The following is a 57086-nucleotide window of genomic DNA, read 5'->3' on the forward strand; positions in this document are numbered from 1 at the left end:
TTGCCCTCGGCGAACTTTTCTATCTCTTCGGTAAGGGTCTTCATATCCGTAGTGACGGGCTTTGAAGAAAAAGAGGAAGATTCCAGCAAAGAGACATCATCGTAGATTTTCTTGATACGTCTGTAGATAAAACGCTCCACCCGCATTTGGAGAACCGCAAAACAAATCACAAAGCAGCCCGCGGCATAGAATATGGTATACAACCACTCCAATTGCCCCTTTACAAACTGGAAGGCAATAATGGAGGCTGTGGTAAATAGGGTGATAAGAAGGGATGACCTTAAGGCAAACTTATAGGATTTCCGTATCTGAATGGCCATTATAGAACAAACTTATACCCTACACCCTTAACGGTTTTAAAGTGATGATCGCCTATTTTTTCACGAAGTTTTCTGATGTGCACGTCTATGGTACGTCCTCCAACGACCACCTCATTGCCCCAAACCTTATCCAAAATGACCTCTCTTTTGAAAACCTTGCTGGGCTTGGATGTCAAAAGTGACAACAATTCAAACTCTTTTCTGGGCAGTACAATTTCCTCACCATCATTGATAATCTTGTACTCTTCCCTATTGATGACAATATTACCCACCTTGACAATTTCCTCAAGATCTTTCTTTTCTTCCTTCAACCTTCGCAACAAGGCTTTCACCTTGCTCACCAAGACCTTTGGTTTTATGGGCTTGGTAATGTAATCATCGGCACCCGCATCAAAACCGGCTACTTGGGAATAGTCTTCCCCTCGGGCAGTAAGGAATGTGATGATGGTATTTTCCAATCCTGGGGTGTTACGGATCACCTCGCAGGCTTCAATGCCGTCCATTTCTGGCATCATAACGTCCATGATGATCAAATGCGGGTTCTTCTTCTTCGCCTTTGCAACAGCCTCCACGCCGTTTTTGGCAGTAAAGACCTCATAGCCTTCAGAAGAAAGATTGTAGCTTACAATCTCCAGAATATCAGGCTCATCATCAACAAGTAAAATCTTAATATCCTTAGTTTTCATGGGATGGTATTTCTAAGTTAATCGCCCAAATGTAAAGATAATACTATAATGCCATAAATGCTTAACGTTGATTTAATCCCGTAACATTATTGTAACGGTTTTCCAATAAACACTTAACATACAGCTAACATCGCTTTTACAGGCCGTGGCGTTCTTTGCGCCAAATACTTAGCTGATAATGAAATATTTTTTAATGATTTTTACCCTTGCATGCACCATGCAAGTAGTAGCGCAGCAAACCACTGGAAGTATAGTGGGTAAGCTGACCGACAAAGAGCTCAATGATGAGCCTTTAGCCTTTGCAAATGTACTTATTAAAGGTACCACAATGGGTACCACTTCAGATTTTGATGGTCTCTATGAGATTCCAAGCGTTGAGCCCGGAATCTACACGTTGACCTATAGCTATTTGGGCTATGAAACTGTTGAAATTCCAAATGTGGAAGTAATTGCTGGCAAAGTAACCAGCGTAAACGTTCCCATGAGTGCATCTTCCGGATTGGCCTTGGACGAAGTTGTAGTGACCACCGTTGCCCGGAAGGATTCAGAAATTGCATTGCTTTTGGACCAAAAGAGGGCCATTACCTTGGAAACCTCCATTGGAGCCCAGGAATTGGCCAGAAAAGGGGCCAGTGATGCCGCTACGGCCGTTACCAAAGTTACTGGGATTTCCCGCGAAGAAGGTTCCAACAATGTTTATGTAAGAGGTTTGGGAGACCGATTCAACATTACCACCCTCAACGGACTTCCATTACCCTCCAACAACACCGCCAAAAAGAATATTGACCTAAGTCTATTTGGCACCAGCATCATTGAATCCATAGGAATAGACAAGACCTATAATGCACAAAACTATGGTGACTTTGGTGGGGCGAACATCAATATTGTATCCCGTAACTATACCGGTTCCGGTTTTATGGAGCTTGGCGTAGGTTCAGGAGTCAACACCGAAGCTATTGGTGTTGATGATTTTTACTTGTTCGATGGGCCCAATTTCACCGGATTTTATGACAAATCCATCCCTAGTGGGGCCTTCAACAATAGTTTTGATACCAGTTGGGACCGCGAAAGTAAGAGTACACCCATCAATTCCAACATTTCGCTTAAGGGAGGGGATTCCTTCAATATTGGTGAAAACTCCAAATTGAGCTTCTTTGCCGTTGGTTCGTTCAGCAATGGAAACTCTTACAGGGAAGGTGTGAACCGAGGTGCCCCCAACTTAGGAACCGGATTGCCCAATTCTGACTTTGATTATCAAAAATACAGCTACAAAACGGCCACTACCCTTATGGGTAATGTAGGACTTCGTTTAGGTAGTGCCCATGATATCCGATACAACTATTTATTGCTCAACAATACCGAGCAAAAACATGAGGAGTTCAACGGTATTTTGGATAGGGAAGATGATGCCCCCAACGGAGGAGGTTTCATCCAACGGAATACTTTTGAGAAGACCTTGCTTGCGGTTAACCAATTATTGGGAAGCCACGATGTAAGTGAAAAATTTGAAGTGAACTGGGGCTTGGGATACAACTATGTACAGAACTTGATTCCAGACCGTCGTCAAAATATTCTTTTGCCATACTCCAACAACGACCCCGAAGGACCTAAATCCTTTAGATTGGTTTCCGCTGCCTCGGCAAACCATAGGTTTTTCCAAGAGCTACAAGAGGAGGAAGTCTCTGCAAACCTTTCAACTTCTTTCAAATTCAAGAAAAATGAGGATGACGGATTTGACGGAAAACTTACCGTGGGATACAACGGTCGTTTAAAAAATGTTGCTTTTGATGCCACCCAGTTCAACTACCAAATATTGAACGTGGCCAACCAACCCTTCGTTGACCCATACAACATCGATGCCTATTTTGATGAATATGGTCCCAACTCCGGTTTTTGGCAAATACGGACTTTTAGGGGAACTGCTTCCACGGAAGGTGCCCTTGACCCGCAGACCTACGGTGGGGAGCAGCAGATCCATGCAGGATATTTGACCTTGGAATACAAGTTCTCTCCTAAATTCACCCTGTTTGCCGGCGCAAGGGGTGAGCAAATCACCCAGAACATTGACTGGAGTACCGTTATCCAAGGAGACGACAGTAGCGAATTGGACACCTTTGAGTTCTTGCCTTCGCTAGCCTTCAAGTATGAGTTGAACGAAAAGCAAAACCTAAGGTTTGCAGCCAGTAAAACCTATACATTGCCACAATTCAAGGAACGGGCACCCTTCCTTTTCCAGGAAGAGATCAACCAAGATACACAAGGTAACCCCGCCCTTCAGAATTCCACCAACTACAACTTCGATTTAAGATGGGAATTGTTCCCTTCTTCAAGCGAATTGGTATCCTTTGCCGTATTTGGGAAGTATATTGAAAACCCCATCAACACTTTCTTGATCGTATCGGCCGCCAACAATTTAAGTTATGCCAATACCGGCGACCATGCCACGGCCTTTGGTGCTGAGTTGGAAGTGAAACTGGACGTGATAGAAAATGAAAGGGAAACTGCCGAAAGCATATTGACCGACAGACTATCTATTGGCGGTAACGTTTCCTACTTGAACACCAATCAAGAATTGGACTACCAAAAAGTTTCGGATGAAACCATGTTTGCAGCTGCGTTCACCAATACAAAAGCGCCGTTGCAAGGGGCATCTGACTTTATTTTCAATCTCGATGCCAGTTACTACACGGAGTTTTCCGAGAATAGAAACCTGAGATCTACGGTTGCGGCCAACTATTTCTCTGACCGTATTTACGCTTTGGGAAGTACCGGTAGAGGGCATTTGGTAGACAAAGGTTTTGTTACCCTTGATTGGATTACCGCCGTGGAATTGGGAGACCATTTTGGAATTGGATTGAACATGAGAAACCTCCTAAACCCAACTGTTGAAAGGGTCAATGAAAATGCAGAAGGGGATTTGGACACCGAAAACCCAGCTATTCCTGGCTTTTTGGAAGATGGTCCAGTGACCGCTTTATCATACAAAAAAGGGGTTGACTTTAGTCTATCCTTGACCTATAAATTCTAAACACACTGAATATCAACCAGTAAATGAATATTAATCCAAATATTTAAATCTAAAACTATAACAATGAAAAAATCACTTTTAAAATTTGTCCTAAGCTTCGCTTCAGCGGCCTTGGTAGTCTCTTGTATGAGCGATGACAATGGCCCTGCTCCTGACCCAGACCCGGTAGCCACGTGTTCAGATAACATTCAGAACGGGGATGAAACCGGAGTTGACTGCGGGGGATCATGTACTGCTTGTGTTGAGCCACCCGTTGAACTTTCAGGCGAAGTAACCGAGGATACCGAATTGGATGCTTCCAAAGAATATACCCTAACCGGCTCCTATATTGTAAAAGCAGGTGCTGCTTTGACTATTCCTGCCGGTACAACCATCAAAGCTTCCGGTGGTACTGCTGCCTTTATTGGTGTTGAGAGAGGTGCCCAGATTTTCATCAACGGTACAGCTGCTGCTCCTGTTATCATGACTTCAGATGCTGCTAGCCCTGCACAAGGTGATTGGGGTGGATTGGTAATTGCCGGTGATGCCCCTACCAACAAAGGTGAAGACGTACTTTCTGAAGTAGGTGACCTTACCTATGGTGGTTCTACTTCCGATGACGATTCTGGTTCCATTACCTACCTACGTGTAGAATATACCGGTGCCACATTCTCCAATGACAAAGAATTCAACGGAGTTTCTTTGTTCGGTGTTGGTTCCGGGACTACTTTCGAGTACGTTCAGTCTTTCAACGGTGGTGATGACGGTATCGAGTTCTTCGGTGGTACTGTAGATGGTAACTACTTGGTATCTATTGGAAGTGGAGATGATTCCATCGACTTTGCTGATGGATGGACAGGTTCCGGTAGCAACTGGTACATTGCCGGTGGCGCCAAAGCCGGTATTGAAGGTTCCAACAACGGGGATAACGGTAATGCCACTCCTGTGACCACAACTACCTTGAGCAATATTACCGTGGTTGGTCCTGTTACCGAAGGTGCCCTCTTCTTTAAAGAAGGTGGTGGTAACTTTACCATCGACAACTTTTATGCTTCTGACATTGACCTAGCCGTTCACGTAACCGATGGTGACACTCCTGCCGCCACTCGTATAGAAAATGGCGATTTGGTTATCACCAACATTCAGTTTGCAGATCCTGCAACTGGTTTCGAGGCTACAGATTATACAGGTCTTAACCAAGCATTCTACACTGAAGGTGTTGCCACAGGTGCCGGTAACGGTGCTGCATCCCCTGATTGGGCTGCCGGCTGGACCACAGGTTTGGAAAATAGCGCTTCCTCAAGCGAAAACTTGGCCGGTGAAATCACTGGTGATGTAGAATTGAGCGCTTCCGTGGAATACTTCTTGACTAGCGGATTTGTTGTAAAATCAGGTGGTTCCTTGACCATTCCTGCCGGTACAACCATTAAAGCTTCTGGTGGTACTGCTGCCTTTATTGGTGTTGAAAGAGGTGCCCAGATCTTTATCAACGGTACTGCTGCTGCTCCTGTAGTAATGACTTCTTCCAGCGAAACTCCTGCACAAGGTGATTGGGGTGGATTGGTAATTGCTGGTGATGCCCCTACCAACAAAGGTGAAGATGTAACCACAGAAGTGGGTGACCTTACCTATGGTGGAAATACTTCCGATGATGACTCTGGTTCCATTACCTACCTACGTGTTGAATATACTGGTGCCACATTCTCCAATGATAAAGAATTCAATGGAGTTTCTTTGTTCGGTGTTGGTTCCGGGACTACTTTCGAGTATGTTCAGTCTTACAACGGAGGTGACGATGGTATCGAGTTCTTTGGTGGTACCGTAAACGGAAACTACTTGGTATCCATAGGCAGCGGTGATGATTCCATTGACTTTGCTGACGGATGGACCGGTAACGGTAGCTACTGGTATATTGCCGGTGGTGCCAAAGCGGGTATCGAAGGCTCCAACAACGGTGATGATGGCGATGCCACTCCTGTGACCACTACTACTTTGAGCAATATCACTGTGGTTGGTCCTGTTACTGAAGGTGCTCTTTTCTTTAAAGAAGGTGGTGGTAACTTTACCATTACCAACTTCTACACCAGTGGTGTTGATTTGGGAGTAAATGTAACCGGTACGGATGCTGAAGCTGCTGTTCGTATTGAGGCAGACGACCTTTCTATCACCCCAATCCAGTTTGCATCTCCAGCCTTGGGATTTGTGAATACCAACTATGCTGGACTGAATCAAGATTTCTTGACTGTAGGTGACAACACAGGTGCCGGTAACGGTGCCGGCGAACCCGATTGGGCTGCAGGTTGGACTGTAGGTATTGAATAATCACATAGATTTTCTACATTATATTGAGAGCCCCACGATCGTGGGGCTCTTTTTTTGCATTTCATCGAAAAAAGAAATACAATTCGTTGAACGGCTCCAGCATCGCGGACATATTTTTTTATATTTGTGGCACAGCCTTTGTTATCAATACTTTATGAAGCACTTTTACCTTATCATTTTCTTTTTTGTCTGTACTCTTGGTTTTTCGCAGGAAACTACCTCTAGTTCAGATATTGATGGGTTTAAGCTGTATCCAAACCCCGTGACCCAGGGCAAGGTTTTTATTGAGACAAAGGATAACGCCCCAAAACAGATTCTTATTTTTGACGTATTGGGAACCCAAGTACTCCAAACCACCATTTTAGGCAAGGAACTCAACCTTTCCCGTTTGGTCAAAGGTGTTTATATTTTGCGGGTTTTGGAAAACAACAAAGTGGCTACCAGAAAGCTTATTGTCAAGTAATTCGGGCTTTTTCACCACATTACAAGCACCACACACCACAACTTTTACCTTTTCACCTACAGAAACTCCCATTTCACAACATTTTGTAGCCCTTCCCTACTGATTTACATACTTTTACATTGCATAGACCCCAAATCAGCATTCATGAAGAAACTCTACTTTGTTCTCATTATGGCTTTACCTATATTCACCTACGGTCAAGAGTTGGTCAGTGTAAACACTGAGCCCCTACAAGAACTCACGGGTTTTAAAATGTACCCCAATCCTGCTTATGGCGAAGAAGTGTACATTACCACGGAATCCAACGGGACCAAGCAGATAAAAGTGTATGATGTTTTTGGTGAGGTTGTCCTTACCGATCGCATATCCACCAATACCTTGGACATCTCGCGACTGGTACCTGGAGTCTACGTCCTGCAAGTAACCGAACAGAAAAAAACCATGACCCGAAAGCTGGTCGTGAAGTAAAAAACATATCTTAAAAGCCCCACTCTAAACGTGGGGCTTTTTATTTTTGGGTACTTTTACGGCCCAATGGACAACACGGACCTTCAACAACTATTCTCCATTCAAAACTCCAATGAATTTGATTCCTTGGCCATGGAAATATTCCGTTTCCAGTACAGTGCCAACAACGTTTATGGCACGTATTGCAATCACTTGGGAAAAAGCCCTTCCAATGTTCTCCACCCTTCGGAAATCCCTTTTTTGCCCATCGAGTTTTTTAAGTCGAAAAACGTCGTCTCCTCCCCAAAGAAACCGGAAGCCATTTTTGAGAGCAGTGGTACTACCCAAAATACAACAAGTAAACATTATGTGGCCGACCTAAGCTTGTATGAACGTAGCTTTATGGAAGCCTTTACATTGTTTTATGGACCTGTGGAAGAATTATGTGTTCTGGCCCTATTACCTTCCTATTTGGAGCGCTCTGGGTCGTCATTGGTCTATATGGTAAATGAACTGGTATCCCGTTCGCAACATCCCGATAGTGGATTTTATCTGTACAACCTTAAGGACCTTCATCAAAAACTGAAAGCACAGGAGGTTTCTGGTTCCAAGACCTTATTGATTGGTGTCTCCTTTGCCCTTCTGGATTTGGCCGAGCAATTTCCCATTTCCCTAAAACATACCACCATCATGGAAACTGGTGGAATGAAAGGGCGTCGTAAGGAATTGATTCGTACCGAACTCCATGACGTCTTAAAAGATGCCTTTAAGGTTCCCAACATACATTCCGAATATGGTATGACGGAGCTTTTGTCCCAAGCCTATTCACAAGGCAATGGTATTTTTAAGGCCCCACCATGGATGAAAATCCTGACCCGCGACACGGAAGACCCTTTAAGCCTTCAATCCCACGGTAAAACAGGTGGTATAAACGTCATTGATCTGGCCAACATCCATTCCTGCTCTTTTATTGCCACACAGGACTTGGGAAAACCCTATGCCAATGGAACTTTTGAAGTTCTGGGCAGGTTTGACAATTCGGACATACGGGGCTGTAACCTTCTGGTCCTTTGACAGGGTAAGTAACGAATTCCATCAATCCACACATAAATCCAACCACCTTATATATCCATTATCCGTGGTTTCAAAGTTTTATGTAATTTGATAGGCATAATCAAACAAACCAACAATTATGGATAGAAATGCATTCTTAAAAAGAAGTGCCCTTTCGGCCGCCGCACTTGCATCTTTGCCCTCATTTGCCCATTTTTCAACAACTTCCGATAAAGGAGGCAATCCATTGACCCCTAAAATAGTACGCAAGGGCGAAGGCAAGAAGGTAAACGTTATTGGAGACCAACAAACCTTTAAACTTACTGGAGAGGACACCAATGGCATGTTCACATTGATTGAGGAAGTGAATCCTCCCGGCACCATGATCCCTCCCCATGTACACACCAAAGAGGATGAAATATTCAAAGTTTTGGAAGGTGAGCTTGAAGTTACCGTTGGAAATGAAACCACTGTTTTAAAAGCAGGAGACCTTGCCTTTGCCCCTAAAAATGTCCCTCATACATGGAAAGTAGTGGGTGATCAAGATTGCCGAACCATTTTAAGTGTTTTCCCTGCAGGATTGGAGCACATGTTCGAAGAGTTGGGGAATCTGCCCCCAGGTCCACCAGACTTCGCCAAAGTAAGCGAAATCTGTGGCCGTTACGGAATTTCCTTCATCGCCTAAAAATAAGGGCCATCTTAAAAGATGGCCCTTATCATTTATTCCACTACCAGAACAAAGTAGTTCTTTTTGCCCCGCTGTAACAGGACAAACTTGTTGTTGATCAAATCGGCCTCGGTTATTAAGTAATCTTCCTTTACCTTCTCCTTATTCACCGAAATGGAATTCTGTTTTAGTTCCCTCCTTGCTTCGCCATTAGATCCCAAAAAACCGGTTTTTGCGGCCAAGGCTCCAATCATATCCAAGCCAGAAGCTATCTCCTCCCTTGCTATTTGCGCTTGGGGAACCCCTTCAAAAACATCCAAAAAGGTCTTTTCGTTCAATTGCTTTAAATCCTCGGAAGTGGATTTACCAAAGAGAATTGCACTGGCCTTTATGGCATTTTCCAAATCTTCCTTGGAATGCACCATGGTAGTGACCTCTTCCGCCAATTTCCGTTGAAGTTCCCTTAAATGGGGGGCCTCTTTATGTGCTGCTACCAAGTCTTCTATTTCTTGTTGACTCAGAAACGTAAATATCTTGATATACTTTTCGGCATCCTCATCCGAGGTGTTCAGCCAATACTGGTAAAATTTATAGGGTGAGGTCCGTTCTGCATCCAACCAAACATTTCCCCCTTCGGTCTTCCCAAATTTGGTTCCATCTGCCTTGGTAATCAAAGGACAGGTTAGGGCGTAGCCTTTTCCGTTCCCTATTCGCCTGATCAGTTCCGTGCCCGTGGTAATATTTCCCCACTGATCACTTCCACCCATTTGAAGGGTACAGTCATGCGCTTGATATAGGTGTAAAAAATCGTACCCTTGCACCAATTGATAGGTAAACTCTGTAAAGGACATTCCTTCCTTGGCGTCTGCCGAAAGTCGTTTTTTAACCGAATCCTTGGCCATCATGTAGTTGACGGTAATGTGCTTTCCCACATCGCGTATAAACTCCAAGAATGAGAAATCCTTCATCCAATCGTAATTGTTCACCAATACCGCAGCATTGGGCACATCACTTTCAAAATCCAAAAAACGACTCAACTGCCCTTTTATGGCCTCTTGGTTATGTCGAAGCGTCTCTTCGTCCAACAAATTCCGTTCGGCCGATTTTCCTGAGGGATCCCCGATCATTCCCGTGGCACCACCCACAAGGGCATAAGGCTTATGGCCGGCCAATTGAAAATGTTTCAGCATCATCACTCCCACCAAGTGCCCAATATGCAACGAATCCGCTGTGGGATCGATTCCCACATAAGCAGCACGCATAGCTTCCATAAGATGCTCCTCGGCACCGGGCATTACATCGTGTATCATTCCTCTCCACTGCAGTTCCTGAACAAAATTCTTCTCCATGGTCGACTTTTTGAATAGCTGCAAATATAAAATGAAGTTGCCACTTACCTCAATAAATTCAGTACAAATAGGTACTTTTATCATATGATATTGGTAACAGGAGGCACTGGATTGATAGGTTCGCACTTACTCTTCCACTTGATAAAAAATGGAAATGCGGTGAGAGCCAACTATAGAAGCAAGGATGCACTCCAAAAAGTGGCCAAGGTCTTTGGCTATTACACAGACCAACCCGATACGTTACTGGAAAAAATACAATGGGTACAGGCAGACATCACCCATATTGGCGACTTGGACCAGCTGTTTCACGGAATTGAACAGGTGTACCATTGTGCTGCCCTAATTTCCTTTGATCCCAAAATGTACAAAACCTTGGTCGCGACCAATGTAGAGGGAACGGCCAACATCGTAAACCTAAGCCTCAAGCATGGCGTAAAAAAACTTTGCCATGTAAGTTCCATAGCCGCCATAGGTTCTTCCAAAATGGACAAAGAAGTGACTGAGGACAATGAATGGAACAACACCAATGCTTCGGTATACGGAATTACCAAACACGATGCAGAGCTGGAGGTCTGGCGAGCCTCACAGGAAGGGCTAAAAGTAGTTATTGTGAACCCTGGTGTGGTGATTGGACCTGGATTTTGGAAATCTGGAAGTGGAAGTTTTTTCACCTATGCTGCCAAAGGCAAAACCAATTATATCCCTGGTGGTACCGGTTTTGTATCCATCAATGATGTGGTCAAGGCTATGCAAACCCTAATGGAATCCAATATCACTGGAGAGCGGTTCATCTTGGTCAGTGAAAATTTAACGTATGGGGAACTGTTCCATAAAATTGCTCCAAAATTGGGGGTATCATCCCCCACAAAAAAAGTATCCTTTTGGATGTTGGAACTTATGTGGCGTTTGGACGGACTGCGAAGCTCTTTATTGGGAAAAAGGCGGAGACTCACCAAAGCTATGGTCAAGGGGCTACGACACCAAGACATCTACAGCCATCAAAAATTGAAGAAAGTACTTGATTTTGACTTTGAGGACTTGGATACCGCAATTGATTTTTGTTGTTCCAAGTTTCCTGATTAGGGGTCTACAAGGCTGTCCTTTGCACTCCTAATGGAATCCCTCCGTTTTTCTTGGGCCCTTCTAATACTATCATTTCTTTTTTTGGTCATTCTATCCATCATGTTCTTGCGTTCATCAATTCTAGCTTCCACATCTTCATAGATGGATTGGTATTCCAAAGGAATTGAGGCATAATACAGGTCGCTCTCCACAAATTGCACACTATCTATTTGATACTTTTTGTAGATAAAATCCATGATCTCAATCCCATTTTCATCAAATGTTTTGCTAAAGGCTGATTTAGCGGCGTTCATAAGGGCCAAGTCATGCAGAATATCGGCCATTTTCTCCTTTGGAATAAGGTTTTCCGGTTTTTCCACCACCTTCTCGCCGCACGAAAGGATTAAGATTCCCATCAAGAACAAAACAAGCTTTCTCATGCCCTATCGGTTAAACGTGAGTCTTTTGGCGTTTTTCTTTTCGGAAAAAATCCCATGATCATAAGCCAAGTGCCCATTCACAAAGGTACGTGCCACTTCGGAACCAAAAGTAACCCCTTCAAAGGGAGACCAACCACATTTATAGAAAATATTGGCTTTTTTAACCTCGTTTTGTGAATTACGGGTCACCTGCACCAAATCGGCATAATAGCCTTCACGCACAAAGCCCCTCCTATCAATATCAAAGAGTTTTGCGGGGTTATGGCACATTTTTTCCACCAACTTCTCCAAACTGATCTTACCTTCTTGTTCCTTTTGTAGCATGGCCAACAAGGCGTGTTGCACCAATGGGCCTCCGGATGGGGCCTTGGTGTATGGGTTTTGTTTTTCTTCCAAGGTATGGGGGGCATGATCAGTGGCCACAACATCTATCCTATCATCCAAAAGAGCCTCCCAGAGTTTTTCCCGATCGTTTTTGGTCTTCACCGCAGGATTCCATTTGATCAAGGTGCCTTTTTCGGCATAGTCCTCATCAGAAAACCACAAATGGTGGATACAAACCTCCGCAGTGATCTTCTTTTCTTCGAGGGGAATGGCATTCGTGAACAAATCCGTTTCAATTCCTGTGGAAACATGAAAAACATGCAAACGGGCACCTGTCCGCTTTGCCAAGGCTATGGCTTTGGAAGACGATAGATAGCAGGCCTCGGCACTTCGAATTATAGGATGGAGCTCCACAGGGATATTGTCCCCATACATGTCTTGATATTTGGCCATATTGGCCCTAATGGTCCCCTCATCCTCGCAATGTGCCGAAATCACCATCTCCGTATTGCTGAAAATCTTTTCCAAAACCGCCTCATCGTCCACCAACATATTTCCCGTGGAAGATCCCAAAAACAGTTTCACTCCGGAACAAGCATTTTTATCCAGTCGTTTGAGTTCCTCCAAATTATCGTTGGTGCCCCCAAACAGAAACGAATAGTTGGCATAAGCGTCCGTGGAGGCAATGGCAAACTTCTCCTCCAATTTTTCGAGGGTAGTGGTCTGTGGATTGGTATTGGGCTGCTCCATAAAGGTGGTGATACCTCCTGCTATGGCCGCCCTGCTTTCCGTGGCAATGGTCCCCTTATGGGTAAGCCCGGGTTCCCTGAAATGCACTTGATCGTCTATGATGCCCGGCAACAATAGATCTCCGTTCAAATCCACGACTTGCGCATTGGCATCTGAAATGTCTGAATCGATTCGTGCAATGAAGTCCCCTTCCAACAGCAGATCGGTTTCAAAAATGTGGTTCTCATTGACCACCTTGGCATTCTTCAATAGTGTTTTTGACATTCCTAAAAGTTCTTTCTGAAAAAAAGGCTTCTAAATTTCATGGCAATGACCCCGAATATGGCTTCCCGGATGATGGCCGAGTTCATTTTTGATTTCCCGTTGACCCTATCGGTAAAAATGATGGACACTTCTTCTATCTTGAACTTTTGGAGGTAAGCCCTGTATTTCATTTCAATCTGAAAGGCATATCCTATAAACCTGACATTGTCCAACTTGATTTTTTCCAAAACTTCGCGTTTGTAACATATGAACCCTGCCGTAGGATCATGCACCTTCATCCCGGTAATGAATTTCACATAGAATGATGCCCCATAGGACAACAGAATCCTAAAAAGCGGCCAGTTGACCACATTCACCCCCTTTTTATATCGGGAACCCACGGCCACATCGGCTCCGTTAAGACAAGCACGATGAAGGCGGGACAAGTCTGCAGGACGGTGCGAAAAATCGGCATCCATCTCAAAAATATATTCATAATCCCGCTCCAAAGCCCATTTAAACCCATGGATATACGCCGTTCCCAGGCCCGATTTTTCCTTACGAACCTCCAAGAACAACCTATCGGGGTATTCTTCCTGCAAAGACCTGACCGCTTGGGCCGTACCATCGGGGGAATTATCGTCCACCACAAGAACATGGAAATCCTTCTTAAGGTCAAAAACCGTTTTTGCAATGGCCTCAATATTCTCAATCTCGTTGAAAGTGGGTATAATCACCAAGCCGTCCGCCATTCGATATCAATTAAAGCTCAAAAATACGGTTTTCTTGTTTGCCAAAACAACTTGTTCCACCCATGCCTAGATAGCCTGTTCACCAATATTTGTAACTTTGGCCATCAAAAATCCATTTAATGACCCAAAAGTTTCCTAAACTTTTTCTTGTACTACTGTCCATAGTTTTTGTCCTAAATCTTGTTCAAGGATATTTTACGGAACTTATTTATGATGAGGCCTACTATTGGTACTACGCCCAAAACCTGTCGTGGGGATATTTTGACCATCCGCCCATGGTGGCTTTTTTAATAAAGATGGGCAGTCTGTTTTTTGATGGGGAACTTGGAGTCCGTTTTATGAGCTGTATTCTATCGGTTGGCACATATATCTTGTTATGGTTACTGATTGACAATCCCAAAAAGAAGGATTATGTGGTTCACTTTTTTCTATTGGTGTTCTCCTTTACCTTGATGAACGCCTATGGCTTTTTGACCCTTCCGGATACCCCTCTTTTGTTTTTCACCGCTCTCTTCCTCTGGTTGTACAAACGTTTTCTGAAAGACCCTTCCATTTTGACCACGGTTCTTCTGGGTCTGGTCATGGCGGCCTTAATGTATAGCAAGTACCATGCGGTCTTGGTGATTCTGTTCGTATTCCTTTCCAATGTCAAGCTTATTTTTAATCCAAAAGCTTGGCTGGCCGTGGCTTTGGCATTGATCTGTTACACCCCGCATTTTGTCTGGTTGTATCAAAACGATTTTGTATCGATCACTTTTCATTTGTATGAGCGCCCCAATCAAGCCTATTCCTTTGAAGGGTTTACCTTAGGATATTTCTTAAATCTCATCGTTATTATTGGTCTGTTGTTTTATTGGGTTTACGCCTCCTTTTTTAAATTTAAGGCCACAGATACCTTTTCCAAGGCTTTGGTATACCTCGTCTACGGAATTGTAATTTTCTTTTTCATATCGAGCTTTAATAGGCGGGTACAGGCGCAATGGGCCATTGTCATTTCCATCCCTTTGGCGATCATTGCCTTTAATTACTTGATAGAAAATTCCAAAAGCAGAAAATGGATGTACAGAATAGGCTTGGCGAGTGTGGTTTTATTGCTTTATGCCAGGGCTTGGCTAGTGTACAAGCCCCTGTTTCCCATGCTATATGAGACCCATGCCAATGAAGGTTGGGTGGAGGAGCTCCATGCCAAGGCAGGAGATGCTCCCATTATCTTTGAAAATTCATACCGGCTTGCGCCCATATACCAGTTCAATACCAGGGTACCGGCCATTTCACTGAACAATTTCATGTATCGAAAGAACCAATATTCCATAGACGATTCCGAAGAAAAGGTAAGAGGAAAAAAAGTGGTCTATGTAAGTAAATACCGAAAAAGTGGTGACCTCCAATACAGGCAACCTGACAGTACGGTTTTTTATGGGGTATTCATGGAAAACTTCCAACCGTATCGAAAATTGGAGTGCATTGTTGAAAAGCCGGAAATAGGAATAGAGCACACCTTAAAAGTGTACAACCCTTATTCATTTGATATTCCCCTTGAAGAGTTAGAATATACCATTTCGTATTCCAACGCATACAAGCAGGTCAAGGAAATGCTCCCTTTAAAAGTGGGCAACCTATCCCCGGACCGTGCCATATTAAAAACAAAGGATACCGTTTTTTACACGTTTGAACTTCCTTTGCCAAAAACAATGGACAACCCGGTGTATTTTAGGATAGGCATATCAGAACATGGTTTGCCTCCCGGTTTAAATGGAAAACCCATAAAAATACAAGAATGATTCCCATTGAGAAGACCATAAATTCTTTGGATTGGATGACGATTGTACTATTCGTTGGTCTACTGATCCTTGCCTTGGGAAAGTACTTGTACCACAGCAAGTTTTTTAATTTTGTGATTTTACCGTTCAATGACAAATATGTGCTTTTGCATAACAAAAAAGGGCAACTCTTAAACTGGTTCCACATATTGCTTACCCTATTCCAATTGGTGAATCTTTCCTTGTTTGTGTTTATTGCTCTAAGCATCTTCAATGCCATGCCCGAAGGCAACCCACTGACAGTCTTCTTTGTGCTTATGGGTTTCTTGGCCTTGTTCCAATTGCTAAAATTCGCCGTCCAATTTCTAAAGGCATATGCTTTTAACACACAAGAACTTGTATCAGGTTTGATTTTTAGCAAAACTTCCTATTTCAATTATGGAAGCCTTATATTGTGTGTGGCCAATACCATATTAATATATATTCTAAAAGACTCAAAAACCGTAGTTTATACCGCCATAGTCTTAATTCTTCTTATAAATGGCATAGGAATCGTAAAGCTGTTGAAGAACTATCAAAAAGCTGTGTTTCCGTATTTTGTCTATTTTATTTTGTACCTTTGCGCACTCGAAATTGCGCCCTTGGTGATAATTGGAAGCTATCTAAAAGATTGAAAAGCTTATGAAAGTAAAAACAATTTTGGTTTCCCAACCAGAACCCAAAATCGAAAACTCTCCTTACTCACGATTGATCGAGAAAGAAAAGGTTAAAGTAGACTTTAGGCCTTTTATCCATGTAGAGGGAGTTGAAGCCAAAAATGTACGGCAGCAAAAAATCGATCTGAACAATTTTACGGCAATCATCTTGACGAGTAGAAACTCTGTCGACCATTTTTTCAGGATTGCCGAGGAAATGCGTTTTAAGGTTCCTGACACCATGAAATATTTCTGTCAGTCAGAGGCCGTGGCCTACTATCTGCAGAAATATGTGGTCTATAGAAAGCGTAAGATCTACGTTGGCAAGCGTACCTTCAATGAATTGGTGCCGCTTATCAAAAAATACAAGGACGAAAAATTCCTTTTACCTTCCTCCGATGCCCTTAAGGCAGCAGTGCCCCAAGCTTTGGACGAGTTGGGCGTAGATTGGAAACGCGGCATTTTCTATAAGACCGTCATCAGTGACCTTTCAGACCTTAGAAACGTGTATTACGATGTTTTGGTTTTCTTTAGCCCATCTGGAATTGAATCCCTTCTGAAGAACTTCCCGGATTTTGAGCAGAACAACACCCGCATTGCCGTTTTTGGCAATAGCACTGTAAAAGCTGCTACCGATGCCGGCCTTCGAATTGACATTCAAGCTCCAACCCCGGAAACACCATCCATGACCATGGCGCTACAGAAATACATTACCAGCGTAAATAAGTAAGATTTTATTGGAACATATTATAAAAAAGCCCGGTATTGACCGGGCTTTTTGTTATCATTAGAATGCGTAGCGTTGGGGACCGCCCCTTCTAATCTCTTCGTTGGCATAGGCTTCAAACTTCTTGAAGTTCTCCCTAAACGCATTGCTCAATTTAAAGGCCGTTTTGTAGTACGCCTCATCATTATTCCAAGTAGCCCTTGGGCTCAACACCTTGGTGGGAACCCCTGGGCATTCCCTGGGTTGTGCCACACCAAATACCGAGTGGATATGGTATCTGTCATAGCAATAGAGGCCAAGTTCCCCGTTCAAGGCCGCATGGATCATGGCCCGGGTATATTTCAACTTCATTCGTGTACCTACTCCATAAGGTCCACCGGTCCACCCCGTATTGATCAACCATACGTCCACTCCGGATTCTTTCATTTTCTTGCTCAACATTTCGGCATATTTGGTAGGATGCAATGGCATAAACGGCGCACCAAAACATGCTGAAAAGGAAGGTTGGGGTTCAACCACCCCAGCTTCGGTACCGGCCACTTTTGCGGTATACCCTGATATAAAGTGATAGGCCGCTTGGGCAGGTGTCAACTTTGAAATTGGAGGCAACACCCCAAAGGCATCGGCGGTAAGGAAAAAGATATTCTTTACATTTTCCCCAATCGATGGCTCCTGTATATTGTCTATGTGATAAATGGGATAGCTTACCCTGGTATTCTGTGTTATTGAGGTGTTTGAGAAATCAACTACTCCAGCATCATCCATGATTACATTTTCCAAAATGGCCCCTTTTTTGATCGCTCCATAAATCTCGGGTTCACTCTCTTCGGAAAGGTCAATCACCTTGGCATAGCAACCTCCCTCAAAATTGAAAACGGTATTGGCCTCTGTCCATCCGTGTTCATCATCTCCAATAAGTTTTCTATGGGGGTCCGTGGACAAGGTAGTCTTTCCCGTACCCGAAAGCCCAAAGAAAATAGCCGTATCACCCTCTTCTCCAACATTTGCGGAACAGTGCATGGGTAGCGTGTTTTTATATACTGGAAGTATAAAATTCAGGGCAGAGAAAATACCCTTCTTGATTTCTCCCGTATATCCGGTTCCTCCTATCAGGGCAATCTTTCTGGTAAAGTTTAAAATGGCAAAGTTATGTTGACGGGTCCCGTCCACTTCAGGGTTGGCCATAAAACCGGGCGCATTGACCACGGTCCATTCCGGTTCAAAACCATCCAGCTCCTCATCTGTTGGCCGTAAGAACATATTATAGGCAAACATATTGGACCACGGGTACTCGTTAATGACCCTTAGGTTCATTTTATATGCCGGGTCCGCACAAGCATAGGAATCCCGTACAAACAACTCCTTTTCGTTAAGATATGCGATGACCTTATCATAGAGTTGGTCAAACTTTTCACTCTCAAAAGGGATGTTGATATTGCCCCACCACACCTTATCTTCGGCAATGGCATCTTTGACGATGAAACGGTCCTTGGGCGACCTTCCGGTAAATTCCCCAGTGTTTACGGCCAAAGCCCCAGAAGAGGCTTCTTTTCCCATGCCCATTTCCAAGGTAATATTGTGCAATTCCTCTGGGGAAAGTTGGTAATGGAAGTTTTTATGATCTATTCCATATGATTTAAGCGAAATCGTTTTCGAAGCTGATGTGGAAGCTTTCATTGGTTCGTTTTTTATATACTGCAAAACTAGAAAAATATAACTTTTAAACCTCTGTTTGTGGTTTATTTAAGCCTGTTTATGGGTTAAAATACGGTATCCTAAAAGAAACCATCCCAAAATCAGAAAAACACCTCCAATTGGTGTTAAAAATCCAATGACTTTAAAATCAAAGCTCGTAAGACTGTTCAGGGCCAAGGCATAAATGGAAAAAGAAAACAGCACAACACCCATCAGTACCATTGTGTAAATCACTTTTTTCCCTTTTTTGTCCAACCCTTGCCAAATCCCCAAAAAAAGCAGGAACAATGCATGGTACATTTGATACCTCACTCCGGTCTCGAACACCTCAATTGATTCAGAATCCACCAACTTTTCCAAGCCATGCGCTCCAAAGGCACCCAACACAATGGCCAATAAACCGAATAGGATTCCCGTTAATAGTATTGTTCTGTTCATAACTTTATTGACTAATTTTTTTAGAAATATAACAATTTGATACCTTAGTGTCCGTTTTAATCAAAAGTAATCAAAACCTATGGTCCGCACTATTTTAGTTGTGGGGGCAGGAAAATCAACCTCCTATCTATTAGACTATCTGCTTAAAAATTCGGATAGTGAAAACCTCCGTTTGGTCATTGGCGACCTACAACCCAAGAACATTCCAGAGCAATTTTCATCACACCCCAACTGCGATGTGATCACGTTGGATATTTTCAATGATGATGACCGCAAAAAAGCCGTATCGTCCGCATCGATTGTCATCTCAATGCTTCCGGCCAGTTTGCACATTAAGATCGCAGAAGATTGCATTCAGTTTAAAAAGCATTTGGTCACCGCATCGTATGTAAGCAAGGAAATGGAAGCCCTGAACGAGGAGGTGAAAAAGAACGGTCTCATTTTTATGAATGAGATTGGCCTTGACCCAGGAATTGACCATATGAGTGCCATGGAAGTGATCGATCGTATCCGCGCCGAAGGCGGAAAAATGTTGTTGTTCGAGTCGTTTACCGGCGGATTGGTGGCCCCTGAAAGCGATTCCAATCTATGGAACTATAAATTTACCTGGAATCCAAGAAACGTGGTCCTTGCCGGTCAAGGTGGAGTTGCCAAATTCATCCAAGAGGGCACCTATAAATACATCCCCTACCAAAAACTGTTTAGGAGAACCGAGTTTTTGGATGTGGAGGGTCATGGAAAGTTTGAGGCCTATGCCAACCGCGATTCCTTAAAATATAGAGAAGCCTATGGCCTCCAAGATGCCCTTACCCTTTTTAGGGGCACCATGCGCAGGGTAGGTTTTTCCAAAGCGTGGCAGATGTTTGTCGTTTTGGGGATGACGGACGACAGCTACACCATTGAAAACTCCGAAGGCATGTCCTACCGGGAGTTTATAAACCTTTTCTTGCCCTATTCCCCTACAGACTCGGTGGAATTGAAATTGCGGTACTACCTTAAGATAGATCAAGATGATATCCGTTGGGGTAAATTATTGGAGTTGAATCTCTTTGACGCTACCAAAAAAATCCCCTTGAAAAATGCTTCGCCTGCACAGATCCTTCAATATATCCTTGAGGATAGTTGGACCTTGAAAGAAGACGAAAAGGATATGATCGTGATGTACCACAAATTTGGCTACGAGTTAAACGGTATTAAAAAACAGATTGATGCCAACATGGTGGTCATTGGGGAAAATAGAACCTACACAGCCATGGCCAAAACCGTTGGCCTGCCAGTGGCCATTGCCACCTTGCAGATATTGAACAAAAAGATCACCACCCCAGGGGTTCAGATTCCCATTAGTATGGAAGTATACCAACCCATACTTGACGAACTCAAATCCTACGGAATGCATTTTAAGGAATACGAAGTGCCCTATTTGGGATACAATCCAGATTCGGTGGCCAGTTAGCCTTATGCATTTTTTCAATATCTTTAGCTTCAGTTTTAAATCTTTTCTGTGAAAAACCATAACAGTTCGGTTAAAATTGATGGCATAGACAAGAAAATCCTAAGGTTCTTGATGGAAGATGCCAGAAGGCCCATTTTGGAAATCGCCCGTAACATTGGTATTTCCGGAGCAGCCATTCACCAGAGATTGCGGAAATTGGAAAGTTCAGGTCTCTTGTCCGGTTCAAAATTCATCATCAACCCCAAGGTACTGGGGTATACCACCATGGCCTATATCGGTATCTTTTTGGACAAGGCCATGGCCAATCCGCAAGCTGTACGCGAACTTGAGAAAATCCCTGAAGTTCTGGAATGCCATTATACCACGGGAAACTGGTCCATCCTCATTAAAGTCCTATGCCGGGACAACGAACACCTGATGCAAGTGCTCAATAAAAAAATCCAACAAATCGAAGGGGTTTCAAGAACAGAAACCTTCATTTCCTTGGATCAGCAAATAGATCGACAAATTCAAATCTGATATTTGTATTCAATCTAAATAAACTTTACATTTGTGCCCATGAATGTAGTTTATCAATCTACATATTACACCTTATATCAATCCGTGAAGGAACGTTGCTTCTATGTGGATTTTGGCCAAAAATTGGTCCGAATGTCGCTTTGCCAATTGCTTTCCCTTCGACATAAGGTATTGTCCATCTCCATTGAAGATCATTTTGACGGGGATTTGAACAAACATGGCTTTGAGGTATTGATGCTTTGCAACAAAGAACACCTCTTGGTCCTGAACACCTTGGAAATCCTGGACCTTAAACACATGGTTGAACAAGGTTTTGTGGCCATGGGGCTTTCCGAAGAACGTGAAGCCGTCACCGTTTAGACCCCTTTCTTCCATCTATTTTTATTCAATCTAAAACTGCCTTAAAACAAGGAAGTTACTTCCAAAACGGAATCAAATTCCTTATTTTTGATATACTAACACGATAAACCCTGTATACATGAAAGATATAGCAAGACAAAGTATGAGCATTAAAGTGGAATCCATGGATCTGCTCAACGGACAGATAAAAATGGAAGCCCATGCTTCTGCCACCTATTTGGCCATGGCGTCTTGGTGCGAGCAGAACGGGTTTTTTACCAGTGCCAAATTCTTCTATAAGCAAGCCGAAGAAGAACGCGGCCATATGATGAAGATTTTTGAATTTTTGATCGATACTGGGGGAAATCCCTTATCTCCAGAAATTACCGGTATCAACCATGACTACTCATCCATTGTTGATGTGTTCGAGAGCACTTTGGAACATGAGGTGGCCGTTACCAAATCCATTCACAATATTGTGAAAAAAGCACGTGAACTGGGTGATATTGCCACAGAACGTTTCTTGGATTGGTTTGTATTGGAACAGGTTGAGGAAGAGAACACCATCCGGGACATTCTGGATATGATCGAAGTGACCGGAACAGAGGGTGTTGGTCTTCAAATGATCGACAATCAAGTGGGCAACTGGATAGAATAAATTATCCATATCCTATAAAACATAACGGGGCCGATGGCCCCGTTTTTAGTTTGTATAATCTTATTTATGCTGCTTCATAATGAATTTGGGTCATCGGTTTTGAAACTCTCGGTCCACCTGTTCCTGGCCCATGGACCCATGGGCTGCAATAGCTCAAACAATTCTTCCCCGTACTCTGTTAAGGCATAACCCTCCATAGTTCTCTTGATCAAGTTACAATCCCTTAATTCCTTGATCCGGGTATTGAGTGTATTGGGAGAAATGGATTCGCAATAATCCTGTAACCCCCTAAACGTGCTAGGCCCATTGTACAGGTGCCAAATGATTCCCATGGCCCAACTCCTTCCCAATAGATCCAATAAAGCCATGATGGGTTGTCCTGTTTTTGACCCACGAACAGGCAGCCCAGGCCTAGGTATTTTCATATTGCTATTATTTTAATAGCAAAGCTACTAAAAATATAGCAAACATAATTTACTCCCGCAACAGGGCACAAAAAAACCTGCTCAATCCTAGTTGAACAGGTTTGTAAATATTGTAGATCTTGATTCTTAGTCCCTACTGCCAAACACCTGTACTGCCCAGTAGAGCAAGGAAGCCAAAGCACCCAATGCTGCTACGAGATAGGTTCTGGCCGCCCATTTTAAAGCGTCTTCGGCCCCGGCATATTCTTGTTGGCTTACCATGTTCTTCTGCTTCAACCACACCAAGGCCCGTTTGCTGGCATCGTACTCCACCGGAAGGGTAACAAAGCTGAACAAGGTAGCCATTCCCATCATGACCAAACCGGCCACTGCAATATAAAAACCTATTCCGCCTGCCACACCTGTTGCCGCCATCAAGGCTATACCTCCAAATACGACCCAAGTGGACATTCCCGAGGTTACACTCACCACTGGAACCAATTTGGACCGCATGGTCAACCATTCATACGCTTGGGCGTGTTGCACCGCGTGCCCACATTCATGGGCCGCCACCGCAGCTGCGGCTGCATTACGTTGACTGTATACGCCTTCACTAAGGTTAACGGTCTTGTTTTTTGGGTTGTAGTGGTCGGTAAGCATTCCGGGAGTAGAAATAACTTTCACGTCCCGAATACCATGGTCATCCAGCATTTTTTGGGCAATCTCTGCACCACTCATACCATTTCTTAGATGTACCTGGGAGTATTTCTTGAACTTACTTTTAAGTTTATTGCTCACCAACCAGCTGACCAGTGCAATCCCACCAATCAATATATAATATGTCATCATAATTATTCGATTTTTGCTCTTATAAATATACCATATTACAACAAAAACCCCGCCAAGCTTTGACGGGGTCTTTCTACTGACAAAATGTATGCTTTTACGCCACGGCAGATTCCCAATGAAACGTCTTAATGATTTCTTCGTATACCACTTCCCCTTCAACAATATTCAATCCTTTGGCCAAGGTCTTGTCCAAATTGCAGGCACTTCGCCAGCCCATATTGGCCAATTTAAGCACATAGGGCAAGGTAACGTTGGTCAAGGCCACCGTTGAGGTGTACGGCACGGCTCCAGGCATATTGGCTACACAGTAATGGACCACATCATCAATAATATATGTGGGGTTGCCATGGGTAGTGGGTTTGGTGGTTTCCACACACCCTCCTTGGTCCACGGCCACATCAACGATAACCGTTCCAGGACGCATTTCCTTCAACATATCCCTTGTGATCAGATTGGGCGCCTTGGCTCCCTTCAACAACACCCCTCCTATAATAAGATCATGGGATTGTATATGTTTTCTGATATTGAACTCATTGGAAAACTCCGTGACCACATGACTGGGCATGATATCATTTACATAGCGAAGCCGTTTCATATTGACATCCAGAATGGTAACATGTGCGCCAAGCCCAGCTGCCATTTTTGCAGCCTGAATGCCTACAGTGCCCGCCCCTAGAATCAAGACACGACCGGGGGCTACCCCGGGAACACCTCCTAAAAGCACTCCACGACCTTTCACTGGTTTTTCCAAATATTTAGCCCCTTGCTGAATGGCCATCCTTCCCGCCACTTCAGACATTGGGGTCAACAAAGGCAGGGTGCCCTCCTCATCCTCCACAGTTTCATAGGCAATGCACACACCCTTGCTTTTGATCATGGCTTGGGTCAATGCCTCGCTCGAAGCAAAATGAAAGTAGGTAAAAACAATCTGCCCTTCCTGGATCAAATCGTACTCCTTGGCAATGGGTTCCTTGACCTTCACGATCATATCGCTCTTGGCATACACCTGCTCAATGGTATCCAAAATAGTGGCTCCGGCCTGTTGGTAATCTTTATCAAAAAACCCACTGCCCTCACCTGCACCCGATTGCACATAAACGGTATGGTAGTTCTTCACCAATTCAAAAACCCCAGCTGGCGTCATGCCAACCCGGCCTTCACTGCTTTTGATTTCTTTAGGCACCCCTACAATCATTTTGTTGTGTTTTATGGTTACTATACCCAAAGTTGTTATAAAAACCGGAATCAACGAAATGAAATCGATAAAATGTAGGGGTTGTCAGTTAAATTTTATATAAAAACCATGTTATACCCTACTTTTTTAGGGGGTAAATAATAATTATTATACAAAATGACATGTTATACCCATCAAAAATAGGGGTTACTTGTGCTTTAGTTTTAAAAACAGCATCACTATGACCAGTAGTCCTGTTAAACCATTGGCCAATATGATGGCCAGACTCCCATGCACGTAACCGTAATACAGCCACAGCATGGTTCCAATGAAGAAAGCCAAATACATGGTAAGGGAAATATCCCGTGTGGACTTATGCCGCCAGGCCTTATATACTTGCGGGATAAAGGCACTGGTGGTAAGGGTGGCCGCAACAAGGCCAATGATCTCAATAGTGTCCATGGTAGGTTATTTACCCTAAATGTAGGGCTTTACTGTTTTGAAAAACAAAAATAGTCCGCCTTAAAAGCACTATTCCATCATCTGGAATAGATGCCCTTTTACCCAACGATATTCACAATCTTACCGGGCACCACAATGACTTTTTTGGGAGTACGCCCCTGCAACTGTTCCTGGGTTTTTTCGTGGGCCAAGACTGCAGCCTCTATCTCTTCTTTGCCCATATCCAAAGGCAATTCCAATTTGAAACGCATTTTTCCATTGAATGAAATAGGATACTCCTTGCTGCTCTCCACTAGATATTTCTGCTCAAACTTTGGGAAAGGCGCTTCGGCAATGGACTCGGCATGTCCCAGTCGCTCCCAAAGCTCCTCGGCAATATGGGGTGCGTAGGGCGACACCAAAATGGCCAACTGTTCAAAAATAGCCTTGCTGGTACATTTTTGAGCGGTAAGTTCGTTTACGCAAATCATAAAGGTGGACACGGAAGTATTGAACGAGAAGTTCTCGATATCCTCCTCCACTTTCTTGATGGTCTTGTGCAGCGTTTTCAGATTATCCGCCGTGGGTTCTTTATCCTCAATGACCTCAAAAAGACGCCATAGTTTTTTAAGGAAGGAATGTACTCCCGTAATTCCTGCAGTGTTCCAAGGTTTGGATTGCTCCAAGGGCCCCAAGAACATTTCATACAGACGTAGTGAATCTGCTCCATATTCCTCACAAATGGCATCGGGGTTGACGACATTGTACTTGGACTTGGACATTTTTTCCACCTCGCGACCTACAATATATTTTCCATCTTCCAAGATGAACTCGGCATCCCCGTATTCCGGTTGCCATTTTTTAAAGGCTTCCACATCCAACTCATCGGATGCATTTACTAAAGAAACATCGGCGTGAATCGGAATAACATTTTTACCCTCATTCAAACCTTTTGAATACACTTTATTGGAATCCAAATCTTTATAGATAAAAGCACTAGTTCCCGTGATCATACCTTGATTAATCAATTTTTGGGCATACTCGTCCTTGGGCACATAACCTCGATCAAACATAAACTTCTGCCAAAAACGGGAATATAACAGGTGGCCTGTGGCATGTTCACTACCGCCAATATAGAGATCCACATCCTGCCAATATCCAATGGCCTCTGGAGAAAAGATGGCCTCATCATTGCGCGGGTCCATATATCGATTAAAGTATTGGGAACTCCCTGCCCAACCCGGCATGGTGTTCAATTCCAATGGAAAAACGGTTTTATGATCAATCAAATCATTTGAGACCACTTCACTTTTTTCAACATTCCAAGCCCAAGTGGTGGCATTGCCCAAGGGCGGTTCGCCGGTTTCGGTGGGAAGGTATTTCTCCACTTCGGGGAGTTCCAATGGCAAGTGTTCCAAGGCAATCATCTGGGGCATACCATCCACATAATACACCGGGAAGGGTTCTCCCCAATAGCGTTGCCTGCTGAACACGGCATCACGAAGGCGATAGTTGATCTTACCCACTCCATGTTCAATTTTTTCCAACTCGGCAATCACCTTTTTGGTGGCCTCTTTATAGGAAAGCCCATTCAAAAAGTCGGAATTAGCTATGATGGTGGTCGCCTTATCGGCAAAAGCCTCTTCGGAAATATCCACCCCTTCAAAAATGTTGGGGATGGCTATATTATAATGTTTGGCAAAATCATAATCCCGTTGGTCACCACAAGGCACAGCCATTACTGCCCCAGTTCCATAACTGGCCAAAACGTAATCGCCAATCCAAACAGGAACAGGCTCCTTGGTGAACGGATGCTCTGCATACGCACCGGTAAACACCCCTGAAATGGTTTTTACATCGGCCATACGATCCCGCTCGGAACGCTTTGCCGTGGCCTCCACATAGGCTTCCACCTCGGCTTTTTGTTCCAGGGTAGTGATTTTCCCCACCAGATCATGCTCAGGGGCCAAAGTCATAAAACTTACCCCAAAAATGGTATCGGGGCGGGTGGTGAAGACCTCAATCGTGTCCGGCTTCTCGACTGCGCTCGAAGTGACACCTTCATTTGGAATGACATTGAAAGTCACCGAAGCGCCTTCGGAACGACCAATCCAATTGGTCTGGGAATCTTTTAGGGGCTGTGGCCAATCAATCTTGTTCAATCCATCGAGCAAGCGTTGGGCATAAGCCGTGATACGCATGCTCCATTGTGTCATTTTTTTTCGGATGACGGGATGACCTCCACGCTCGGATACGCCGTTTACGATTTCATCATTGGCCAAAACCGTTCCCAAAGCCGGACACCAGTTCACTTCGGTATCGGCCAAATAGGTCAGTCTGTATTTTAAAAGAATCCCTTGTTTCTCCTTCTCTGAAAATGCGTTCCATTCCGCTGCACCAAAATTGGGTGTATCCTCATCACAAACGGCTTCCACCGTTGTATTTCCTTCCTTTTCAAAAAGGGAGACCAAAGTCTCAATGGCTTCAGCTTTATCGGAACTTTTATTGTACCACGAGTTGAACAATTGGATAAAGATCCATTGTGTCCATTTGTAATATCCGGGATTGGAAGTGCGCACTTCCCTGCTCCAATCGAACGAAAAGCCCAACCTGTCCAACTGCTCGCGATACCTATTGATATTATTTTCGGTAGTGATTGCAGGATGCTGTCCGGTTTGAATGGCGTACTGCTCCGCAGGCAATCCAAAGGAATCGTACCCCATGGGGTGCAACACATTGAACCCTTTATGTCTTTTATAACGGGAATAGATGTCCGTGGCAATGTACCCCAGCGGGTGGCCAACATGCAATCCTGCCCCAGAAGGGTAGGGGAACATGGACAAGGCATAAAATTTGGGCTTGTCGGAATCGTTGATTGCCTTAAAGGTTTCATTTTCTGCCCAGTACTTCTGCCATTTGGCTTCAATGTCACGGAAATCGTAGTTCATCATACTTTTTTATGTTCACTTTGTCACATCGAGCCCTTCACCTTTGCTCAGGATAAACTCCGTTAGATGCCCCAAGTATAAGGGAAGAGATTTCTCGCCAAGATTACATCCAGCCTCGAAATGACAAAAAACTGTATCTCTTTTCGAGTTGCAAAAATAGGTTTAATCCCCTAAATACAATTTACTTTTCTATTTTTACGTACTGATTCCACTCTATGAGCCAATATATTGAACGATATCAGCGAAGAAAGTTGATTTCCTCCTACTTCTCCGTGGTTTTGAGCATCGCATTGGTGCTTTTCCTCTTGGGCGTTTTGGGACTTTTGGTCCTGAATACCAAAAAACTGGCAGACCACTTTAAGGAGCAAATCACCATTTCGGTCTTTTTGAAGGACAATGCCAAACCGGTAGAGATTGACCAATTGCAAAAAAGCCTTGCCTTGGCCGAATATACCAAATCTGCCGAGTACATTTCCAAAGAGGATGCTGCAGAGCAGTATAGTGAAGACATTGGAGAGAATTTCGTGGAGTTTTTGGGCTACAATCCACTAAAAAATTCCATTGACGTGCATTTAAAGGCCGATTTTGTCTCTCCCGAGCAAATCGCGGAAATTGCCGATGATCTTGCCACAAAAACCTACGTGGACGAAGTAAGCTATGACAAGCCGTTGATCTCCCTGCTTAACGACAACGCCCGAAAGATAAGTTTATGGATATTGGTGGCCAGTGCCATTTTTACCGTCATAGCCGTGCTGCTCATCAATAGTTCCATCCGACTTTCCATCTATTCCAAACGGTTTATCATCAAGACTATGCAGATGGTAGGTGCCACCAAGACCTTTATCAGGAGACCGTTTATCTGGGCCAATATCAAGCTGGGTATGATAGGCGCAGCCGTGGCGTTGGCTTCCCTAAGTATACTCATCTATTACATCAACAAAAATTTTCCCGAATTGAACCTGCTACAGGATTATTTGGTATTGATCTTTTTGTTCGTCGGGGTCTTTGGACTTGGGGTTGTCATTTCATGGGCAAGCACCCATTTTGCCACCCAACGTTTTTTAAATCTAAGGACAGACGATCTTTACTATTAGATTCTAGATATTGGACCGCTACGCTGATAGATTTGGGACTCATAACTTCCCATATTGTTGGTTCAGAAAATATTCTGGGAAACTTTTCCTTAAATTTGCTGCATGAGCAAGAAAAACAAGAATGTTCAAAAACCCACCAAGGAGTTTATTTTTCAAAAAAAGAACTACCTGTTCCTCTTCATAGGACTGGCTTTTATTGCCTTGGGTTTTATTTTGATGGCTGGGGGTGGCAGTGATGACCCCGAGGTCTTCAATCCAGATATCTACAGTTTTAGGAGAATTCGTTTGGCACCCACTTTGGTACTGATCGGCTTGGGCATACAGATTTATGCCATTTTGTTGAACCCTAACAAAAACAAAGAATAATTGGAGCTTATTGATGCTATTATCCTTGGAATCATCCAAGGGTTGACCGAATTTTTACCTGTATCGTCCAGCGGACATTTGGAATTGGGGAAAGCCATTTTGGGCGCACATGCCCTTCCCGAGGAAAGCTTACTCTTCACGGTAATCTTACATTTTGCCACCGCACTGAGCACTCTGGTCGTATTTAGAAAGGACGTTTTTGAGATTTTAAAAGGCCTTTTCCAGTTCAAATGGAACGAAGAGACCCAGTTTTCACTCAAGATTGTCATTTCCATGATTCCCGCCGCTTTGGTCGGGCTTTTTCTGAATGATTTTATTGAAGTGTTTTTTGACGGCGCCATCATCATAGTGGGCATTATGCTCATCATTACTGCAGTGCTACTCTATTTGGCCGATTTGGCCAAGACTACGGACAAGGGGGTTTCGTTCAGAAGTGCGTTTGTCATTGGAATGGCACAGGCCGTGGCCATATTACCAGGGATTTCCAGAAGTGGGGCCACCATTTCGGCAGCTGTTCTTTTAGGGGTGGACAAGGCCAAATCGGCCCGTTTTTCATTCTTGATGGTCGTTCCCCTGATTTTGGGGAAAGTGGCCAAAGACCTCATGGGAGGTGAAATCAATTTTCATGGTGATCAAGCCGTGGCCATGGGTGCTGGGTTTATTGCGGCCTTCATTGCCGGTCTTGCTGCCTGTACTTGGATGATCAAACTCGTGCGCCAGAGCAAGCTTACCTATTTTGCCATATATTGTCTTATTGTGGGACTTATCGCCGTTGCCTGGAGCATTTGGGGATAGATTGTTACCTTTATCCAAATCCCGAAACCTTTGAAAACCAAGGAAGATTTTTTAAACGGTCAAATTCTTTTGATCGACAAACCTTTGGAATGGAGTTCCTTTCAGGCGGTGAATGCCTTAAAGTGGGCCATCCGAAAAAAATTCGACCTTAAGAAAATAAAGATAGGCCACGCCGGCACCTTAGACCCATTGGCCACTGGGCTTTTGATTATCTGCACGGGAAAGTTCACCAAAAAAATTCCGGAGTTACAAGGACAGATCAAGGAATATACCGGAACCTTCACGCTTGGGGCTACCACCCCTTCCTACGATTTGGAGACCGAAGTAAACCAAACCTACCCTACGGAGCACCTTTCGGAAGCCTCCATAAAAGAGGCCACCAAGGAATTTTTAGGGGAGATTGAGCAAGTGCCTCCAGTATTCTCTGCCCTGAAAAAAGATGGCAAGAGACTCTACGAACTGGCCCGTGAGGGAAAGGAAGTGGAAATCAAATCAAGGAAAATTACGATTACAGCGTTCGAAATCACCCGAATTCAACTGCCCGAGGTGGATTTTAGGGTAGTGTGCAGCAAAGGGACCTATATCCGTTCCTTGGCCTATGATTTTGGCAAGGCCCTGAATTCCGGAGCCCATTTATCAGCCTTGAGAAGAACCAAAATAGGGGATTTCAACGTAAATAATGCCACAACCCCCTTGGTCTTCAAGGAAAATCTGTAGCAAAAATGGCTCTGTGGCCATCACTGCAATAGGTTTATGAAGGCTATTGGGTAAAATAATTTTAAAAAAAAGCGGTTATACTAGAACCATGAACTTGAACAGAAGCCAGTTATCCCTTATCATAACCTTCTTCTCCATGGCCTTGGTGGTTTTGTTGTTGTTCAACATTCACTTAGGGAGCATGCAAGAAGACGAATATGTCATTGAGATGAGTTTGGCCGATGAGGATATCGAGGAATTGCTGAAAGAGGAGGAAGAGCGAATGGAGGAATTGGCCAACAACGACCCCATTAAAAGCCATATGGCCTTCAACCAAACCGCAAAGCCCACCATTGGAAACCCCGAGCCTTTAAAAACACTGGAAGAACTTTTGGAAGAACGTGCCATGAGCAGCGAGGAGGGAGAATTTTCCGGAAACGACGCCGATTTCGCCAATCAACTGAAAGAACTGGCCGCCAAACGGGACGAGAAAAAACAAAAACTAGGGGAGCGGGACGCCCAAAAAGAAGAATTTACCAATTACTTAAAAGATAGACGTACTTCCATTTCCTTTTCCTTGGTGGACAGAAACGCCTATTATCTTCCCCCTCCCATTTACACCTGCATTGAAGGAGGCAAGGTGGTCATCAACATTAAAGTGGATGGTAACGGGTATGTTACCGAGGCCGATTTTAATGATAAAAGCTCGGGCACCAGCAACGGGTGCTTGGTGGACAATGCCATCGCATATGCCCTAAAGGCACGTTTCAGTCCAGATTCCAAAGCCTCGCAAATAGGCACTATTACCTATCTATTCCAAAGGAAGTAGTCCCACCAAGTCATTTAAAATATCTTCTCCCTTGTTTTTATTGTACCAAACCTGAAGGTCCTGTTTGAACGCTGGGGTAAATGTTCCATGCGTTGCTTTAAAATCATTTGCCATTTGTGTGGCAATGCTGGGTCTTGGTCCCCATTCCGCTATAATTTCATTCAAATCCGCATCAAATACCACCAATTTGGGTATGGAACGACTGCCATTGGTCAAGAAGGCATCCATAAGCTCGGGATTTTCATCCCTAAGCAAAACTTTGAACTCCATATTTGGATTCGTTTCGGCAATCTTGTTCATTATGGGCATACTGTGCGCAGCATCCCCACACCAGCTTTCGGTCAAAACCAAAAACTTCAATCTAGAGGGAATATTGGAGACCTTTTGCGCTACGGTTTCAGGTAGTCTGAAGGTCTTGTCCCATCGCTTCATTCGGCGGTCGTTGAGCTGGGTATATTCAATGTTCGCTTCGGATTGGGGCAAACCAGTGGTTTGTTTGGTGTCCACCAAGTGATGGACCAAATCCCGATACTTTTCATAATCCATTCCCATTGAAATCCCTTGTCTCACCAAGGTGACCTTATCCTCTTCAATCTTTTTTTCCAATAGTTCCATCTCAAATACTTTTTACAAAAGTACGCTCCACAATCTGGGCGTTTTCTGATTTTTGTCATTGGTTGTATCCCATGTCAAAACCTTACACGTATTCCCTTATCAACTTAATTATTGAATCCTGCTGTTTTCGTTACCAGATGTTTCGCGGGTTCTTTACCTTTATCCAAAACTTTCCACCATGGACAAACATCGATGCGGTTGGTGCTTGGGCGACCCTTTGTATGAAGCCTACCACGATCAGGAATGGGGCGTTCCCGTAAAGGATGACGCCACTCTTTTTGAATTTTTGATATTGGAGACCTTCCAAGCCGGCCTAAGTTGGATTACCGTATTGCGAAAGCGGGACAATTTTAGGGAAGCTTTTGATCATTTTGATTACAAAAAGATTGCCAAGTATGGTCAGGATAAAATCGATGAGCTTTTGGATAATCCAGGTATTATTCGAAACAAATTGAAAGTGCATGCCACTGTTTCCAACGCAAAAGCATTTATGGATATCCAAAAAGAATTTGGAAGCTTTAGCGCCTACATTTGGGGGTTTGTGGATGGTAAGCCTGTTAAAAACAGCTTGGAAAATTATAAAATGGCACCAGCTACCACACCTTTATCGGACACCATCAGTAAAGATTTAAAAAAACGAGGGTTCAAGTTTGTGGGCAGCACGGTGATTTATGCCCATATGCAGGCCACAGGCATGGTGAACGATCATGAAACCGCTTGTTTTAGGTATCATGAAGTATAGTCCGATCATATTGTTTTTTTTGTGCCTTTCCCATTTGGGTTGGGGACAGCAGAGCAAATACGAACAGGAATATAGGATAACGCAAGAACTATTTCCCCAGAAGGCCTATGCACTTCTGTCAGAATATTTGGATCGAGCAAAACGGATACGTTTCTACAGGGAAATAGACAGTACCAAGGAAAGTTATGAGGCCAAATTCAAAAAGGGCAGACTGAGGTACAGTGTTGAGTTTGACATTGACGGCACTTTGGAAGATGTAGAGTTTATCATCAAAAAAGATGATGTGCCAGAAGAAACATGGCATAATATCCTAAGTTATCTTGATACGCATTTTCCAAAATTTCGACTTAGAAAAATTCAACAGCAACATCCCTTGGTCCATCAGGATCCCAAAAAGACCCTTCATGATGCTTTTCAAAATTTAATCCTGCCCCACGTTAATTACGAACTGGTTTTTTCCGCTAAAAAAGAAAACCGTTTTCAAACCTATGAGGCCTTGTTCAATTCAGAGGGCAAATTGGTCAAACTCCAAAAATCATTTCCCCCAAGTTATGACCATATCCAGTACTAAGTGGCTTTCCCTATTCTTTTTCTTTGGATTGGCAGTGGTGAGTGCCCAAGATAACCTTACAGGATATTGGCAGCCCCAGTTTGCCATAGATTATGATGTAACCCCACTCTACTCCCATAATTTTTCCGTGATCAACAGAAATTATGTGGTGCAGGAGGGTGAGTCCAAAATCAAAACCCGTCACTTGGATGTGGTCCATTTTTCCAAAATAAATGTGCAAAACAACCAGAGTATTGCATTGGGTATCTTATACAGGTTCAGGGAAGCTTTTGAGGATTCTGAAAATGAACTGCGCCTCACCCAGCAATTCAATCTTACTTCAAAACCCTATGTGGTTCGTTTTGGACACCGGATACGTTCGGAACAGCGCATAACAAAATCTGCCACCGTGCATCGATTTCGATACAGATTTGCCGTTGATTTTCCCTTGAAGGGTGAAAAGCTGGATATAGGGGAACCTTATTTTGTGGGAACGCTTGAAAATTTATTGAGTGTCGCTAGAAGTGCCTCTCCCCAGTACGACACCCGACTTACCGGTTTTATAGGGTGGCAATTGGATGCGAATCTAAAGCTTCAATTTGGTGTGGAATACCGATTGGAAGAGTATACCTCGGGCTTGCCTCAAAATGTGGTCTTTTTACTAACCACTGCCCAGCTGTCCCTTTAAGATTTCCACAAATTGTTTTCTGGGAATCAATTCCGCGCCCAAACTTTCCAGATGGTCGGTATGGACTTGGCAATCAATGAGATGATAATTTTTTTCCTGAAGCTCTTGCGCCATTTTCACAAAGGCAAACTTGGAGGTGTTTGGTTTTAAGCTGAACATGCTTTCACCACAGAACACATGCCCTAAATCCAGACCATACAGTCCACCTACAAGAACACCGTCTTCCCATACCTCATAGGATTTGGCCCATCCCTTTTTATGTAAATCGATATAAGCCGATTTCATTTTGGGAGTAATCCACGTACCCTCCTGACCTTTTCTCTCCATATTGGCACAGTACTCCAACACCTCTGAAAAACAAGTATTCTGGGTCAATTGCAACTTCCCATCCCGTAACACCTTGCGCATACTTTTGGATACTTTGATTTTATTGGGAAAAAGGACCATACGTGGATCTGGGCTCCACCATAGAATAAGGGCATCATCATTGAACCATGGGAAAATTCCGCTTTTATAGGCAAGCAGCAATCGTTCCATGGACAGGTCACCGCCCACGGCCAAAAGCCCATCTTCGTTTGCCATATGCACAGGAGGGAACTCCAAACGGTCTCCCAGAAATGCCAGGGGAAAGTTGTTTCCGTTATTTTCCAAAGCGCTCTTTTTACTAAGATACGCAATAGGTTAAAAAATAAGAAGTCCGGCTATATAGATAAGACTACCAATTACCATGAACAATAAGGTATAGGGTAGTATTTCCTTGGCTTTGAGTTTGGTGATCCCCAGTAGAGGCAAAGCCCAAAAAGGTTGTAACATATTGGTTACTTGATCTCCATAGGCCAAGGCCATGATCACTTTTGGCAACGGAACATTCAATTGTATGGCAGACTGAAGCACCAAAGGTCCTTGAATGGCCCATTGCCCCCCTCCACTGGGCACAAAAATATTGACCAATCCGGCACTGAAAAATGTAAAAATGGGCAAGGTAGTGGTGGTACTTATAGAAGCAAAAAAGTTGGAAACCTCATTGATCATACCACTTCCAGCCATAATCCCCATAATCCCAAAATAGAGTGGAAATTGAATCAGAATACCTGCGGTATCCCCAATAGCCTCCTCTACTGCCATTAAAAAACGCTTAAAGCTCCCGTGTAGCAGAATGGCCAACCCCAACATAAAAAAATTGAGCATATTGGGTGTAAGGTTCAATGTTTTGAGGGCGGGGAGGTACTGGACAAAAAAGGCTGCCAAAACCAATATCCCAAACAGAATGGAAACCCAAGGGGAATGATCCAATCTCTCGGCGCCTTCGCTATTTTCTCGCTCCAGTGACGCAAATTCATATCGTTTCAGGTCTAGTGGAGTAGGTTCCGTTCTTTTGCTCAAGTAATAGGCTAAAATCACTATACATAAGGTCACCAATACAAATACAATCAAGTTCCAATAACTGAAAATGGTGTAGGCTGTGGATAGCGTCTCCGGCAGTGTTTGCAGGATTTTGGCATCGGCCACTCCTTCCAACAGGCCTTTGAGGTGTCCGGCTTCGGCTACTTTAAGGGGAGCGGAACCACTGATTCCTCCATGCCACACCATCAAACCGGAATACCCACACGCCCCGATTAATGGATAATTGATAGCTATGTTCTTTAATTGGGCATATTCCCCTACTTTTCGGGCCAAAATGGCACCAAAAATCAATCCCAACCCCCAATTGAAAAAAGAAACCAACAACGTGGGCAAGACCACCAATACTGCAGCACTTGATGGATTGGTCACCCATCCCGTTATCCGCAGGATCAATTGTTCCATGGGCTTGCTCAGGACCAAAACATGGCCCAACACCAGAATAAGCATCATCTGGTAAGCAAACACCAACAGCGCATTGTTCCAAATGCCATTTTCCCAGTACGATAGGATGGCAAAAAAATGGTTTTCCCCTGTAGTGTTCTCCGTGAAGACCAAAGCCAGCCCCATGGTCAGGAGGGTAAGCAAAACCGCAATGGTAAAAGGGGAGGGAAAGTACCTCCTAAAAATATGTTCTATGACCTTGGTAAGGCCCAAATTGGATTAGAATGGAAGGTCGTCGTGGTCCTCCTCATTGAGGTCATCAGCAGGTTCAAAGGCTTCCATGGGTGGAACCGGGGGCATATTGTCCCCTTGGGCCTCAGACTGTAGGTTTTCTATCCTCCATCCTTGTATGGAGTTAAAGTATTTGGTTTCCCCTTGAGGGTTTGTCCATTCACGACCGCGAAGGTTAATACTCACTTTCACCGGCTGTCCTACGGAATAGTTGTTCAGCAAATCGCACTTATCCTGTATAAACTCCACCAAAATATGTTGGGGATATTGTTCTTCCGTGGTAATGACCATTTCCCTTTTTCGGAACCCATTGTTCCCAAAAGTCTTGGTCTCTTCGATCATTTTGATTCTTCCCTGAACTTCCATGTATGTTAATTTTCAATGAAATTCAAATGTACATAAAATGAAACCCATAAGAAACCCGTTATTTCAACTAACTATCAACATATTTTTTCATTTCCGCTATCTTTAATCACAATTCAGCCTAAAAATGAACTTCAATCCCAAACGGAAAGCTTCCAACATTACTTTGCTGATATCGGCATTCGTGATTGTGAGCCTTATCCTTTGGAACACCAATAGTTTCTTTAAAAAGTTCAAGGAGGAAGAGCGATTGAAAATGGAGATATGGGCCACGGCCCAGTTGGAACTCATCCAATCTTCCGTAGATCAGGAACTGGGTAACCTGACCCTTAAGGTCATGGGCAACAACACCTCTACCCCCATGATATTGGTCAATGAGGAGGGCTCGTTCAAAACACACAACATTCCAAAGGAAAGGGTCATGGACAGTGTGTATATCCAAAAAAAAATCAGACAGTTTGAAAGTGAAAATGAGCCCATCCAAATCATTCAGGATGGGGAGCTTTTGGAGACGCTCTACTACGGGAATTCCGAAGTCCTGAACAAACTCAAATATTATCCCCTGGCCCTGTTGTTGATCATTTTCCTGTTTGGTGCCGTGATCTTCTTTTTCTTTAGGACCAATAAAGCCTCGGAACAGAACAAGCTCTGGGCCGGGATGGCCAAGGAAACGGCACACCAGATAGGCACACCACTCACGTCCCTTTTGGGTTGGAACGAACTGTTGAAATCAGAGGACATAAACCCGGATATCACCAAGGAAATTGCCAAGGATATTGATCGGTTGCATACCATTACGGAACGGTTTTCCAAAATTGGGTCCATCCCTGAATTGGGCAACCATGATATTGTTGCGGAAACCAAAAAAGCATACGACTATCTAAAACAGCGTAGCTCCAAACTGGTGCATTTTTCGTTCAGTACCAATATTGATGAACTCATTGTGCCGCTGAATCCCCCTTTATACAACTGGAGTATTGAAAATTTGGTGAAAAATGGCATCGATGCCATGAAGGGCAAGGGAAACATTGGCATCCAGATTGAAAAAAAGGGGCAAAACGTGCATATTCTGGTCTCGGATACAGGACTAGGCATCCCCAAAAGTGATTTTCAGAACATTTTCAATCCTGGGGTAACCACCAAAAAAAGAGGCTGGGGATTGGGGCTTTCCTTGGTGAAAAGAATCGTTGAGGAGTACCATAAAGGAAAAATTAAAGTATTTTCGTCCAGTAAGGAAGGAACAATCATGCAAATTTCCCTAAGAACCAATGCATCGTGAGTCATGTCAAAGGAAAAAAAGATCATACTAAAGGAAGCCGAAATCACAAACAACTGCCCGGAGTGTTTTAATCAAGAGTTGATGCTCACTTTCTACCAAAAACACACCTTTGGCACATTTTTCCACGTCACTACCAACGAAGTGACCCACGAAATAAAATGCAAAAAATGCCAATCCATCATTTATCCGGTAAGTTGGACGCCGGACATTGAGCGCGTTTTTGATTACTACAATAAATTGGTGACCCCCGAAAGGTCATCCATCCGCTTTACCACTTTGTTCTTTGTAGTTGTGATAGCAGCCATTGGCGTAGTGGCGGCAACGATATATTTATATCTAGAAGGACTTATCTAAGGCATCACCGATTTTCTCTGCCAAGGCTTCAAACTCTTCGGCACTAAGGCTTTCCTTGTGCTGAAATGTGGCATTTTTCATGCTTTGAAGAGGAATCAGATGCACATGCACATGGGGCACCTCCAAGCCTATCACGGACATACCCACTCGCTTACAGGGAACAACGGCTTCAAGAGCCTTGCCTACTTTTCTGGAAAAGGCCATAAGTTTCATATAGGCTTCCTCATCCAAGTCCAGTAGCTTATCCACCTCCTTTTTGGGCACACATAAGGTATGCCCCTTTGCATTGGGGTTGATGTCCAAAAAAGCAAAGTTATCCGCGTCCTCTGCAATTTTATAACAGGGAATTTCCCCATTGATGATCTTGGTGAAAATACTGGCCATGTTGATTTTGGTTTAAAAAAAATCCCATCGAAGGATGGGATTAAATATAGGGATTTTAGTGTCTTTTATTGTCTGGTGATTTCCAAAACCTCCAACTTTAACGTTCCGTTGGGCACTTTGATCTCAGCCACATCACCAACGGATTTTCCCAGCAATCCTTTTCCAATGGGAGAGGTCACCGATATTTTGCCCGACTTAAGGTCTGCTTCACTTTCGGCCACCAAGGTATATTTCATTTCCATGCCATTGGCCTGGTTTTTCAGTTTTACCGTGGAAAGCACCAAAATCTTTGAGGTATCCAGTTGCGATTCGTCTATCAACCTTGCGTTGGCCAGAGTTTCCTCCATCTTGGAAATCTTCATTTCCAAAAGACCTTGAGCCTCCTTGGCAGCATCATATTCCGCATTTTCGGACAAATCTCCCTTGTCCCTTGCCTCGGCAATGGCTTGGGAAGCTTTGGGACGTTCAACGTCTTTCAATTGGTTGAGTTCATCCCTCAATTTTTTTAATCCCTCGGCTGTATAATAAGATACTTTACTCATATCGTCACGTTTTAATGCATACGAACATCGAAGAAAATAAAAAAATTTCCCCAATGGTCTCTGCTCTACAAATACAAAAATCCCCAACGAATTCCATGCCCCTGCATGGTTTTTTGCGAGGATTTAACGCAAATATAGGTAAATTTTGCTCAACTTTGTTGCGCTAACATTTTGAATTCCATACTATGAGGCGCTTTTTGGGTTATGCCTTTCTTATTTTCATAATATCCTGTAGTTCAGACAGTACCAATCGAAATCCATACCTTCAAGAAGTGAATTTCAGGTTTGATCTAAACCTAAATTTACCATACTATAATAGGCTCAGTAACATTGGCAATCCTGTTCTTGTAGACAATGATGGAGTGGGCACCCGAGGTGTTTTTGTAATGCGTGCCGGATTGAGCGGTGCCCAATTCGTGGCGTGGGAGGCCAGTTGCCCCAACCATGCCCCCAATAGCTGTTCCACTATGGCTATTGATGGACAGAACGTGGTCTGTGATTGCGAGGGGTATACCTATAATTTATTTACGGGACAGCAATTGGACAGACCCGATGATGGGGGGCGGTATTATGATCTGCTTTTTTACAGGGCCACGCAAAGCGGAAACACTGTTGTCATTTCCAATTAAAGGTTACTTAAGATAGCATCCATTACCCAACTGGTTTGCAAACCTGTTTTTCCTGTTGAGGGATGTTCACCCTTTCCCAATAAATGGTTTTTGATGTTTTCCGCATGGTATTGTTGTACATGCTCCGGATGTGGGATTTCCAAAATTTCATGTCCCGAGGCATTTTCCAGTTCAATAGGAGCTTCGTCCAGGACCGCAAAGTGTATGCTTCCTTCCGAACCAAAGATTTCTACCTTATCCATCCGATGATGGGTACCAAAATTCCAAAAGCCAGCTCCTGTCACTCCATTTTCGTGTAACCAACTCCCCGCAACAGCATCATAACCCGTATACAATCCTTGTTGGTTCAAGGCCACTCCGTTTGCTTTTTTAATCTCCCCAAAAAGAAAGTTGAACAAATCCAGACCGTGACTGGCCAAATCATCAAAATAGCCACCGGGAGCCACTTTTTTATCGGTTCTCCAATTATACCCTCCATTTAAATCGACCTCATTGGGCGGTGCGGATTTTTGCCAATTTACGTGCCTTACCGTTCCTATCAACCCCTCATCCAACCATTGCTTCACTTTAAGGAATCTAGGCAAGGAAAGACGGTAATACGCAATGAAAAGTGGAATGTTCATGGTTCTGAATGCCTCATAAATGGCCAAACTGTCCTGATAATTGGGTGCCATGGGCTTTTCAATACAACAGGGTTTTCCTGCTTTCGCTACTTGAAGAGCATACAGTTTATGGGTGTCCGGAGGTGTGGCGATGTAAATGGCATCGATTTCCGGGTTCTGGATTACCTCTTCCGCATGGGTGGTCCAATGCGCTATTTGGTGCCTTTGGGCATAATCTTGGACTTTCTCGGCATCACGGCGCATTACCATATGTACTTTAAACTCTGGGATAAGTTGGTATGCTGGAACGCTTTTCTTTTCGGCCACACTACCGCAACCAATAATACCCCATCGGAGGGGCTTTTCTTTAGAAAAATGAAAATGGGATTCTGTCATGGTGCATAAAAATACAGAATCCCATTTACTATATGGTCATTAAAAATTGATGGTGGCCCCTACCAGAAAGTTGATTCCCGCCTGAGGGTAGTATCCCGCTCCCTCAATGGTGGTGACGGTTCCCGGGTTGGAATAATCATCATCAAAGGTGTAAAAATACCCGTTGGAAACAATATCGGCATCAAAAATATTGTTTACCAATCCAGAAAGCACAATGCTTTTCACGAACGAATTGGCCTCGATCACGTATTGCACATTGAAATCGGTTTGGGTATAGCTATCCAAGGTTGAATTTTCTGAATCGATGTTCCCCATATACTGCTTGCCCACAAACTTTGAAAGCAGCGACACCTGAAGATTTGCATTGGGTTGAAACGCAAGGATGTTTCCTGCAATCACTTGTGGTGAATACGCAATTTTGGTGTTCCCCAAGTTTTGAAGTACCCCATCGCGTTGGAAGAAGAAATCAACATTCCTATTATCACTCAAGGCCACATTGGGCTGTATCCTAAATTTGCGCCCCAATCGGATGTTGGCATCCACTTCCAACCCCAATCGGTAGCTGTCCCCCACATTGGCCCGTAGCGGTGCTCCCACATCATTGAGCTCCCCAGTGAGCACCAACTGATCTTTATAGCGCATGTAGTACACATTGGTATTTAACTGGATGTCAGGGGAGACAAAACGCCACCCTAATTCATAATCGTTCAACTGTTCGGGTTTGGGACTGCCGTTTTCATAGTCATTCCGATTGGGTTCCCTATTGGCCCTGGCGTAGGACAGATAAAAATTGTTGTTGGGGTTCAAATTGAACGTAATCCCTGCCTTTGGATTGAAAAAATTGAAGGTATCATCCACCAACCCCGTATCATCCCCATTGGCTTCATAGCCTACTCTTCGGTATTGCATATCCCCAAAAACCGACCATTGGTCATCCAACTGATAATTGGCCTTTGCATAGGTATTGAAATCCGTTTTGGTGGAATTGTCATCATAGTACTTGTCCCTAATTTCACTACCACTTGCATAACGTGCCCAGATGATTTCCCCAAAGTGGTCTCCCTTGTACTCATTGTATCCTCCACCCAAGATCAATTTCAGGTTTTCCTTGTTATACGTGGCCGAAAAAACGGTGCCGTAAAAATGGTTGGACAACCATCTTCTTCGAATCAGGTCTGTAGTGTTGATGGTCTCTCCACCCAAGCTAATGGGGTCCAAACCATAATCTGAAAAATCATCATCTTCCCTATATTGCTCAAAATAGCCTCTCCCACGGGTATAGTGCAAAGCCAAATTGGTACTCCATTCCGGACTTAGGGTCTGGTTCCAATGCAATTGCACATGGTTTTGCTTGTAATTGTCCTCTTCCCGATCATAAAACTGCACATTTCCATTCTCATCGGTATACCTTCCGGCGGAATTGTAGGTTCTATTTTCTTCCAATTCTTCAGCGGTAATCCCGTTCCAAGCTTGATAGGTAACTTCATGCCCTCCAAAAAGCAATGCCTTTAGCAAAGTATTGTCACTACGATATGTTCCTTGCATAAAATAGCTATCCAGCTCAGAGCTGGCTCGGTCCACATAGCCATCAGAGGTAATGCGCGACAACCTTCCTGAAAATTCAAAATGGTTGTTCAGCATACCGGTACTGAACTTTACATTGTTCCGCAGGGTATTAAAACTCCCCACGGAAGAAGAAACCTTCGCGTAGCCCTCTTCAGAAAATGCATCGGTCAAAACATTTAAACTTGCACCAAACGCCCCCGCACCATTGGTGGAGGTACCTACCCCACGCTGCAACTGCAAGCTCTGGGTCGAGGAAGCAAAATCGGGCATGTTCACCCAAAATGTCCCATGGGATTCCGCATCGTTGTAGGGCACACCATTGATGGTGACATTTACGCCTCTTGAGTCGGTCCCCCTCACACGGAAACTGGTGTATCCCACTCCTGCACCTGCATCGGAAGTGGTGACCACGGCCGGCAAAAAGTTCATTAAAATTGGCACGTCCTGCCCTAAGTTTCTAGAGGTCAGCTCCTCCTTGTCCAAGTTGGAAAAGGTAATGGGAAACTCTTTGGTTACCCGTACGGCTTGGACCAGGACCTCGTCCAATACCACCTTTTTACCTTCCAAAGAATCTGTTGGTTCCTGTTGCGCGCTCATACTCAGCGCCAGCCCGGAAACGGCCAATGTTGTGAATAAAGTTTTCATTCGTAAAAAATGTTACGAATAAAAGGGGCCATTATTCTTGTTAGTACTAGATTTTGTTTCTCTATAGAAACGATGAAATTCCAAGATGCGCCTTGCGCAATCCCTTGGCAGCATTACCCGCCCAGGTTCATTGGGTATAATCTCAGCCTTGCCATGCAAAGCACCCCTTTGAGATGGCCGCAAATGTACTATGTCGCGTTCATTTTTCATAAGAAACCCTGGAAATTAACTTTTGATAACAACTATGTGGTATACCTGAATGCGTATATATCATATCAAAGAATGATGTATGGCCCGGAAATCCGAGAACAGATTCACTTTAAAAATCATCTTCAGTTATTTGACCTTGGGGGCTTTGGGGATATTGGCCGCCTTTTTTATCTATACTGAATTTAAAAGCTATACCGCATCCCAGGACAAAAATGAGGACAACCTTAAGCTTTTAAAGACCAACAGATTGCTCACTGGCCTTTATGAGGCCGAGAATCTGTCCAAACTTGCCCTACAGACCAAAAGTACCAAGAACCTAAAGGTCTATACACAAAAAGTGGATTCCATAAATACACTGATAGATTCCTTAAAGCCTATGGTTTCTGCACGGAACGTCAAACAAGTTTCTAAATTGGACAGCGTACAAAAACTGCTTCAGCAAAAAATGTACAATAGTGCCGAACTCCGAAAACTAAAGGTTGAAAACAAGAACACCGCACCCATAGATTCCATCTTACGGGCGTTCCACAAAATGGAGGTGGATATGGGTCGAATCACCCCAGAGACTTTTGCTCCCAACTTTGACCAGTTGTCCCCGGCAACCCAAAAATCCATTAAGGAATATGTGGCCATTCTCAACAAAAACATTCCAGACCCCAATGGAAACACCGATGCCAAAAATATAGATTCCATCCTTGAGGTTTCCAAATCGATTTTACAGAAAGCCAAAACGGAAACCGCCGCTTCTGAACGCTCGGTATCCCAAAAAGAACTTCAGATCTATAGGACCGATCTGGAGCTTTCCCAAAAAATGCGAAGTATAATTTCCTCGTTTGAACGTGAAATCATCCAAAATACCTATTTGGATAACCTCAAACAAAAGAGGGTGTTGCAAAGAAGTATTCGCTTGGCGGCCGCAGCCATTGCTTTGGGCCTCTTGGGCATAATTTTGTTCACTTTTTTCATCTCCAAGGATTTTTGGAAGGTGCAGCAATACCGGGATCGATTGGAAGAGGAGAAAAAATACTCGGAATCGCTCTTAAAAAGCAGGGAACAATTGATTTCCACCGTAAGTCATGACTTAAGGACCCCCTTGAATACCATCAGTGGTTATACAGAACTCATGGAACAAAGCGGTCTCAACAAGAAGCAATCAAAATACCTCGGCAATATGAAATCCGCATCCAACTATGTGGAGAACCTCGCGAACGACTTGTTGGATTTCTCTAAATTGGAAGCAGGGAAGGTACATATTGAAAAGGTTCCATTTGTTCTTTTCGACCTCATTGTTGAAACGACATCCCACTTTCAGGAAACACAGTCCAAAAAAGGGGTTGAGCTACATTTGGACATCGCCGAGGAACTTAAAAATCCCATCATTGGTGATGCATTTCGTGTACGTCAAATCTTGACCAACCTTGTTGGAAACGCCTTTAAGTTTACCCATTCAGGTTATGTGAAAGTGGAAGCGGGCACCAAGAAAAGCAAGGACAATTCCTATTTAACCATTCGTGTAACGGATACTGGCATCGGCATTGAGCCCCGGAAACAGGAAATCATCTTCAAGGAATTTGCCCAAGCCGAAGATACCACCGAAAAACACTATGGCGGATATGGCTTGGGGCTCACCATCTCCAAAAAACTGACCGAACTGTTGGGTGGAACCCTGACCCTGGCCAGCAAAAAAAGTGAAGGGAGCACATTTACCCTACAGCTCCCCTTTGAGTTTTTGAAGGAACCATTGACCCAGGCAGCAGAGAACTTTACTTATCAGGAAGGTTTAACGGTTTATATTTTGGATGATGATGAAACCCTGTTGGAACTCTTGCGTGAAATCTGCCAGAGGAACCATATCCATGTTAAAACCTTTTTAAGTTATCACGATCTTGCACGAACTGAAAATCCAAACTATGACCTTCTTCTTACCGATATACAAATGCCGGATACCGATGGATTTGCCGTGCTCCAGAAACTACAGGAAAGGGATGACCATCTTTACTCAGGTCAACCGATAATTGCCATGACAGGGCAAAAAATAGTGGACAAGAAAATCTATACCAAAGCGGGTTTCACCAACGTGCTACAGAAACCTTTTTCCAGTCATGTATTGCTAAAAGCAGTTGGAGCTGTATCCAAAATCAATCTAGAATCTCCAATTCCTTTGTCCAGAACGGATACGATACCGGAATCCCATTCTCCCTTGTTCCGGATTGCCCAGATTTCAGCCTTTTTGGACAGTCCGAATGCCGTACGGGAGGTGTTGGAGGTCTTTATGGAGAATACCCAAAAGAATTTGGAATTGCTTTTTTCGGCCATTGGGGATGTGGATTTTTCACGTATTCGATCCATTTCCCATAAAATGTTGCCCATGTTCCGGCAATTGGAGGCTCAGGAGGCCATTGACATCCTAGAAAGGTTGGAGCATCTGCCTGATGAAACCCATGGAAAAAAAGTGTTTGAAACACTTTCGGATTTAAAAACCAGTATTGACCAACTTGAAAAGGCCATTTGCCAATACTTAACTACACTTCCATTTGGTACAGATTGATTTTATTGTAAAGCGTCTTTCTAGTCATTTGCAACAATTTGGCCGCCTTGCTCTTGTTGAAGTTGGTTTGTTTCAAGGCATTCAAAATCCGTTCCTTTTCATACTCGGATTTTGAAAACTTTGAAGTGCTTCTTTTTTCAGTGCCGTGGATCATATGATCGGGAAAAGCACTTGACATTACGGAATCCCCTTCGGTAAAAAGAACTGCCCGTTTTATCATGTTCTTCATTTCCCTAAGATTTCCCGGCCAAGAGTAGGTTTCAACATATTCTTGGGCCTCCGCTGAAAAACGGGAAACGTTCTTCCCCAGTTCCTCATTGGCTCTATCCAAAAAATAATCGGCAAAAAGCATGATATCCCCTAACCGCTCCCGAAGTGGAGGAATGGTCATGGAAAATTCGTTCAATCTATGGTAAAGATCTTCCCTAAAGCTTCCTTCCTCTACAGCTTGGGTCAAATCTTCATTGGTAGCGGCAATGATCCTTAAATCCAAATGGATTTCTTTGGTGCTTCCCACTCGTTTTATCTTTCGTTCTTGGATGGCCCTAAGCAATTGTATCTGGTGCTCGTAGGATAGGTTCCCGATCTCGTCCAAAAAAAGGGTCCCTTCGTTGGCGGCCTCAAAATGTCCCATTTTATCTTCAATGGCCCCGGTAAAACTTCCTTTTACATGCCCAAAAAACTCGCTGGTAGCAATCTCCTTGGGAATGGCACCACAGTCCACGGCCACAAAATTTTTCTCCCTTCTTTTACTGGCATCATGGATTGATTTTGCGGTCACTTCCTTTCCCGTTCCACTTTCCCCGATCAGCAAAACCGACATATTGGTAGGAGCAACCAAATTGATATACTGTTGCAGTTTTTGGGAGCTTTCACTCTTACCTACCAAAAATTGATTCGGCGCATCCTTTTTTTTGATTGAACTTTCATTTGACTTTTGTGTATTGCCGGAAGTTTGAGTATTCAGCGCATTGGTGATAACCGACAGAATTTCATCTGGCGTAAAGGGTTTGGAGATATAATCATACGCCCCTTTTTTCATGGCATTTACCGCTGTTTTCACCTCGGCATATCCCGTCATCAGAATCACTTGGGTATTTGGCGAAGTTTTCTTAACAGTGGACAAGAGAGCCAGCCCGTTACCTTTTGGGAGTCTAACATCAGATAGAATCACATCAAAATTGGAAGCGCTGAGCTTTTCTTGGGCCTCCTTTACGGTATAGCTTGAAGAAACGGCATAGCCGTGCTTGGTCAAAAACTTGGATAGCATTTGACAAAAAGCAGTATCGTCCTCGATGATCAAGATTTTGGGCATATCTCAATAGTATATACGATGCCCGTTGCCATGAAGATGATGGGAATTTGGTAAAATTATCACAAAAAAAAGGGTTGCCACAGCAACCCCTTTTCATCAAACCAACTAACCTAACACGGTCTCATAAACTATTTATAGTTCTATCCAATTTCCTTCAGAATCGGCATAAACGGTTCCCTTGGTCCCATCTTCCAAAGACAGTTCCAATTTAAATTGGTCCTTCTCATTCTTATAGGCCTTGTCCACTTTGGCCGTTGGGTAGTTTTTTTTCACTGCTGCTGTAACGGCTTCAGGAAGATCGGAAACACTGATTTCCTCAAAGTCCTGAACAACGAATACCGTTGCTTCATCCATTTTAAGTTCTGGGGTGTTCTCATTGGCGATAGCTGTAAGTCCTACAAATGATAGTGCGGTTGCGATAACTAAATTTTTCATGGTATATGATTTTATAATGTTAAACTCACTTAATACCATGAAAATCCAATGCCAAGATTCGCTTTTACTGCCATATTTACCCAATCCTCTGAGAAACTGTCACTTAAAAATAACAACTGTCAAAAGACATTGTGTAAATCTGTTTACCTGAAGTAAAAAACGTGTCTTTTTTATACAAAGAAAGGCCGCCGAAGCAGCCTTTCAAAAGTGCCAAAATCATAATCCCAAGGAAGAAAATTATGAATAGGTTGGCAACAACGGATAATACAATGGATAGTGTTTATATAGCATCATCCTGATTTTTTTTATGCATTATTCTCTTTCTACTTTTTAAATATGACACCAAAAGGTATATGACCATGGCCAGTGAAACTATATTGAAGAACAGAACTATTCCAAATAACATAACCTTCTCGTTTCCACAGTAAACATTGCCTTGAAGAGTTTTAAAAGAAAGCCGTACATAGTGTACGGCCTTCCAACCAAATCAACCAACCTAAAATCTAGGTTCCCGCAAGGATCTTACTATGATTTTAGTAACATTTAATTCTTTTAACAATGTATCCGTTTTCCATTATATCTTTTTGACACTGTTTTTTTGGGGGGGTCACATAAAGGGCAAAAAAAAATCCGCTTCAAGGATCTGAAACGGATTTTGGATATTGTATTTCCTTTACACTAAGCTTGATGCGTAGGTTTTAAAAGATCATTCACTGTTTTTACGGGATTAAACGTTATCAGGGGAACTTCAACAAACAAAGTATTCCAAAATGCCATGGCCCCATTCCAAAGTCCTGGAAGTTCCAATGCCTTTAATTCTTTGCCCTCTTGGGTCTTTCCGGTGATAAACCCTTGTTTTGGGTCTACAAAATCCAAAAGGTCATATTTCTCTCCCTTGTGATTCCTTACCCCACATACCAAATCTACCGGATTGAAGTGGGTTGAATTTTTGAGTATGGCCTCCTGTTCCTGATCGGAAAGATCAATCTGGGCCGATTCTATGATTTGAAGGGAAATATTCCCTTCGGCATCTTTCACCCAAAACGGACCTCCTCCGGGCTCGCCTTCATTTTTTACCATTCCACAGATACGTATGGGGCGATTTAATTTGTCCTTTAGAATGGATAGCTGCTCGTTAACATCCAAATCATCATAATCCTTGGGCATCCGAACATTCAGTTCCTTTTCCAAAAAGGATTTTATTTCATCCGATTTTTCCGGAGATACCTTATCCTCTTCCAAAAGTCTTGCATAATCAAAAGCCTTGGCCTGTACCTTTCTCAATACTCCAGCCAACATTTTTTTGCTGTTGGCCACTTTTTCCAAGTTCTTGTTGACCACCACATTGTCTATATTCTTGATAAAAATGATATCGGTGTCCTGTTCATTCAGGTTTTCAATGAGGGCTCCGTGTCCTCCGGGACGGAACAGTATGGAACCATCCCCGTTTTTGAAAGGTTTGTTCTCCATATCCACCGCTATGGTATCCGTGGATGGTTTTTGATTGGAATACGAAATTAAAAACTCTGTATCGGTTGCTTCGGATATTTTAGGGCCTACTTTGGACTCTTCGTCCTTGAACATCTCGTCATGTTGCGGGGAAACGGTAAAATGCAGATGGGCCTTGCCTTCTGTTTTGGCATATAACGCAGCCTCTTTCAAATGCTCTTCAAAGGGAGTTGCGCTACCTGAATCGTACGAATGAAAAGGCAATAGCCCTTTGGGGTAGAATCCATAGTTCAACCTATCCTCTCCCAACATCTCCTTTACAAAAAGGTAGGCTTCTTCACTCTTATTGGACGCATTATCCTTAATACGATCCATGATCAAACCGTAAAAGGGCAGCTTATGCATTTGGTCGATAAACTTTTTTGCATCGGAATCGCCTGTTCGGTCCAAATATTTGGAAAGGGTCTCCTTTTTGGGGTCAAAGGCATCCAAAAAGTTGAACATCGCCTTGAACATGCGAGAAGCGGCCCCAGAGGCTGGAACAAATTTCAACAGATCCAAATGACCTCGGTTCTCTTCAAAATATTGTACAAGTTCTTCTTGCTCCTTGTCCGAGAACCTCAGGATTCCGTTGGAGACCACTGCAGCCTTGACCAAATTCACAAAGGGTATCCCTTCTTTGAAAGTTTCTATCTGATTTGCTACTTTTTCTTTGGAAATCCCTTTGTTTTCCAATTGTTCCAAGTCTTTTGAACTTAAATCAATCATGCGTCTTAAAAAGTTTATCGATTTCTTGTATGGCCGTTGAAAGCCGGAACGCTTTGTCCCCCTTTAAAATAACAAAATTTCGATCATATTTTTCCAAAGCTTGCTTGAAATACTGGAACATTTCCTCACGTTCGTCAGGTTTGTCCCTAAGGTCGTCCGCTTCCCAAGGGGTATCAACATAGGTCAGTAGATATAGATCGTACTTGTTTTGGAGGGCATATTTTTCCAAAACGGGATCACAACTTCCTGTATAATATGCTTCTGAATATACCTTGGTCTCCAAAAGATCCGTATCACAAACGAGAATCTTGTTCGCTTTTTTGGCCAAGTGGTTCTCCAAGCGCATCTGCCCATACGCTATGGGTACAAGATCTTTAGGCTCGCAGGTGGTTTGTTCCCGGTCCCATTTATCTTGAAGATATTCCCGGGCGTATTCCGGCACCCACTCGGTTTGATAATGTTGGGCCAGCTGTTGGGCCAAGGTGGTCTTTCCTGTAGATTCCGGCCCAAATAGAACTACTTTTATGAGGTTTGAGGGCTCCTGCCCAAGTCTTTCTTCCATGCTACATATCCCTGAATGGCCAATACGGTGAAAATGAGGTATTGCAATGAGAACATGCCCCATCCCCTATAGGCGTACAAAGGTACGGTTATTAAGTCTCCCAGAATCCAAAGGGTCCAGCTTTCCAATTTTTTGTTGGCCATATACCACATAGCGGTAAAGAAAATGCCCGAGGTGACGATATCCACGTAGTTGGTCGTCTTTATTTCGGCCCCAAAAGCCTTGTATACTCCGAAAGTGACCAGCAAAGTAATGGAGAACAGTGCAACCCCTATCCATTTTTCCTTGGTATTGGTTCGGGAAATCTTTACAATAAATTCCCTGTCCTGCTTTCTTCGGGCCCAGTTCCACCATCCATAAATACTCATGATGGAAAAGTAGAAGTTCATCATCATATCGCCCAGCAATCGATCTACGAAAAAAATGTAAGTAGTAATGGCCGTGGCTACCAAACCTGTTGGATAGACCATAATGTCTTCCATCTTGGCATAGACCACACTGGCTATTCCAAAGAAAAAGGCAGTAGCCTCAAGAATGACCAAGGAAAGTTCCCTGTCTTCGTACGGACCAATAAAAAAATCAAAAATGGGGCTCATAGTCGCTCCTGTCGGATTTTACAATCTTCATCCCCAATACCACGTGATCAATATTTTCAAAGGCCACCTTAATTTCATCCGTCAACAACCCCATAACCCTATCATACTCCCCAAAGACTTGTGTGCTTAAAGGATTCTCCAGCACCGTAAGACCTGAAGACCTCAACTTTTTAATGAAATTGATAATCGGGAGTTCAAAATTATCTTGCAAGGGGGTCAAGGTAAGCTCAACGGATATCTTCATGGGGGCACTTTTGTATTCCGAAACAAATCTAGTAAAAAGTACCTGTCATCCCCCCATCATTTTAAGGGCATATACGCAGGTGAATCCCTCAAACTCCAAAAACTCAATATCATAATGGGATTTTTTGCCTTTGTACAGGATCTCGGCCACGGTGCGAGCATCTTGAAAGGTAAAGTCCATCACATCGATATGCCGTAAAAAACTCAACCCCTGTTGCGCATAGATCTTATAGAGTGATTCCTTGGCACCCCAAACAATGGTGAGCTTTCTGATGATGGCCTCCACATTGGCCAAGGTCTTGTACTCTTCAATGGGAGTGAACTTGTGTGCAATTCTCAGGATTTTATCGCGCTGCATTTCAATGTCTATACCCACTTCATCCGTTTCACTGACAATAATTCCCGTGAAATCGTGCGAATGCGTAATGGAAATATGGTTGCCATCCTTCAAATGGGGTTTTCCAAAATCATCATAGAACAGGTCGCTGTCCACATACCCAGCTTTGGCCATTAAATGCCTGATACTCAAAAAAGCCCTCCGGTGAGCTTCGGATTTCATCCCATCCATTCTATTCTGGCAGTGTGGGGTAAGCTCTATCCCTTTGGACAATTCTTCTTCTGCCTCGGTAACTTTCCATATATATACCGAAGTGGTTGGGGAAACTGTTATGGTTTTGTAAATGGGCACGACTAGTAGTTAGGTGTTTTTGTATCTTTGCTGCACTATAAAAGCTAAGCTACGAAAGTAAATTTATATACGTATGAGCACAAAGACAATTCCCCATGTACCCTATAAGGTGAAAGATATTTCCCTAGCCAACTGGGGAAGAAAAGAGATTGAGCTTGCCGAGGCCGAAATGCCAGGACTGATGGCATTGCGCGAGGAATACGGAAAAGAGCAGCCTTTGAAAGGAGCCCGTATTGCCGGTTGTCTGCATATGACCATTCAGACAGCGGTATTGATCGAGACTTTGGTGGCCCTTGGCGCCGAAGTGACCTGGAGCTCCTGTAATATCTTTTCCACCCAAGACCATGCTGCTGCTGCCATTGCCGCTTCCGGAATCCCCGTCTACGCTTGGAAAGGAATGAATGAGGAGGAGTTTGACTGGTGCATTGAGCAAACCTTGTTCTTTGGTGAGGATAGAAAACCCTTGAACATGATCTTGGACGATGGTGGTGACCTTACCAATATGGTATTGGACAAATACCCTGAGTTGGCTTCAGGTGTGAAAGGCCTTTCCGAAGAGACCACCACTGGGGTACACCGTTTGTACGAGCGCATGAAGAAAGGCACCTTGCCCATGCCTGCCATCAACGTGAACGACTCCGTGACCAAATCCAAATTCGACAACAAATATGGATGTCGAGAGAGCGCCGTGGATGCCATCCGTAGGGCCACGGATACCATGTTGGCCGGAAAGCGTGTTGTTGTGGCCGGATATGGTGATGTGGGAAAAGGTACTGCTGCCTCTTTCCGTGGTGCGGGCTCCATTGTTACCGTAACCGAGATCGATCCTATCTGCGCCCTTCAGGCCTGTATGGATGGTTATGAAGTGAAAAAACTGGAAACCGTTGTTTCCAATGCAGATATTGTAATTACCACTACGGGCAATAAGGACATCATCCGGGAAGAGCATTTCCGTGCCCTAAAGGATAAGGCCATTGTCTGTAATATTGGCCACTTTGACAATGAGATCGATATGGCTTGGTTAAATAGCGCTTATGGAAACACCAAGGACGAGATCAAGCCCCAAGTGGACAAGTATACCATTGACGGCAAAGACCTTATCATCTTGGCCGAAGGCAGATTGGTGAACTTGGGCTGTGCCACGGGCCACCCCAGTTTTGTGATGAGCAACTCGTTTACCAACCAAACCTTGGCGCAGATTGAGCTTTGGAACCATAGTGATAAATACGAAAACGAAGTATATATGCTTCCCAAGCATTTGGATGAGAAAGTGGCCCAATTACATTTGGCTCGTTTGGGCGCCGAATTGACCGAATTGAAGGAAGATCAAGCGGAATATATCGGTGTAAAGGTGGAAGGCCCCTTTAAACCCGATTATTACAGGTATTAATTTTCTGAACAATCTATAAATAAAAAGGCCCCGATCATGATCGGGGCCTTTTTTATTTGGTAAAACTTAGACCTAGCCTTTCAGCCAAGCTTTTCGCAATTCTTTTTGGGCTTCTGTTGCCTCCGGGTTTTCCAATAGGGTAACCGCTTTGGTATATGTGGGTGTTGTTGTGGTATCAATGAGAATTTCCCCATCTCCCCGTAATAATTCCACTTGTATGGCTTTGCCAGAGCTCCATGCATATACTTCCGCTAAAATCTGGTTGGCATTGGCCAAGCTAACTTCCGTTCCATTGATGGATTTTATAAAGTCATTGGGCTGTACCCCTTTATCTTTCCAAAAACTGTTGTTCATCACAAGGTCATTGAACTTGACGCCTCCCCTTGCAGGGTCTGCGGATAAGATCAATTCGCCTGCATTTTGAATGTAGTTGGTCTCCACTTCCGCCTCAGCGAAATACAATCCAACCTTATCCAACATTTGGCCATAATCTATAGGTGTATTACCTACCACATGGGTGTTTAAAAACTCGCCTACCGCAGGATAGGTCATTGCGGTAATCTCAGTAATAAGGGCATCATCTTCAAACGGTTTGTCCTTACCGTATTTAACGGACAACTCTCCCAATAACGAGCGTAGGCTACGCTGGCCATCGCTATTTTCACGCATTAAAATGTCCACACACATACCGATCAACGCCCCTTTCATATACACATTTGCGTAGTTGTCTTTATATGGGTCCTCCAAAATGTTCTCACTCATTTGGGTAAAACTCATAGCGTCATCGTAATTGGACCTTGAAGTATTTATCTTTTCAGTGGTCCTCACATAAAACTCAGCCGGGTCTATCAAGCCTTCATACACCTGAAAATGTTGCGCAAAATATTCTGTGACTCCTTCGTATAGCCATAAGTGCTTACTGAACGTTGGGTTGTTGTAGTCAAAATAATGCACATCTTCAGAATGTACCGAAAGTGGTGTGACTATATGGAAGAATTCGTGGGCCACGACATCGATCATAGATTCTGCCAATGCTTCTGGATCCATTTGTTCCGGCAATACTACCACCGTGGAAGTATGGTGTTCCAAAGCTCCAAAACCTTTTGGGGAATCTGGTTTCTGCGTATCGGACAAATACAGTAGGATGTCATACCTCGGGGTACTGTTCAAATCTCCCAGGTATTGTTTTTGGGCCTGCATCATCTCCGCCATAATTTCTTTGATTTCCGAAGCTTTGTGTACTCCATTGGGAGAGAAAACACTCAATACAATCTTGATATTGCCTACCATGAACTCTTCAACCTCGGTCTCACCATACATCATGGGATTGTCCGTTACCTCAAAATATCGATTGGCGAGGAACACTGAATGTTTGATGGCACCATCCTCGCTCTGGGTCGATTTTATCTCCGTGAGGGGGGAAGTATACTTGAAACTCGAAGGGGATTTAATGTCAATCTGGTAGGCATTCTGTTTTAGGGCATCAAAATACCCTACGAACCCGTGCAGGTTTAACATCACCTGCTTGGGCTCTATGTTGGTTCCCGAAGGTGAAAAAGGAACTTCGTCGCCGATTCCTCCTTGCTCTTCCTGGTCAAAAGTATCATTCACGGCATATTCTATCCTATCCAGATTCTTGGCGTTGGCAAAGGTCCAAGTATTGGTATCCACTTGGTTGATCGGCATGGCATTGCCCTCATAATCAAAGGCCTTGATATTCTCTATGTATCTACCAAAGTCGGATACGGCATAGGTTCCCTGAACCACTCTGGGCAATCTGTAGGTAACCGTATCCTGGATAAACCTCCCTGGATTGATCACTACATTTACTTTGTCATCTTGAATATTGACCAAATCCAAGGACGTCATTATGGGGGTATCCGTGGCTAGATCGTTGGTTTGATTTTTGACACCGCAAGAAAAAACCGTTGCGAGCACCAAAGCATGTAAGGCTAATTTTTTTATCATGATTTACTGAATGTTTTTGATTATGCCGACTAATATATGGTTAAAATATTTCCAACGACAATAGGTCATGGAAATAGTTGATTTGTTACAGATAAAAACATTTTCCAGACAAAAATCCTCGTTTTGGAGTATTTTGAAAGTTTTACCAACAAAAAAACCATGGTCGTTGCCATGGCTTTTTTTATGAAGTGCTTTGTTATTAATCTGCCAGCAGGCTTTCCGAATAATAACAGGTCTTGCTTTCTTGGAGAATGGCCAACCCTTCCTCTCTGGTGCTCATGGGATCGATTTTGATTTGCTCCCCATTGGGCATATACACAATGTAGAACCCTTCCTCGAAAGAAGATAGTTTTATAATCTCTCCATTGGGGCGAACCGCGTTCCACGATTTCTCATCGGGCTTGTACACCAAATCCAATTTCTTGCCTTTTTTGGGGCCTTCCACCACAGTAATCTGAACCCTGTTTTGGGTGGCCACCATTTCAAAGGTATTGCCATCATGCTCTACCATTTGGGTCTCGGACTCTCCGGGCTTCATGGCTATGGGATTAGATCCAGACCAAAACTCGATCACGTTGAAGATTATGGCATCCCCAAGAAAGAACAATCCATACACTGGCACAATGTTCAATCCCCAAAAAATTAAATTGTCCAAAAACTTACTGTTTGTGGCACCTTGGTTCCAATCTTTCAAATTATTGAAGGCCTTGAACGACCCCAAACAGCTTGAAAACAAAATGGCAGAGGACAATAACAAACAACTGATAACTTTTCTCATGATATGAAGATTTATGGTTAATGTATTTAAAGCTACAAAAAGAATTCAACTTCCCTTCAGTCATAAATCAGTACCTTGTTTCCCAATTCAAACTATTAGGAAAATGGCCCAAAATTGGTATGAGATCAAAAATGTGGATACGGTAGATTCGCCGTCAATTGCTTTATATGTAGACCATTTACAATTCAATATCAAAGAAATGCTTTCCTTGGTCCATGGGGACACCAATCGTTTGATGCCCCACATCAAGACCAATAAAATGCCCAAGGTCATGGAGCGATTGTTGGATGCCGGTATTTCCAACTTCAAGGCTTCCACCATTGCGGAAGCGGAAATTGCCGCAGAGGCGGGTGCTGATTTTGTTCTGATTGCCCATCAACTGGTAGGACCCAAAGTGGACCGTTTCCTTGAATTGACCGCCCATTTTCCTACTACCCGTTTTGCCACACTGATTGATGCTGTGCCTACGGCCAAATTGTTGAATGAAAAGGCCAAGGCCAAAGGTTTGACCACTCCAATTTATATTGACATCAATAACGGGATGAACCGCTCCGGAATCAAAATAGGAGAAGAGCTCGATACCTTGATAGCCTTTTTGGATGAATGCAAATCCCTACAGTTTGAAGGATTCCATGTGTACGATGGGCATCTTCGCGACCCTGAGTTTTCAGAAAGGAATCAAAAAATTGAACAGGGGCTGGAATCTGTCACCGACTACTTCGACACCTTGAAAAACACCCATCCAAACCTAAGAATGATTTGCGGAGGAACGCCCTCCTTCACCTCACATCGTATGGAAGAAAAAAGGATTACCAGTCCGGGCACCTGCGTGCTGTGGGACTGGGGATATGGGGAAAAATTAACGGAACAAAACTTTAAGCATGCGGCCCTAGTGGTGACCCGTGTTATCTCCAAACCCACCGAAGGCATTGTTACCGTG

The 57086-nt window shown here is 43.6% G+C and carries 58 protein-coding genes (2 of these 58 cut by a window edge); 28 read left to right on the forward strand and 30 right to left on the reverse strand.

Translation table 11 applies throughout. The features are described from left to right. Both F8C76_RS10635 and F8C76_RS10640 read right to left on the reverse strand, forming a co-directional pair. Positions 1 to 320, reverse strand: partial view of a sensor histidine kinase gene (locus F8C76_RS10635; RefSeq protein ID WP_152131714.1) — the 5' portion only. 739 nt of this gene lie to the left of the window's left edge; 320 of the gene's 1059 nt are visible here — the first part of the coding sequence; the start codon lies at positions 318 to 320; its stop codon lies off the left edge, out of view. Beyond that, the gene (locus tag F8C76_RS10640; protein ID WP_129653581.1) at positions 320 to 1006 is read right to left on the reverse strand and encodes a response regulator transcription factor; all 687 of its coding nucleotides are present in this window, start codon (positions 1004 to 1006) and stop codon (positions 320 to 322) included. The genes F8C76_RS10635 and F8C76_RS10640 overlap by 1 nt, the downstream gene beginning before the upstream one ends. A gap of 193 nt (positions 1007 to 1199) precedes the next feature. Here F8C76_RS10640 and F8C76_RS10645 point away from each other — a divergent pair, with 193 nt between their 5' ends. From F8C76_RS10645 to F8C76_RS10670, 6 genes are all read left to right on the forward strand, one after another. Then, positions 1200 to 4034, forward strand: coding sequence for a TonB-dependent receptor (locus tag F8C76_RS10645; RefSeq protein ID WP_249042402.1), 2835 nt, complete (start codon positions 1200 to 1202; stop codon positions 4032 to 4034). A 63-nt stretch (positions 4035 to 4097) separates the two neighbouring features. Further along, positions 4098 to 6335, forward strand: coding sequence for a beta-helix domain-containing protein (locus F8C76_RS18850; RefSeq protein ID WP_211372149.1), 2238 nt, complete (start codon positions 4098 to 4100; stop codon positions 6333 to 6335). Positions 6336 to 6489: 154 nt separating this feature from the next. Beyond that, positions 6490 to 6798, forward strand: a complete 309-nt coding sequence (locus tag F8C76_RS10655; protein WP_129653583.1) for a T9SS type A sorting domain-containing protein — start codon at positions 6490 to 6492, stop codon at positions 6796 to 6798. 144 nt (positions 6799 to 6942) lie between these two features. After that, positions 6943 to 7266 (forward strand): T9SS type A sorting domain-containing protein, encoded by a 324-nt coding sequence (locus F8C76_RS10660; protein WP_129653584.1) that lies wholly within the window; start codon positions 6943 to 6945, stop codon positions 7264 to 7266. 66 nt (positions 7267 to 7332) lie between these two features. Next, positions 7333 to 8319 carry an acyl transferase gene (locus F8C76_RS10665; protein WP_152132867.1) on the forward strand — a complete coding sequence of 329 codons (987 nt, stop codon included), beginning with the start codon at positions 7333 to 7335 and terminating at the stop codon, positions 8317 to 8319. 118 nt (positions 8320 to 8437) lie between these two features. Beyond that, positions 8438 to 8983, forward strand: a complete 546-nt coding sequence (locus F8C76_RS10670; protein ID WP_152131716.1) for a quercetin 2,3-dioxygenase — start codon at positions 8438 to 8440, stop codon at positions 8981 to 8983. Positions 8984 to 9018: 35 nt separating this feature from the next. On the opposite strand, the gene tyrS is transcribed toward F8C76_RS10670, so the two are convergent. Continuing rightward, positions 9019 to 10314, reverse strand: coding sequence for a tyrosine--tRNA ligase (gene tyrS, locus F8C76_RS10675; RefSeq protein ID WP_152131717.1), 1296 nt, complete (start codon positions 10312 to 10314; stop codon positions 9019 to 9021). A gap of 84 nt (positions 10315 to 10398) precedes the next feature. Here tyrS and F8C76_RS10680 point away from each other — a divergent pair, with 84 nt between their 5' ends. Then, complete coding sequence (locus F8C76_RS10680; RefSeq protein WP_152131718.1) at positions 10399 to 11397, forward strand: NAD-dependent epimerase/dehydratase family protein; 999 nt, start codon at positions 10399 to 10401, stop codon at positions 11395 to 11397. On the opposite strand, the gene F8C76_RS10685 is transcribed toward F8C76_RS10680, so the two are convergent. Genes F8C76_RS10685 through F8C76_RS10695 form a run of 3 tightly spaced genes read right to left on the reverse strand, consistent with a single transcriptional unit; the run spans position 11394 to position 13885 of the window. Next, positions 11394 to 11816, reverse strand: a complete 423-nt coding sequence (locus tag F8C76_RS10685; protein WP_152131719.1) for a DUF4296 domain-containing protein — start codon at positions 11814 to 11816, stop codon at positions 11394 to 11396. The two genes, F8C76_RS10680 and F8C76_RS10685, sit on opposite strands and share 4 nt — an antisense overlap. 3 nt (positions 11817 to 11819) lie before the next feature. Continuing rightward, positions 11820 to 13154, reverse strand: a complete 1335-nt coding sequence (locus F8C76_RS10690) for a dihydroorotase (RefSeq protein WP_152131720.1) — start codon at positions 13152 to 13154, stop codon at positions 11820 to 11822. Positions 13155 to 13156: 2 nt separating this feature from the next. Continuing rightward, entirely contained in the window at positions 13157 to 13885 is a 729-nt protein-coding gene (locus tag F8C76_RS10695; protein ID WP_129653590.1) for a polyprenol monophosphomannose synthase, read from the reverse strand. Positions 13886 to 14004: 119 nt separating this feature from the next. Between F8C76_RS10695 and F8C76_RS10700 the strand changes: the two genes are divergently transcribed. The 3 genes from F8C76_RS10700 to F8C76_RS10710 are packed head-to-tail and all read left to right on the forward strand — an operon-like array spanning position 14005 to position 17070. After that, a complete protein-coding gene (locus F8C76_RS10700) occupies positions 14005 to 15666 on the forward strand; it encodes a glycosyltransferase family 39 protein (RefSeq protein WP_152131721.1) in 1662 nt (553 codons plus the stop codon). Next, positions 15663 to 16319: a DUF4271 domain-containing protein gene (locus F8C76_RS10705; RefSeq protein ID WP_152131722.1), complete on the forward strand. Its 657-nt coding sequence runs from the start codon at positions 15663 to 15665 to the stop codon at positions 16317 to 16319. Before F8C76_RS10700 ends, F8C76_RS10705 begins: the two co-directional genes overlap by 4 nt. Before the next feature lie 7 nt (positions 16320 to 16326). Next, entirely contained in the window at positions 16327 to 17070 is a 744-nt protein-coding gene (locus tag F8C76_RS10710; RefSeq protein ID WP_116216349.1) for a uroporphyrinogen-III synthase, read from the forward strand. 57 nt (positions 17071 to 17127) lie between these two features. Here the strand turns inward: F8C76_RS10710 and pckA are convergent, their stop codons facing one another. Together pckA and F8C76_RS10720 are read right to left on the reverse strand one after the other, a co-directional pair. Continuing rightward, positions 17128 to 18744 carry a phosphoenolpyruvate carboxykinase (ATP) gene (pckA, locus tag F8C76_RS10715; RefSeq protein ID WP_152131723.1) on the reverse strand — a complete coding sequence of 539 codons (1617 nt, stop codon included), beginning with the start codon at positions 18742 to 18744 and terminating at the stop codon, positions 17128 to 17130. A gap of 66 nt (positions 18745 to 18810) precedes the next feature. Then, positions 18811 to 19200 carry a DUF423 domain-containing protein gene (locus F8C76_RS10720; RefSeq protein ID WP_152131724.1) on the reverse strand — a complete coding sequence of 130 codons (390 nt, stop codon included), beginning with the start codon at positions 19198 to 19200 and terminating at the stop codon, positions 18811 to 18813. A gap of 79 nt (positions 19201 to 19279) precedes the next feature. Between F8C76_RS10720 and F8C76_RS10725 the strand changes: the two genes are divergently transcribed. The 4 genes from F8C76_RS10725 to F8C76_RS10740 all read left to right on the forward strand — a co-directional run bounded on the left by F8C76_RS10725 (position 19280) and on the right by F8C76_RS10740 (position 22169). Continuing rightward, positions 19280 to 20653: a saccharopine dehydrogenase family protein gene (locus F8C76_RS10725; protein WP_152131725.1), complete on the forward strand. Its 1374-nt coding sequence runs from the start codon at positions 19280 to 19282 to the stop codon at positions 20651 to 20653. A 48-nt stretch (positions 20654 to 20701) separates the two neighbouring features. Next, entirely contained in the window at positions 20702 to 21172 is a 471-nt protein-coding gene (locus tag F8C76_RS10730; protein WP_116216353.1) for an Lrp/AsnC ligand binding domain-containing protein, read from the forward strand. A gap of 39 nt (positions 21173 to 21211) precedes the next feature. Then, the gene (locus F8C76_RS10735) at positions 21212 to 21532 is read left to right on the forward strand and encodes a hypothetical protein (protein WP_152131726.1); all 321 of its coding nucleotides are present in this window, start codon (positions 21212 to 21214) and stop codon (positions 21530 to 21532) included. 118 nt (positions 21533 to 21650) lie between these two features. Beyond that, a complete protein-coding gene (locus F8C76_RS10740) occupies positions 21651 to 22169 on the forward strand; it encodes a ferritin (RefSeq protein ID WP_152131727.1) in 519 nt (172 codons plus the stop codon). Positions 22170 to 22243: 74 nt separating this feature from the next. Here the strand turns inward: F8C76_RS10740 and F8C76_RS10745 are convergent, their stop codons facing one another. The 5 genes from F8C76_RS10745 to leuS all read right to left on the reverse strand — a co-directional run bounded on the left by F8C76_RS10745 (position 22244) and on the right by leuS (position 27985). Further along, on the reverse strand, positions 22244 to 22594 hold the full coding sequence (locus tag F8C76_RS10745; protein WP_152131728.1) for a winged helix-turn-helix transcriptional regulator: 351 nt from the start codon (positions 22592 to 22594) through the stop codon (positions 22244 to 22246). Between the two features lie 126 nt (positions 22595 to 22720). Continuing rightward, positions 22721 to 23422, reverse strand: a complete 702-nt coding sequence (locus F8C76_RS10750) for a zinc metallopeptidase (RefSeq protein ID WP_129653599.1) — start codon at positions 23420 to 23422, stop codon at positions 22721 to 22723. Between the two features lie 94 nt (positions 23423 to 23516). Further along, entirely contained in the window at positions 23517 to 24617 is a 1101-nt protein-coding gene (gene ald / locus F8C76_RS10755; RefSeq protein WP_152131729.1) for an alanine dehydrogenase, read from the reverse strand. A gap of 186 nt (positions 24618 to 24803) precedes the next feature. After that, positions 24804 to 25058, reverse strand: coding sequence for a SemiSWEET family sugar transporter (locus F8C76_RS10760; RefSeq protein WP_152131730.1), 255 nt, complete (start codon positions 25056 to 25058; stop codon positions 24804 to 24806). A gap of 98 nt (positions 25059 to 25156) precedes the next feature. Further along, the gene (gene leuS, locus F8C76_RS10765; protein WP_152132868.1) at positions 25157 to 27985 is read right to left on the reverse strand and encodes a leucine--tRNA ligase; all 2829 of its coding nucleotides are present in this window, start codon (positions 27983 to 27985) and stop codon (positions 25157 to 25159) included. 215 nt (positions 27986 to 28200) lie between these two features. Between leuS and F8C76_RS10770 the strand changes: the two genes are divergently transcribed. From F8C76_RS10770 to F8C76_RS10790, 5 genes are all read left to right on the forward strand, one after another. Next, positions 28201 to 29079 carry a cell division protein FtsX gene (locus F8C76_RS10770; protein ID WP_152131731.1) on the forward strand — a complete coding sequence of 293 codons (879 nt, stop codon included), beginning with the start codon at positions 28201 to 28203 and terminating at the stop codon, positions 29077 to 29079. A gap of 102 nt (positions 29080 to 29181) precedes the next feature. After that, positions 29182 to 29445: a DUF3098 domain-containing protein gene (locus F8C76_RS10775; RefSeq protein WP_129653603.1), complete on the forward strand. Its 264-nt coding sequence runs from the start codon at positions 29182 to 29184 to the stop codon at positions 29443 to 29445. Further along, a complete protein-coding gene (locus F8C76_RS10780) occupies positions 29446 to 30240 on the forward strand; it encodes an undecaprenyl-diphosphate phosphatase (protein ID WP_152131732.1) in 795 nt (264 codons plus the stop codon). It abuts the gene before it with no gap. Between the two features lie 30 nt (positions 30241 to 30270). After that, complete coding sequence (truB, locus tag F8C76_RS10785) at positions 30271 to 30957, forward strand: tRNA pseudouridine(55) synthase TruB (RefSeq protein ID WP_152131733.1); 687 nt, start codon at positions 30271 to 30273, stop codon at positions 30955 to 30957. An 88-nt stretch (positions 30958 to 31045) separates the two neighbouring features. After that, on the forward strand, positions 31046 to 31765 hold the full coding sequence (locus F8C76_RS10790; protein ID WP_152131734.1) for a hypothetical protein: 720 nt from the start codon (positions 31046 to 31048) through the stop codon (positions 31763 to 31765). On the opposite strand, the gene F8C76_RS10795 is transcribed toward F8C76_RS10790, so the two are convergent. After that, a complete protein-coding gene (locus F8C76_RS10795) occupies positions 31748 to 32380 on the reverse strand; it encodes a thioredoxin family protein (protein ID WP_152131735.1) in 633 nt (210 codons plus the stop codon). The two genes, F8C76_RS10790 and F8C76_RS10795, sit on opposite strands and share 18 nt — an antisense overlap. A gap of 178 nt (positions 32381 to 32558) precedes the next feature. On the opposite strand from F8C76_RS10795, the gene F8C76_RS10800 reads away from it, so the two are divergent. From F8C76_RS10800 to F8C76_RS10810, 3 genes are read left to right on the forward strand one after another with little or no spacing between them, the layout of a single operon-like run. After that, positions 32559 to 33122: a DNA-3-methyladenine glycosylase I gene (locus tag F8C76_RS10800; protein ID WP_152131736.1), complete on the forward strand. Its 564-nt coding sequence runs from the start codon at positions 32559 to 32561 to the stop codon at positions 33120 to 33122. Continuing rightward, on the forward strand, positions 33112 to 33693 hold the full coding sequence (locus F8C76_RS10805; protein ID WP_152131737.1) for a hypothetical protein: 582 nt from the start codon (positions 33112 to 33114) through the stop codon (positions 33691 to 33693). The genes F8C76_RS10800 and F8C76_RS10805 overlap by 11 nt, the downstream gene beginning before the upstream one ends. Then, a complete protein-coding gene (locus F8C76_RS10810) occupies positions 33674 to 34360 on the forward strand; it encodes a DUF2490 domain-containing protein (protein WP_152131738.1) in 687 nt (228 codons plus the stop codon). Before F8C76_RS10805 ends, F8C76_RS10810 begins: the two co-directional genes overlap by 20 nt. Here the strand turns inward: F8C76_RS10810 and aat are convergent. From aat to F8C76_RS10825, 3 genes are read right to left on the reverse strand one after another with little or no spacing between them, the layout of a single operon-like run. Further along, positions 34334 to 35011, reverse strand: coding sequence for a leucyl/phenylalanyl-tRNA--protein transferase (aat, locus tag F8C76_RS10815; protein WP_152131739.1), 678 nt, complete (start codon positions 35009 to 35011; stop codon positions 34334 to 34336). The two genes, F8C76_RS10810 and aat, sit on opposite strands and share 27 nt — an antisense overlap. A 30-nt stretch (positions 35012 to 35041) precedes the next feature. Beyond that, complete coding sequence (locus F8C76_RS10820) at positions 35042 to 36418, reverse strand: short-chain fatty acid transporter (RefSeq protein ID WP_152131740.1); 1377 nt, start codon at positions 36416 to 36418, stop codon at positions 35042 to 35044. Between the two features lie 6 nt (positions 36419 to 36424). Further along, positions 36425 to 36802: a DUF3127 domain-containing protein gene (locus tag F8C76_RS10825; protein ID WP_129653613.1), complete on the reverse strand. Its 378-nt coding sequence runs from the start codon at positions 36800 to 36802 to the stop codon at positions 36425 to 36427. 124 nt (positions 36803 to 36926) lie between these two features. On the opposite strand from F8C76_RS10825, the gene F8C76_RS10830 reads away from it, so the two are divergent. Both F8C76_RS10830 and F8C76_RS10835 read left to right on the forward strand, forming a co-directional pair. Continuing rightward, complete coding sequence (locus F8C76_RS10830) at positions 36927 to 38078, forward strand: sensor histidine kinase (RefSeq protein ID WP_129653614.1); 1152 nt, start codon at positions 36927 to 36929, stop codon at positions 38076 to 38078. Between the two features lie 3 nt (positions 38079 to 38081). Beyond that, positions 38082 to 38432, forward strand: a complete 351-nt coding sequence (locus F8C76_RS10835) for a hypothetical protein (RefSeq protein WP_152131741.1) — start codon at positions 38082 to 38084, stop codon at positions 38430 to 38432. Here F8C76_RS10835 and F8C76_RS10840 read toward each other — a convergent pair. Both F8C76_RS10840 and greA read right to left on the reverse strand, forming a co-directional pair. After that, on the reverse strand, positions 38415 to 38816 hold the full coding sequence (locus F8C76_RS10840; protein WP_129653616.1) for an HIT family protein: 402 nt from the start codon (positions 38814 to 38816) through the stop codon (positions 38415 to 38417). The two genes, F8C76_RS10835 and F8C76_RS10840, sit on opposite strands and share 18 nt — an antisense overlap. Before the next feature lie 65 nt (positions 38817 to 38881). Beyond that, positions 38882 to 39358: a transcription elongation factor GreA gene (gene greA / locus F8C76_RS10845; protein WP_129653617.1), complete on the reverse strand. Its 477-nt coding sequence runs from the start codon at positions 39356 to 39358 to the stop codon at positions 38882 to 38884. A 185-nt stretch (positions 39359 to 39543) separates the two neighbouring features. On the opposite strand from greA, the gene F8C76_RS10850 reads away from it, so the two are divergent. Beyond that, positions 39544 to 39987, forward strand: a complete 444-nt coding sequence (locus tag F8C76_RS10850; RefSeq protein ID WP_152131742.1) for a Rieske (2Fe-2S) protein — start codon at positions 39544 to 39546, stop codon at positions 39985 to 39987. On the opposite strand, the gene F8C76_RS10855 is transcribed toward F8C76_RS10850, so the two are convergent. Continuing rightward, the gene (locus tag F8C76_RS10855) at positions 39984 to 40985 is read right to left on the reverse strand and encodes a Gfo/Idh/MocA family protein (protein WP_152131743.1); all 1002 of its coding nucleotides are present in this window, start codon (positions 40983 to 40985) and stop codon (positions 39984 to 39986) included. The genes F8C76_RS10850 and F8C76_RS10855 overlap by 4 nt on opposite strands. Positions 40986 to 41024: 39 nt before the next feature. After that, a complete protein-coding gene (locus F8C76_RS10860) occupies positions 41025 to 43196 on the reverse strand; it encodes a TonB-dependent receptor (RefSeq protein ID WP_152131744.1) in 2172 nt (723 codons plus the stop codon). A 289-nt stretch (positions 43197 to 43485) separates the two neighbouring features. Between F8C76_RS10860 and F8C76_RS10865 the strand changes: the two genes are divergently transcribed. Beyond that, a complete protein-coding gene (locus F8C76_RS10865) occupies positions 43486 to 45954 on the forward strand; it encodes a hybrid sensor histidine kinase/response regulator (protein ID WP_152131745.1) in 2469 nt (822 codons plus the stop codon). Here the strand turns inward: F8C76_RS10865 and F8C76_RS10870 are convergent. The 7 genes from F8C76_RS10870 to F8C76_RS10900 form a co-directional block, all read right to left on the reverse strand. Beyond that, positions 45929 to 47269 carry a sigma-54-dependent transcriptional regulator gene (locus tag F8C76_RS10870; protein ID WP_152131746.1) on the reverse strand — a complete coding sequence of 447 codons (1341 nt, stop codon included), beginning with the start codon at positions 47267 to 47269 and terminating at the stop codon, positions 45929 to 45931. The genes F8C76_RS10865 and F8C76_RS10870 overlap by 26 nt on opposite strands. 132 nt (positions 47270 to 47401) lie before the next feature. Next, positions 47402 to 47704, reverse strand: coding sequence for a hypothetical protein (locus F8C76_RS10875; RefSeq protein WP_129653623.1), 303 nt, complete (start codon positions 47702 to 47704; stop codon positions 47402 to 47404). 678 nt (positions 47705 to 48382) lie between these two features. Continuing rightward, on the reverse strand, positions 48383 to 49921 hold the full coding sequence (locus F8C76_RS10880; RefSeq protein ID WP_152131747.1) for a DUF4301 family protein: 1539 nt from the start codon (positions 49919 to 49921) through the stop codon (positions 48383 to 48385). Next, complete coding sequence (locus F8C76_RS10885; protein ID WP_129653625.1) at positions 49914 to 50483, reverse strand: AAA family ATPase; 570 nt, start codon at positions 50481 to 50483, stop codon at positions 49914 to 49916. The genes F8C76_RS10880 and F8C76_RS10885 overlap by 8 nt, the downstream gene beginning before the upstream one ends. Continuing rightward, positions 50444 to 51079 (reverse strand): nicotinamide riboside transporter PnuC, encoded by a 636-nt coding sequence (gene pnuC, locus F8C76_RS10890; protein WP_129653626.1) that lies wholly within the window; start codon positions 51077 to 51079, stop codon positions 50444 to 50446. Before pnuC ends, F8C76_RS10885 begins: the two co-directional genes overlap by 40 nt. Then, positions 51063 to 51323 (reverse strand): YkoF family thiamine-binding protein, encoded by a 261-nt coding sequence (locus F8C76_RS10895; RefSeq protein ID WP_152131748.1) that lies wholly within the window; start codon positions 51321 to 51323, stop codon positions 51063 to 51065. Before F8C76_RS10895 ends, pnuC begins: the two co-directional genes overlap by 17 nt. Before the next feature lie 45 nt (positions 51324 to 51368). After that, complete coding sequence (locus F8C76_RS10900; RefSeq protein WP_152131749.1) at positions 51369 to 52010, reverse strand: 4'-phosphopantetheinyl transferase family protein; 642 nt, start codon at positions 52008 to 52010, stop codon at positions 51369 to 51371. 73 nt (positions 52011 to 52083) lie between these two features. Between F8C76_RS10900 and ahcY the strand changes: the two genes are divergently transcribed. Beyond that, a complete protein-coding gene (gene ahcY, locus F8C76_RS10905; RefSeq protein WP_152131750.1) occupies positions 52084 to 53400 on the forward strand; it encodes an adenosylhomocysteinase in 1317 nt (438 codons plus the stop codon). A 72-nt stretch (positions 53401 to 53472) separates the two neighbouring features. Here the strand turns inward: ahcY and F8C76_RS10910 are convergent, their stop codons facing one another. Together F8C76_RS10910 and F8C76_RS10915 are read right to left on the reverse strand one after the other, a co-directional pair. Beyond that, the gene (locus F8C76_RS10910; protein WP_152131751.1) at positions 53473 to 55368 is read right to left on the reverse strand and encodes a M61 family metallopeptidase; all 1896 of its coding nucleotides are present in this window, start codon (positions 55366 to 55368) and stop codon (positions 53473 to 53475) included. Between the two features lie 199 nt (positions 55369 to 55567). Then, positions 55568 to 56146: a DUF3332 domain-containing protein gene (locus tag F8C76_RS10915; protein WP_152131752.1), complete on the reverse strand. Its 579-nt coding sequence runs from the start codon at positions 56144 to 56146 to the stop codon at positions 55568 to 55570. Positions 56147 to 56249: 103 nt separating this feature from the next. Here F8C76_RS10915 and F8C76_RS10920 point away from each other — a divergent pair, with 103 nt between their 5' ends. Beyond that, positions 56250 to 57086 carry the 5' portion of a D-TA family PLP-dependent enzyme gene (locus F8C76_RS10920; RefSeq protein WP_152131753.1) on the forward strand. 276 nt of this gene lie beyond the right edge of the window, so only the first 837 of its 1113 coding nucleotides appear in the window; its start codon is at positions 56250 to 56252; its stop codon lies beyond the right edge, outside the window.

The sequence above is a fragment of the Flagellimonas olearia genome (genome assembly GCF_009184425.1).
GTDB classification, from domain to species: Bacteria; Bacteroidota; Bacteroidia; order Flavobacteriales; family Flavobacteriaceae; genus Flagellimonas; species Flagellimonas olearia.

Excerpts from the sequence above, each read along its gene's own strand:
- F8C76_RS10840 (WP_129653616.1), bottom strand. The coding sequence starts at position 38,816 with ATGGCCAGTATTTTCACCAAGATCATCAATGGGGAAATTCCCTGTTAT.
- F8C76_RS10860 (WP_152131744.1), bottom strand. The coding sequence starts at position 43,196 with ATGAAAACTTTATTCACAACATTGGCCGTTTCCGGGCTGGCGCTGAGT.
- F8C76_RS10640 (WP_129653581.1), bottom strand. The coding sequence starts at position 1,006 with ATGAAAACTAAGGATATTAAGATTTTACTTGTTGATGATGAGCCTGAT.
- F8C76_RS10850 (WP_152131742.1), top strand. The coding sequence starts at position 39,544 with ATGAGGCGCTTTTTGGGTTATGCCTTTCTTATTTTCATAATATCCTGT.
- F8C76_RS10685 (WP_152131719.1), bottom strand. The coding sequence starts at position 11,816 with ATGAGAAAGCTTGTTTTGTTCTTGATGGGAATCTTAATCCTTTCGTGC.
- ald (WP_152131729.1), bottom strand. The coding sequence starts at position 24,617 with ATGATTGTAGGGGTGCCTAAAGAAATCAAAAGCAGTGAAGGCCGGGTT.
- F8C76_RS10865 (WP_152131745.1), top strand. The coding sequence starts at position 43,486 with ATGGCCCGGAAATCCGAGAACAGATTCACTTTAAAAATCATCTTCAGT.
- F8C76_RS10660 (WP_129653584.1), top strand. The coding sequence starts at position 6,943 with ATGAAGAAACTCTACTTTGTTCTCATTATGGCTTTACCTATATTCACC.
- F8C76_RS10710 (WP_116216349.1), top strand. The coding sequence starts at position 16,327 with ATGAAAGTAAAAACAATTTTGGTTTCCCAACCAGAACCCAAAATCGAA.
- F8C76_RS10760 (WP_152131730.1), bottom strand. The coding sequence starts at position 25,058 with ATGGACACTATTGAGATCATTGGCCTTGTTGCGGCCACCCTTACCACC.
- tyrS (WP_152131717.1), bottom strand. The coding sequence starts at position 10,314 with ATGGAGAAGAATTTTGTTCAGGAACTGCAGTGGAGAGGAATGATACAC.
- F8C76_RS10910 (WP_152131751.1), bottom strand. The coding sequence starts at position 55,368 with ATGATAAAAAAATTAGCCTTACATGCTTTGGTGCTCGCAACGGTTTTT.
- F8C76_RS10800 (WP_152131736.1), top strand. The coding sequence starts at position 32,559 with ATGGACAAACATCGATGCGGTTGGTGCTTGGGCGACCCTTTGTATGAA.
- F8C76_RS10750 (WP_129653599.1), bottom strand. The coding sequence starts at position 23,422 with ATGATGACATATTATATATTGATTGGTGGGATTGCACTGGTCAGCTGG.
- F8C76_RS10795 (WP_152131735.1), bottom strand. The coding sequence starts at position 32,380 with ATGGAACTATTGGAAAAAAAGATTGAAGAGGATAAGGTCACCTTGGTG.
- F8C76_RS10680 (WP_152131718.1), top strand. The coding sequence starts at position 10,399 with ATGATATTGGTAACAGGAGGCACTGGATTGATAGGTTCGCACTTACTC.
- F8C76_RS10810 (WP_152131738.1), top strand. The coding sequence starts at position 33,674 with ATGACCATATCCAGTACTAAGTGGCTTTCCCTATTCTTTTTCTTTGGA.
- F8C76_RS10705 (WP_152131722.1), top strand. The coding sequence starts at position 15,663 with ATGATTCCCATTGAGAAGACCATAAATTCTTTGGATTGGATGACGATT.
- greA (WP_129653617.1), bottom strand. The coding sequence starts at position 39,358 with ATGAGTAAAGTATCTTATTATACAGCCGAGGGATTAAAAAAATTGAGG.
- F8C76_RS10885 (WP_129653625.1), bottom strand. The coding sequence starts at position 50,483 with ATGGAAGAAAGACTTGGGCAGGAGCCCTCAAACCTCATAAAAGTAGTT.
- F8C76_RS10835 (WP_152131741.1), top strand. The coding sequence starts at position 38,082 with ATGTCAAAGGAAAAAAAGATCATACTAAAGGAAGCCGAAATCACAAAC.
- F8C76_RS10790 (WP_152131734.1), top strand. The coding sequence starts at position 31,046 with ATGAACTTGAACAGAAGCCAGTTATCCCTTATCATAACCTTCTTCTCC.
- F8C76_RS10830 (WP_129653614.1), top strand. The coding sequence starts at position 36,927 with ATGAACTTCAATCCCAAACGGAAAGCTTCCAACATTACTTTGCTGATA.
- pckA (WP_152131723.1), bottom strand. The coding sequence starts at position 18,744 with ATGAAAGCTTCCACATCAGCTTCGAAAACGATTTCGCTTAAATCATAT.
- F8C76_RS10655 (WP_129653583.1), top strand. The coding sequence starts at position 6,490 with ATGAAGCACTTTTACCTTATCATTTTCTTTTTTGTCTGTACTCTTGGT.
- F8C76_RS10670 (WP_152131716.1), top strand. The coding sequence starts at position 8,438 with ATGGATAGAAATGCATTCTTAAAAAGAAGTGCCCTTTCGGCCGCCGCA.
- F8C76_RS10855 (WP_152131743.1), bottom strand. The coding sequence starts at position 40,985 with ATGACAGAATCCCATTTTCATTTTTCTAAAGAAAAGCCCCTCCGATGG.
- F8C76_RS10745 (WP_152131728.1), bottom strand. The coding sequence starts at position 22,594 with ATGAAAATACCTAGGCCTGGGCTGCCTGTTCGTGGGTCAAAAACAGGA.
- F8C76_RS18850 (WP_211372149.1), top strand. The coding sequence starts at position 4,098 with ATGAAAAAATCACTTTTAAAATTTGTCCTAAGCTTCGCTTCAGCGGCC.
- pnuC (WP_129653626.1), bottom strand. The coding sequence starts at position 51,079 with ATGAGCCCCATTTTTGATTTTTTTATTGGTCCGTACGAAGACAGGGAA.
- F8C76_RS10805 (WP_152131737.1), top strand. The coding sequence starts at position 33,112 with ATGAAGTATAGTCCGATCATATTGTTTTTTTTGTGCCTTTCCCATTTG.
- F8C76_RS10770 (WP_152131731.1), top strand. The coding sequence starts at position 28,201 with ATGAGCCAATATATTGAACGATATCAGCGAAGAAAGTTGATTTCCTCC.
- F8C76_RS10690 (WP_152131720.1), bottom strand. The coding sequence starts at position 13,154 with ATGTCAAAAACACTATTGAAGAATGCCAAGGTGGTCAATGAGAACCAC.
- F8C76_RS10875 (WP_129653623.1), bottom strand. The coding sequence starts at position 47,704 with ATGAAAAATTTAGTTATCGCAACCGCACTATCATTTGTAGGACTTACA.
- F8C76_RS10700 (WP_152131721.1), top strand. The coding sequence starts at position 14,005 with ATGACCCAAAAGTTTCCTAAACTTTTTCTTGTACTACTGTCCATAGTT.
- ahcY (WP_152131750.1), top strand. The coding sequence starts at position 52,084 with ATGAGCACAAAGACAATTCCCCATGTACCCTATAAGGTGAAAGATATT.
- F8C76_RS10825 (WP_129653613.1), bottom strand. The coding sequence starts at position 36,802 with ATGGAAGTTCAGGGAAGAATCAAAATGATCGAAGAGACCAAGACTTTT.
- F8C76_RS10775 (WP_129653603.1), top strand. The coding sequence starts at position 29,182 with ATGAGCAAGAAAAACAAGAATGTTCAAAAACCCACCAAGGAGTTTATT.
- F8C76_RS10695 (WP_129653590.1), bottom strand. The coding sequence starts at position 13,885 with ATGGCGGACGGCTTGGTGATTATACCCACTTTCAACGAGATTGAGAAT.
- leuS (WP_152132868.1), bottom strand. The coding sequence starts at position 27,985 with ATGAACTACGATTTCCGTGACATTGAAGCCAAATGGCAGAAGTACTGG.
- F8C76_RS10880 (WP_152131747.1), bottom strand. The coding sequence starts at position 49,921 with ATGATTGATTTAAGTTCAAAAGACTTGGAACAATTGGAAAACAAAGGG.
- F8C76_RS10870 (WP_152131746.1), bottom strand. The coding sequence starts at position 47,269 with ATGCCCAAAATCTTGATCATCGAGGACGATACTGCTTTTTGTCAAATG.
- F8C76_RS10725 (WP_152131725.1), top strand. The coding sequence starts at position 19,280 with ATGGTCCGCACTATTTTAGTTGTGGGGGCAGGAAAATCAACCTCCTAT.
- F8C76_RS10895 (WP_152131748.1), bottom strand. The coding sequence starts at position 51,323 with ATGAAGATATCCGTTGAGCTTACCTTGACCCCCTTGCAAGATAATTTT.
- F8C76_RS10915 (WP_152131752.1), bottom strand. The coding sequence starts at position 56,146 with ATGAGAAAAGTTATCAGTTGTTTGTTATTGTCCTCTGCCATTTTGTTT.
- F8C76_RS10735 (WP_152131726.1), top strand. The coding sequence starts at position 21,212 with ATGAATGTAGTTTATCAATCTACATATTACACCTTATATCAATCCGTG.
- F8C76_RS10645 (WP_249042402.1), top strand. The coding sequence starts at position 1,200 with ATGATTTTTACCCTTGCATGCACCATGCAAGTAGTAGCGCAGCAAACC.
- F8C76_RS10720 (WP_152131724.1), bottom strand. The coding sequence starts at position 19,200 with ATGAACAGAACAATACTATTAACGGGAATCCTATTCGGTTTATTGGCC.
- F8C76_RS10665 (WP_152132867.1), top strand. The coding sequence starts at position 7,333 with ATGGACAACACGGACCTTCAACAACTATTCTCCATTCAAAACTCCAAT.
- F8C76_RS10740 (WP_152131727.1), top strand. The coding sequence starts at position 21,651 with ATGAAAGATATAGCAAGACAAAGTATGAGCATTAAAGTGGAATCCATG.